Raw genomic sequence first — 57671 nt, 5'->3', positions numbered from 1 at the left:
AATAGGAAATGAACTGCAGGGCGTCGGCAACGCTCTGAATCAGGTCGTCTTGCTTGATCACGGTCATGAGTCGCGCTCCTCTAAAAGACGGGAACATTCAATAAGGTGCCTGCGGCTTGGGTGCATCGGTCGGTCGCAAGCACCTTTCAAGGCACGCCGGGGCTGCTGGCGCGACGCTAAAAAGGCGCGGCAGTATACCGCGCCTCTTCGGGGCATACACGTGTCGGCAGTCATTCGTTGGTCGCATGGTTGGGCGAATATCGAACATCGGGTTTGCACTTCAATACCCACCCCCTCACCCCAGCCCTCTCCCCCAAGGGGGCGAGGGGGGAAGGGAGCCGATTTGTGGCGAATTCAAAACCTGAGTTCTGCATGATGTATCAGGTCGGCGTATCTCAAATAAACAATGCGGTCAGTTCCCTCTCCCTCGGGGAGAGGGCTAGGGTGAGGGGCTTTTGAGGCCACACTTTTGACGTCAATTTTCGAGCCCGAAAATCGGTGGTCATTTATCGACCGCCCCTCTAAAGTGGCATCCGGTCTGTAGAGTAGGACACTCGGTCAGCCTCCTATCGCACGGTGAGTCAACGATTGACCCATAACGCCATTCAACGTCTTTTGCTCAAGCGCTTTGCCCTCGCCGCAGCCACCTATGGATTGGCTTTGCTGCTGCTGTGGCTGGCGTTTTTCACCGGGCATTACCCGCAATCATTGAACAGCGTGGCCATCGGCAGCGCGCTGGTGGTCATCTGCCAGGCCACGTTGTTTACGCTGTTCTGGTCCGGGCGCAACCAGCGCTTTGCCGACCCCAGCCTGACCGAAGCGCAAGTGCTGCTCGGGCTCGGCTGGCAGACCTGGCTGATCGCCCATCTGGATGAAGCACGCGGCGCGTTTCTGGTGTTCTACGTGCTGATCCTGCTGTTCGGCCTGTTTCATTTAACCCGGCGCGCGTTCATTCGTTGCGCGCTGCTGGTGTTCTTCAGTTTCTGTGCGATCACCCTCTGGGATGGCTACCACTTCCGTCTGCCGGATCCGGCACTGGCGGCGTTGCAGGTGTGCATTCTGGCGATGGTGCTGGCGTGGCTGGTGATTTATGCACGCTTCGTCCAGGTTTCACGGCAACGCATGCGCCAGCGCCGGTTTGCCTTGCAGGCGCATCAGGACACCCTGCGCGGGATGATGCGCCAACTCGAAGATCTGGTGGCCACCGATGAACTGACCGGACTGTTCAATCGCCGGCATTTTCTGCGCCTGGCCTCACGGGAACTGGCGGAGATGGAACCGGGCGTGGTGCATGGTCTGGCGCTGATCGACCTCGATCACTTCAAACGCATCAACGATCTGCACGGCCATGCCGCCGGCGATCAGGTATTGCAGGCATTCGCCGGCGTGGCGGGTGCCTGTTTGCGTGACGGCGACGTGCTGGCGCGTTACGGTGGCGAGGAATTCGTAGTGTTGCTGCCCGACTGCGATGCCGAACGCCTGACGGCCTGTTGTGAACGTCTGCGCATCGCCTTCACCGACGTCGAACTGGTGGGCCTGAATGTGCGCAGCCTGAGCCTGTCGGCAGGCATGACCTTGCTGGAGCTGGGCGATGATCTTGACGATGCCTTGCAGCGTGCCGATCAGGCGCTGTACCGGGCCAAGCGCGACGGGCGCAATCGTTGTGCAGCGGCATGGGAGAATGTGGATGCCTGAACTTCGCGTCGGTGACCGGCAATGGCCGGTGGCGGCGGGCAGCAATTTGCTCGACGCGCTGAATCAGTACGGCGTCGCGGTGCCTTACAGCTGCCGCGCCGGCAGTTGCCATGCCTGTCTGGTGCAGTGCGTGAGCGGCCTGCCCGCCGACAGTCGCCCGGATGCCTTGAGCGCCGAACAGCGCCAGCAAGGCTGGCGGCTGGCTTGTCAGTGTCAGGTCACGGAAGATTTGCAGGTACACACCTTCGACCCCGTCACCGACGGGCGCCCGGCGGTGGTCGAGGCGCTGGACTGGCTCAGCGATAACGTCCTGCGTTTGCGCCTGACCTCGCAGCGACCGCTGCGCTACAGCGCCGGGCAGCATCTGGTGCTGTGGATCAACCATATCGCCCGGCCGTATTCGCTGGCGAGCCTGCCGCAAGAAGACCGCTTTCTCGAGTTCCACCTCGACTGCCGCCAGCCCGGCGAATTCAGCGATGCGGCGCGGCGCCTGCAGATCGGCGACCCGATCCGCCTCGGCGAACTGCGTGGCGGCGCGCTGCATTACGATCCGGACTGGCACTCGCGCCCGCTGTGGCTGCTGGCGGCCGGAACCGGGCTGGGCCCGTTGTTCGGCGTGCTGCGCGAAGCCTTGCGCCAGGATCACCAAGGCGCCATCCGCGTCATTCACCTGGCCCATGACGAACGCGAGCACTATCTGGCCAAACCCCTGGCGGCGCTTGCTGCGCAGCGCGAAAACCTCAGCATCGAGCTGTGGACGGCGGCCGAGTCAGCCGCCGCTTTGGCGCAACTGCGCCTTGTTTCCCGGCAAACCCTGGCCTTAGTCTGCGGCTCGACTGCCAGCGTCGATGCGTTTGCCAAGCGTCTGTACCTGGCCGGACTGCCGCGCAATCAACTGCTGGCCGATGTGTTTCTGTCCCGCAGTTAAGCGCTGAATCTCGTGTGAAGGTGAACTCCTGTGGTGAGGGGATTTATCCCCGATGGGCTGCGTAGCGGCCCCAGGATTTTGTGAGTGCTGCGCACTCAATCGGGGATAAATCCCCTCACCACAGCAATCCAGCCTCACCACAAAAGAACTCTGTCAGCCCTTTTAAATGTTGAGTAAAGCTGATGACCGAAGCCATCCTGCTCGAACGCGAACGCGGTCTGCTCACCCTGCGCCTCAATCGCCCGGACAAGAAAAACGCCCTGACCCGCGCGATGTACAGTCGCCTCGCCGAAGCCCTGAAGCAGGCCGACAACGATCCTGACATCAACGCCGTGCTGATCACCGGCAGCGCCGAGTGTTTCACCGCCGGCAACGACATCGCCGACTTCATCCAGCAACCGCCGAGCGACCTCGACAGCCCGGTGTTCCATTTCATGCTCAACCTGCTCGAGTGCCGCAAACCGGTGATCGCCGCCGTAGCCGGCGCGGCGGTGGGCATCGGCACCACGTTGTTGCTGCATTGCGATCTGGTCTACGTCAGCCGCGACGCGCGGTTGCGCATGCCGTTCGTCAATCTGGGGCTGTGTCCGGAATTCGGCTCCAGTCTGATCCTGCCGCGTTTGCTTGGACACGCGAAAGCAGCGGAGCTGTTGCTGCTCGGTGAAGGATTCAGCGGTGAGCAGGCGGCGCAGTGGGGCATTGCCACCGAGGCGCTGGGCAGCGGCGAAGCAGCACTGAGCAAGGCGCGGGAGATGGCGTTGCGTTTCGACGAGCTACCGGCCGAAGCGGTGCGTATCAGCAAGCAATTGATGCGAGCGCCGGATCGCGAATTGATCCGTAAGGTGATCGAGGAGGAGGGCGCACTGTTCACCCAGCGCTTGCGCTCACCGGAGGCATTGGCGGCGTTGACCGGGTTTATCAAGCGGCACTGAGATCTTCGCTGATCTGGACGGCCTCATCGCTGGCAAGCCAGCTCCCACAGTTTTTGTGGTGGATGCAAAATCCGTGATCGCCGCCGAGTCTTGTGGGAGCTGGCTTGTCAGCGATGAGGGCAGGGCGGGCATCACATCTTTTGGCTCAGAATGCAAAAAGCCCCGGCACTCACATGCCGGGGCTTTGATGAGGCAAGACTTTAACTCCCGTGCAATAGGACGTTTGCCTAAACTGCTATCAGCGAGGACTGCACTTCAGTTAGGCAAGTACCGCAAGATCACCGGATTTCCAGGTTCCTCGTCTTTCGGGACGAGCGGGATGGCGCTCACGAGGATTTTTTCATCATCGGGTTGCAGGGCAACTCTCGCCATATACCTTCCTTTTCCAAAGGATGGCAGCGTCTGTTTGACATAACCCTGTCCATTGCCAAAGCTGGTATCTGGTGTCCCGTTGCTGTTAAAGCGGGCTACGACAAGCTGGTGAGTCATGGGTTTGAAAGTGCCTGCCGACCCCACAACGACCGATCGGCCGTTCTCTTGAAAGGCGCTGGCCTCCCATTGTGTTTCCTTGCCCAGGGACGTCAGCAATGGTTGACCCTGATTGAATTGAATGTTCGGTTCACCATTGGGCTCGGAGCTGATCAACAACGCTTGAATATCTGGAAATGCGCCCGCTGTACCAACCCCGAGAATCCGTCCGTTGTTCTGTCGCACAAGTTGATTGAATTCCGATGCACGCACATCGAACACCACGAAGCCATTTTTCATCCGGCCAAACGATTCATCGGGCTCGCCATTCTTATGAAAGCAGGCAAGCATGGCATGGTGACTTGATGCGGCGAGCGTCAAGCCTCCAACCACATATTTCTCTTGCTTGTCGTCAACCAGCAAGCTCCGCAATAGACTCGTTGGGTTATGGGGGTTTTTGATATAGATATAACCTTTAGCGGAGAATGTTTTGTCTGGTTTTCCCTCGGGCGTCAGGCGTATGATCCATCCGTTGCGATGAAACGTGAGGATCTTGCCATCACTCAAGATCACCATATCCGTCTGACCAGCGGCAGAGTTTTCCAGAAGTTGACTTTGTTCCGTGGAAGGCGAGTCGCGGTCCTTCAATAATTCCAGACAAAACAGGCCATCTTCCCCAAACGTTTTATCCAGTGATCCATCTTCTTCCAGTCGGTAAAAATAGGAAAAGTTGGAAGTGCTCGAAACATTATCGGCGTGAACAATAATCCTGCCATCAGTTTGCAAAGCAAATGAGGAAAGAGCACCAAGTCCGGGAAGAAGGTATTTGACTAAACCGTTCTCGCCATACTTCGGATCAGGATTGCCCTTTAGATCCAGGCGGCCCATGGTGATGTAGACGGAATCGCCTCTGGCGGAACGCCCGCCGAAATAAATCCAGGAATCCTTTACCATCAGTTTTTGGATATGGATAGTTCCGTAGTCCGGATTTCCGTTGACTATCGTCACAATTCCTTTGTCGCCGAAATCGGTATCGAGCATCCCGCCGTAAGTTTTTTGACTAATCATTTTTTCGACCTCGTGCAATTGCGGAAAAACAGGTCGTCAGTTCATTGCACGATAGAAAGGCGTAAAACTCTGAAGATTAATGATCGGACGAGTTTCGATTAAAAGCTTCCAGCGTCAGTGGCACAACTGTCAGGTCTGACAGTTGTAGATTCGCCCGACAGGTGTTAACGGGTCATAAAAAAGCCCCGGCATTCGCATGCCGGGGCTTTTGGTTTTCAACGAATCACTCAGACCTGCGGGTCGCCAACGTGCAGGATCTTCATGCCGTTGGTGCCACCGGTGGTGTGGTAGCTGTCGCCCTTGGTCAGGATGACCCAGTCGCCTTTTTCCACGACGCCGCGCTTGACCAGTTCGTCGATCGCTTTCTGGCTGACTTCGTTCGGGGCCAGCGAGGCCGGGTCGAACGGCACGGTGTACACGCCACGGAACATCGCTGCGCGAGCCTGGGCTTCGCGGTGCGGGGTGAACGCGTAGATCGGCACCGAGGAGCGGATGCGCGACATGATCAGCGGGGTGTAACCGCTTTCGGTCAGGGCGATGATCGCTTTCACGCCCGGGAAGTGGTTGGCGGTGTACATGGTCGCCAGGGCGATGCTTTCGTCGCAGCGCTCGAATTCCTTGCCGATGCGGTGGCTGGACGTCTTGCTGGTCGGATGCTTTTCAGCGCCGACGCAGATGCGCGCCATCGCCTGCACGGCTTCCAGCGGGTACAGACCGGCAGCGGATTCGGCCGAGAGCATCACGGCGTCGGTGTAGTCGAGCACGGCGTTGGCCACGTCGGACACTTCGGCGCGGGTCGGCATCGGGTTCTGGATCATCGACTCCATCATCTGGGTCGCTACGATCACCGCCTTGTTGTGGCGGCGTGCGTGCAGAATGATCTTCTTCTGAATGCCCACCAGCTCGGCGTCGCCGATTTCCACACCGAGGTCGCCACGGGCAACCATCACTGCGTCGGAAGCCTTGATCAGACCGTCGAGGGTTTCGTCGTCGGCCACGGCTTCGGCGCGTTCGATTTTCGCCACCAGCCAGGCAGTGCCGCCGGCTTCGTCGCGCAGTTGACGGGCGTAGTTCATGTCAGCCGCGTCACGCGGGAAGGACACCGCGAGGTAGTCGACTTCCATTTCGGCGGCGAGCTTGATGTCGGCCTTGTCTTTTTCGGTCAGGGCTGGTGCGGTCAGGCCGCCACCGCGACGGTTGATGCCTTTGTGGTCGGACAGCGGGCCGCCGATGGTCACCACGCAGTGCAGCTCGGTAGCAGTGGCGGTTTCGACGCGCATCACTACGCGGCCGTCGTCGAGCAGCAGCTCGTCGCCCACGCCGCAGTCTTTCACCAGATCCGGGTAGTCGATGCCGACCACTTGCTGGTTGCCTTCGGTCAGCGGATGGCTGGTGGAAAAGGTGAACTTGTCACCGATCTTCAGCTCAATGCGCTTGTTGGCGAATTTGGCGATACGGATTTTCGGGCCTTGCAGGTCACCCAGCAGGGCGACGAAACGGCCGTGCTTGGCCGCCAGGTCACGCACCAGCTTCGCGCGAGCCTTGTGCTCGTCGGGGGTGCCGTGGGAGAAGTTCAGACGGGCAACGTCCAGACCAGCCAGAATCAGCTGTTCGAGAACTTCCGGCGAGTTACTGGCCGGGCCAAGGGTAGCGACGATTTTGGTACGACGGACGGACATGCAAAGACTCCTGAGTTCAAGCGCTAGCAGAGGCTACTATGCTCTTGGGGTGTAGTCATTGTTCGTTTGCACTACTTATTGTTTTCTTTATTGAACGAGGTTTTTTTTCAACGACTGTGACCGGCAACCGCTACCGCTGGTCGGTACTGGTATTTCTTACAGGTGGCACGCGGTTTTTCGATCGATATACAGATTGAATCCCGCCAATGGTGGCGGGGCTGCGAGGCTTACGACATGACAGCTGAAAAAGAAACACACCAGGCGCTGGAACCGCCAGTGATTGAAAGCCCAAAAGATGGCGACAAGCCAGGTGTCCGTTTTCGAGTGGAGGGAACAGGAACACCCGGAAATTTCTCGATCGCCTACAGCACCAGGGATCCCTTGAATCCCCTGTTTGGCCAATTGATCAGTAGCAACGGGAGATGGAATACGTTCCTGGATCTGAGCAAATTCGGTTTTTATGTCGTTGAAAGAAGCCCGGACGGCACGGTTTCGCCAAGGTCACCGGTAGTGACCATCCATCTGGAGTCAACCCCATCTGCACCGAAGGGCGATGCCAACTCTCCCGAGGACGCCCCGCACTGATACCACGCTGTCGAGGGCGGCATTGAAGATTTTTCGCGCAAGGTCGATACAGACCTCAAGACAGGAGAACCTCCCCATGCGATTGTTGCCCATTGCCGCCCTTGCCCTCAGCGTCCTCGCCGTCACGGGCTGCACCCGTTGGTCGATGAACCATCATTTGAACAACGCCTACAGCGCCTACGACCGGGGCAATTGCGAGCAGGTGATGCTCGAACTGTCCAAGGTCGAACGCGCCAGCCGGGCCCGTCCGTATGTGTGGCCGGAAGTGTCGATGATGCGCGGCCAGTGCCTGGAACGGCAAAAAATGTACATCGACGCGGCGCAGACCTACCAGTTCATCATCGCCTCGTACCCCAACAGCGAATACGCCTTCCGTGCGCGCGCCCGCCTGGAAACCCTGCAGAGCCTGGGACATTACCCGACTCGCAGCGCAGCGGCAGTACCAAGTCCGCAACGTTTCTGATGCTGGTTGTCATACAAACGCTGGCCGACTGTACAAGCTGAGCTATAGTCCAGTGATCCGGTTCAGAGCCTGATTTTGGGCCGGGGCAACACCTGCGACTGGTAGAGGTTGAGGTGATGGCGTATTGGCGACCGTCACACCGGAAGCGGGGAGAGCGCGTCTGCAGGGCAGGCACGTTCCGAAGCAAAGGTGCGGCTCTGTGATGGAGCCTTGCATGGCGTACTGCGCATGTTTACCGATCGTCGAATTGAACGGCACCAGTTGCCGTACTTCCTGCGGGTGTACAACAGCGTCACCGACAAACCCATCGGTTTTCTGGGCAACGTGTCCGAGGACGGGCTGATGCTCATCAGCCAGTTGCCGATGATGATCGGCGTCGATTTCAGTCTGCGTCTCAAACTGCCATTCAGCGACGGCTGCCAGCAGGTCATCGACCTCACGGCGTGCTGCCTGTGGTGCCACGAAGACGCGACGCCCCTGCATTACGACGCCGGGTTCAGCCTGCAGCGTCCGCCCCCGGAATATGCGCAACTGGTCGAGGCGCTGCGTCAGTACTTCAGCTTCCAGCCATTGCCGGCCTCTGCCTGACTTCGGCGACGCTCGCATAATTGCTATCGCGGGCAAGCCCGCTCCCACAGTGTCCGGGGTTGATCAAAGCATTTGTGCACACCACAAATCCCTGTGGGAGCGGGTTTGCCCGCGAAGGCATCAGCCCGGACAACGCTTCTCCAAAGGCTAACCCATAGCAATCGCCCGCTCACTGTCCAGCGTCTTCTCCGCCAGCAATAACCCCATCTCGCTCAACTGATAAATCGCCATCGCCAGATGCCGTGGTTTGTCTTCCAGGCTGTCCGCCAGATCCAGCAGCAGAATGCTCACCGACGAAAAGGTTTCGTAGGTCTGGATGGCGATCGCTTCGGGGTTGATGTCGGGCGCGACCCGGAACATCTGCATGCCACGATCCACGGAATTGCGCGAGGGCGCTTCGGATTTGAGGTAGTGATCGAGGGCGCGCTCGGCGGCTTCGTGGAGCTTTTTTGAATCAGGGGATTCGTAGGGCGAGGTATCGGCAGGATTTGTTTCGGGTGGATTCGGAGTTGGTTTGAACATGGTGATTTTCCCTTAAGTGATGCCAGCACGATCTCGCGACTAAACGAGAGGGTGGCGGCTGAACGCAGGTTAGTCGACCGGGGGAAACCATCACCAAAAACCGGCGCGCCCGAAGGCGCCCTGCGAACAGCCACCATCGAGTGCGGGGATAGGGAATACCCGACTTGATGACGCTTATGCACATTGGTGAAACCCCCGGACGACTAAACCCGACCACTGATTGGCAGCGGCACGGACCACGTTACGGAGCATCGGCAAAGCGCACAAGCCGGCGGATTCTGGCGGATCTGTAGGCAAAGGCGCAAGGCGTTGTAGTTTGCTGCGCGTGTCGAAGTAGGGCGTGCAAAGCCTTAGCTGTTCTAGTAATCAAGCAATGTTTTTTTAGATGAATTGGATCTTTTGGACTGTCAGTTCTGACAGTGGTCTCGTGCAATGAGCACACGTATGTTGATCCCACAACGTGAGCGACCCATTGCCCGGAGCATTGCCGACATGAACGAAACCGTCGAGGACGACGAGAAAGGACGAGCCTGGCTTGATACCGAAAAGGTTCAGACCACTGTCGCTCAGGTCACGAAACTGGCAGACGGATCACTCAAGGAACTGGGCGACGGAGCGCAGTTTTCCGAGGTGTTCTGGGCGGATGCGGTCGAAACATCGCTTTACCAGACACACCCCAGAGTGCCTCAGCTGCAAACTCAAATGGTGTGCCGGTACAAGTTCGAATCAGGCCGCATCTATGTGAAGACCTTGCGCTACCACATGACCACACGGGGCGCCAATAAAGATAGGGCAAACATAGATTTGGGCCTGCAGGCCGGTACATGGGTGCGCAAGAACTCACCTGACAGCATGCTGCAAGATGACCGGTGGCACGATTATGTGGAATATGTCGACTCCCCGCTCGGTCCTCCTGATTTTGGCGTGTCGCTGGCAATCCGGGTTGACTATGACGGAGCCAATAACGATGTTGAACCCCACGAAGGGTGGGGCCTTGATATCTATCCAGCACAGAAACCGATTATCGAGGTTCCCACTTCCGGAACCGAGATTGATGACGAGAAGCCGTTCACTGTATCCGGTAGCAAAGGGCTTGTCCCCGGCACAATTCATTTGCGGTGGCAGTATAACAATGCTGAAATTCCACTGGGTACTGCTCCTGTCCAGAACAACGGGAGGTGGAATACCTCCATCGTGTTGCCGCCTGGCGTTTTGGATTTCTACGCCGTACAAATCATTGGCAACCAGAACTCCGGTAAGTCCAATACCGTTACCCTCAAGCCAAGGTACGTGGCACCACGTATCGACTCTCCGGCAAACAATGCGGTACTCAAGTCGGCCAGCGGATTGCTGATCAAAGGCCGAGGCACGCCAGGCAAAGTCATCGATGTGATGACCCCGGGGGGCGCCGTGTTACACGCCACGACAACCGTCAAGCCTGACGATACGTGGGAAGCATCATTCAACCAGTCCAACTACCCTGACGGCGGTCGCGTCGATATCACGGCTGGCCACAGAGGCATGGATGATTGGACCGCTGCGCAATTCTTCACCTTGCTTCTGCAGCCGACAATCACGACGCCATCCGAATCAGCGGTGACCGATCCGAGAGGTCCGATAGAAGGGGGAAGGGCTGTTCCAGGTGCGACCGTCGAAGTCCTCAAGGATCTCGAACATTCATTCAAGGTCGGCCAGGGCATTGCTGATGCCAACGGAAGATGGAGGGTTACAACGTTCACCCGCGACATACCGCCGGGCCGCTTTACGGTTGTGGCGCAGCAAACGGTATCTGGCGTCCCTTCAGAAGTGAGTGTGGCCCGTTCGTTCAAAGTCCGCCCCTCAGCACCGACCACAATCAACTTCACCTACCCGTCCCTCACCACCATCGAGTTTTCCGGCGCAGGTCTTACCGGCGCCACGGTTGAGATCACGATTGTCCGAGGTCCGGCAGGAGCTACGCCGCCACCTGCCGTTGTCGTGACCGCAGGCAGTTGGAGAACGACTTCACAGAACTGGCCCATCGGTGACTACGATCTGAAGGTCGTGCAGAAGGTTGACGACAATGCTGGTGGCTCGATTCCCTCGCATGAATACCATTTCAAGGCTTCATCGAAACTTCCACCGCCCTCTGCAGTGAGATACACCAATGACCTCTACACGCCGACATTCATCGGCGAAGGTATTGCAGGGGCATCTGTCGAGGTCACCGACAAGGCGACCGGCGCTGCGCTCGCGCCATCGACGCAGGTCACCACTCAGGGCTGGTCGACCCGTGCCTTCGATGCGTGGGCACCGGGTTCGACCCGCACCGTGCGTGTGGTGCAGAAGCTCGGTGCGGCGGTGTCGGACGCTGTTGAGCTGGTCATCAATATCGACCGTTTCCCACCGCCGACCGAGCTGGCTTTTACCGTTGTCGACTACAAGCCGCGTATCACTGGCAGAGGGATAGCCGGCGCCACCGTGCAAGTGACGGACAAGCAGACCGGCGCTGCCATTGCGCCACCCGCGCCCGTGACGGGCCAGGGCTGGACGGCAGAGGCATCGACACCCTGGCAGCCGAATACCACCAGAATCGTCCTGGTGGTGCAGTCCAAAGACGCTTTCGCCTCCGATCCGGTGGAAATGACCATCTCTGTGCCGCTGCTGGCACCCATCATCACTGCCGTCGAAGACGATGGACTCTCGCCGAAAATCTCCGGCACCTGCTGGCCCGGCGCGACACTGATGCTGAAGTACAGCGACAGTGCGACCGAGCACACATTTGAGGGGAACGGTCGCACATGGACCTTCAAACGCGACGCCGGGTTTGCTCCGGACGCGCAGCACACCGTGACGGTGATCCAGACCGTCGCCGGGCTTCCGTCGCCGCCAGCCTCGCAAACGTTCTCGGTCAGCCCGGAGAAACCGGTGATCACCGTGCCGGAGGAAAGCGCAGACACCCACTACGACATGAACGTGCACGGCATCAACGGCTATAACGGTGCCACATTGCAACTGCGGGACGCGCAATTCGGGCGGAATCTGGGTGAGCCGAAACGGCTGACCGCTCATGGCGACTGGTTCATCGAGCTGAAAAAACTCGAGTTCCGCAAATACCAGATCGATGCCGTGCAAACCATCGCCGGCAGACCCTCTCTGCCCAGCGCTGTGCGCAGTTTTTTTGTCGTGCTGGTGCCGCCGGTCATCACGGTGCCGGAGGAGCATCAATCGCTGGCGCGCACCTCGACGCTTCGTGGCACCGGCGAACCCCTTGGGCGCGTGACGATCTGGCGTGAAAGTCCGAGCGAAATCCTGCTCGATAAAGTCTCGATAGACGCCAAGGGCGATTGGTTTGCCGACGTAACGTTGCCGATCGGCAACTACAAGGTGAAGGCCCGGCAATTCTTCGACAATCATGAGTCGAAGGAAAGCCTTGTGCGCAGTTTCAAGGTGGTGCCCGCCGCGCCGGTTATCGAAAGCCCCGGGCGAGGCGTGCATGTCGGTCGTCGGGTTGTTGTGTCCGGCTTCGGCTATCCCGGTGACACAGTGCTGGTGACGCTGACGGGCAGCAAGGGCTCGGTACGCGCAAGCGCTCCGGTGCTCGAGGATCGTACCTGGTCGCTGACGCTTGAAACGGGGCAGTCCGTTGGCACTGCGCAGTTGGTGGCGATGTCTTCGCGTGATGGTTTCGAGTCTGCCCCCTCGGCTGCACATCCAGTGGAGCTGGGCACTTACCTGCCCGAGATTGATGAGCCGGCGCCGGGACGCTGGGTCGAAAATCCGCTGCGCTTCGTCGGTAAAGGCCGCACGGGCGTGGGGCGCATGGTGAGCTGGTACGACCCTGATCAAACCTTGCTCGAACCCATTGCCGTCACCGATCAAGGCTGGCGCGGCGAGGCATCGTACGCCTTGCGTCCAGGCGGCCACTGGTGCCGATTCCAACAGACCATCACCGACGCTGCGGATGTCTCGAGCATTTCCGACTGGGTCGAAAGCGAGCGTTTCGAGGTGATTTCGATTCCACCGGGAGCAAGACCATGACCGAGCCTGTGATCCGTCCAGTGCAGCAGTTGCTGAGACAAGTGTTCAGCGATGAACAGCGCGAAACCTATACCGATTTTTGCAATTACGTCGAAAATGGTGGTTCGATTTTTCCGCTGGTCGAGCAAGGCGTTCAGGGGCTGGTCAGCCATTACCGGATGAATCCCGACGACGCGCGGGCCTTTTTGCGCAGGGCCAACAGTCTGGCGGTGTTTGTCCGGCGCCAGTTCATCGAACATTCGTTGCGCGGTCCGCAGGCCCGGGTCACGCGCCCCGACAGCGGTCTGTTGTCGATGGTCGCGGGGCCGAGCTACGAGAGTTTGTTCTCGACCAATTTCGATGAGTTGTGCCCACCGCAGGCCCTGGAGTCAATCGCATCTCCGGTGGCTTACCTGATCGAGTTGTTGCGCTGGATCGAGGACAAAATCCACGCCATTGGCGGCGAGCAAAAGCTCGATTTGCATGAGCGCCGTCAGGATCTGAAAAAGCTGCTGGTCGACTTCAATGCCGTGCATCAGGCAGTGTCGGCGCTAGACATCATCGTCCCGGTGCTCGAAACGTTTATCGAAGAAAACGATAGTGAGCAAGACCTCGAAGAGGCACTGATCCAGACCCGTTACCCCAACGGCCTGCCGTACTACCAGCATTGGGTCACGCTTGATTTTGTCGCCCGTGAACATGGCCTGTCGGTGGGCAATATCGCTCACATGGTGGATCTGGCCTATCCCTATTTCCTGCAGCCTGAGGCATGGGACAACGATGCCGGGCGCGCCTTTACCCATGCGTCGCGGCTGGGGCCTTATCAGCGTGAATTGTTGACAGAGGCTCCGATAGAACCTGGCGATACCGACGCAAGGGACGACTATTACCAATGCAACTTTGGAGCGCGAGGAACCGATTGGCTAAATCTCGATCAGGTGAAATTCTTTGGCGAGCGAACGGGGCTGGACACCCGGGATATCGAGGCGTTGCTGTCGATTCGCGAATTCGCCCCGACGCGTTCGGCCAACGTCAGCGTGTATGACAGCGCGCAACCGGGCGCTGACGAGAGTCAGCGATCCGGCTCGGTGTATCTCAACGCTGCAACCATTCCGGCGCTCGACATTGATTACCGGCAAGGCAGCGAAGCCTTTCTGCATCGTTTGACACAAGCCCCGACCATCATTGACCGCTACGAACGAATGAATCGCAAGTTGCGCCTGGATCGATGGCTGGAGTTACCGAGCGAGCAGGTGGATGCGTTGTTGACGGCGGCGATCAGGGCAGAGGCCCGTCACGCAATACCGGAAGATCCGTGGTGGATTTCTACCCATCAGGTGCATGCGCTGGGCCTGTTTCAGTCACTGCGTGAACGCTATGGCTGTTCGGCAGAGGATTTCGCGGCATTTATCGATGAAATCTCGATTTACGGGCGTGCCAATGCCCTGTCACTGTTCGATCGCACCTTCAACGGCCAGGGCAATTATCGCCAGCCCCTGCTGCTGGATGACGCAACGTTTGCGACGCTGCCGGTGCAGGGTGTCGCGGAGCTGACGATCAGCCAGTTGTGCAGCGGCTTGGGCATCGATCTGCAGACGTATGCCTACCTGGCAGTAGCGATCGAACGGGCGCACGGGTTCAGCGGCACGCTGAGGCGCACCACGGCAGTCATTTCGAGTTTCTACCGGCTGGTGAAATTGCCACGGCTGCTGGGCATTACCCCGGTCGAAGGCGTGCTGATGCTGACACTGTTGGGCGGCGAGAGCTGGGTTGACGGGCTGGCAGGTTTGCCGCGCGTGCACTCACGGCTCAATAGCGAAACCACACCGGACGTGCTCAATCTGATTTATGCACTGCACTCCTGTGTGTCCTGGTGCAAGGATCGCGAGATTCCCGTGCTGTGGATGCTGCAGCAAGTGGCACCGCTGCAGGCCCTGGCGGTTGCCACACAGGCTGAGCAGCAGTTGTTCGAGCAGATCCGCAACCTGCTGCCTGCCGCGCTGTTCAACAATGCCGGGCTGTCGATGGCTGGCGTTCCCTCACTGGAGGGGCTGGACTGGCTGCGGTTGTTGACCGAACTGGTCGACCCGACGGGTCTGGTCATCGACCTGCAATTACCCGAGACCGACTACCTGAACCGTGCCCGGGTAAGGTTCGACCAGGCAATCAGGGAAGGGCTGGGCGAGAACGACGCCAGTGTGCGGGGCATTCTCGTCGAGCGAATGCTCGGCGTGCTGTTGCAGGCGCGGGAGGCGCAGGTCTCGGTCGCCCGGGAGTGTCTGGCGGTGTACACCGGCCTTGATACCGAACGCGGATTGCTCGTGCTGACCTGGGCGCAGGCCACGGTTTATCAGTTGTTGTCGCAGGTCAGCGCGCGTGCCGATCGTGATGCAACTGAGGCACTCAGTCCCGCTGCGCGCGCCGCAGAGCAACCCGACCCGCTGCTGAGCTTGCTGGCTGATGTGCGACGTCGCAGTGCTGTGGCGAGCAAGCTGGAACTGTCTGCGGTATTGCTCGAAGACTTTCTGCAATACGGCCACACGGCCTGGATGGCTCAGGACGATCGGCACCTGCTGTCGATCCGCACCCTGTATTACCTGAGCGCGCTGGGACGGGCCTTCGAGTTGAGCGAGCAACCGGCTGGCAAGCTGCTCGACTACCTGCGTCAGGTCAACGCATTGCCCGACCCTCTGACAGGCCATGCATTGCGGCTGGCACAGGATGCGGCAGCGTTGCGGCTGGCGGCGTTTTTCGACTGGAGCGTGCAGGAGGTGCGCGAGTGCGTCAGTCACATCGATCCTGAACTGAAGATCCTCAAGACTTTGCCCCAGCTCGATTTGCTGATGCGCATCCGCGTATTGGCCCAGCACAGCGGCATGGACGCCCTGACGATTTTCCTCGTGGGAAATCTGCCGGAGGACGTAGACAAGGACGCCTATCGATTCGCCGCCGAGCGCGCGCTGCTCAGCCTTTCAGCCACCCGTGAATTGGTGGTCGCCTTTGCCGATGAGGTGGCGCAACCACTGGTCAAAATGAAATGTGAAGTGGACAAGACCGAGGTGGTGGCCGGCAAACCCGAAGAGAAAGTCTTGTTGACCGTGACGTTGACGGACGCCGATGACAAGCCACTGAGCGGCGTCAATGTGTATTGGCAAGTGAGCCTCGGCACGATTGTGGCCAAGGCCACCGAGTTCAATGGAACGGTGACGGTCGAGTATCTGCCGGGCAAGGTCATGGGGCAGGAAACACCACTGTTCTGGCTTGACCTGATCGACGCACAACAGGCCCCGACGATCAATATCTCCGATGATCCCAAGACGCTGTCCTTCCCCGCACCATTAACTGCCCAGGTGCCGCTGGAACCGGTTCCGGCGGGGCAGGAAGTCGAGCTGTACGCCACGCTGCGCGACGAATATCGAAACCCCGGGCGCAACCGTCTGGTGCGCTGGTCCGCCGAACCTGCGAGCGGCAGTAGCGGCTCGGCGGTGATTCGCCCCGGGCAGAACCACGCCGACTTCGAGGGCGTTACACGGGTGTACGTGTCGAGCACGTCCGGCGGCAAGTTCATTGTCAGCGCGCATTGCGATGCCAGTGAAAACGAAACACTTTTTGACCCTATCACCTTCACCGAAGCACTGACTCACCAATGACCGTGTTGGTTGACGCAGCGTTCACCTCAGGATGCAGGACAAGACCATGACTCAACGCAATCTGGCTCCATTGTTGGAAAAACGCCGCGCAGCACTGGTCGATTACTGCATCGGTCAGGCTACCAGGACCCGCTACTCTTTCGTGAAAACGCCGCAGGATCTGTTCGAGCTGTTGCGCATGGACCCGCTGGACAACTACCCGGTGCAAAGTTCGTGGGTCGCCGAGGCGACCAGTTGCGCGCAGCAATTCATTCATGCGGCGTATCGCAAGCTTGAGCCGGGCTATAAAAACACGGCTTTTCCGGCGCATGAGCTGAAGCTCTGGGAGCTGTACAGCAATTACCCCGACTGGGCGGCGCTGGCGTTGATCGCGGTCTACCCGGAAAACTTCATCAACCCCTTTGTGCGGCAGCGCAAGACCCGCCTGTTCAAGGCACTGGAAAATGACTTGAATCAGGCGCGGCTGACCGGCGATTCGGTGCAGCGTGCCTCGCAGCAATACCTCAAGGCATTCGAGCAGACCTGCAACCTGGATGTCATCAGCGCCTGTCTGGATGGCGACTCGGCAAGCGATGCCACTTACTATTTCGTCGGCCGGCAGCGGGTGCAGCCGTTTCAGTATTTCTGGCGCAAGGCCGACATCGAGCTCACCGCTTCCGGTAATCCGGTCAACCCGGCGGCATGGAGTGAATGGCAACCTGTCGACATTCCGGTGGGAAATAGGGTTCTGGACATGCGGCCGCTGTTTTGGGGCGGGCGTTTGTGTCTGGTGTGGGCTGAGTGGCGCGACCCGGTGGGTATCAAGGGGAGCGAGGGCTATTTGGCCCCCAGACTGGATATCAACCTGGCGTTCATGAGCCAGAATGCAGAATGGTCGGCACCGCTGAGCTTGTATAGCGCTGATGAGGACACCAACAACAGCGACAGGAGCCTTGATTCCCGGCTGATTGCAACAACGTTTTCCGATGCAATTCACCCCAAGGGTCGCCTGGGCGTATTGCTTATCAGCCCGGCGGGTCTGAGGGTGAGCACCACCCGTGATGTGTTCTTTCGTCCGTTGCCTGAAGACGACGGCAACTGGCTTGTATATCTGGCCAGTCATCGCTTCACCGATGTCCTGACCTTGCAGCATGCACTGACGCCGAAAAATCAGCCGGTGGTCGAGATCAAGAGTGAGACCTCGGGGGATCTGACGGCTTATTACGGGCTGCAGGCGGTGTTTTCGGAGGTAGGAACAGACGACTTTCTGTGGGTTAGAGGGCTGTGCCGGGAGCAGTCTCCGGTTGGAGGTGCGAAGGTCGATTTTACCTTGAAGCTGAACAATCCGGCCGGAGATGACCCAAGAGAAACCAAAGGCCTGCAGCCCGTCTCGGGTGGTTGGGCTACTCAATGGATGAAACTGCAACGCGCGAAAGGCGGATTTACCGGGCTGGCCGAATTTACCTTGAGCGGCGAGGACCAAGGCAGCAAGACCTTTACAGTTTCACTCACCAAGATCACCCGTTTCGTACCGCCGACTCTGGAAAAGAACGCGCTGGATGCGGCGCAGTTCATCAGTTTCGGGCAGTCCGGAATGTTGCAGCGCGCGCGCTTGAACTCGCTGTTCGGCCCGGAGCTGGTGCAACTGAGCAATATTTCCGTGGATGCCGTACTCGACTGGGAGACCCAGTTCCTGACGGAACCGCCTCCAGCCGCGGGCCCGATCGCCGAACCGAACGGGGCGTTCGACGGGGCCAACGGTCTATATTTCTGGGAGCTGTTTTTTCATCTGCCGCATCTGGTGGCGGCCCGTCTGCGGGCCGAGGATCGCTACCTGGAAGCGCAGAACTGGATGCATTACGTGTTCGATCCGCAAGATTCGCGAGACCCGCAAAAACCAGGGAATGCGCCACCGAGGCCTGAATACTGGCGCTGCCGACCTTTGGCCGCTGTGGGGAATGTGGGCGTCGAAGCCATGCTGCCGACCGATCCGGACGCGATTGCCTATGCCGCACCCCAGCACTACCAGATTCTGGTGTTCACCGAGTATGTGAAGAACCTGGTGGCGTGGGGCGACTGGTACTACCGCCAGCTCACCCGCGATGCGCTGGTGGCGGCAAAATTGTGTTACGTGCAGGCGCAGTTTCTGATGGGCAAGCCGCCTTCCGCCCGGGCAGTCACCCGTTGGCAAACGCAGACGGTAGAAGCCTTGCTGAACCAGAGCGCGAGCCGCCCGGCGCTTGAGCAGTTCGAGCAGGAGCTGCAGTTTTCCCTGGCTGACATTCCTCCAGCCGTCGAAGCGTCACCGTTGATGGGCCTGCTGGCGAACGAGCCGTTCAAACTGCCGATCAATGAGCAATTGCTTGACCTGTTTGACTTGCCGGGGCAGCGCCTGAGCAACTTGCGCAACAACCTGACCCTGGATGGCAAGCCACTGGACGTTCCGCTGTTCAGCCCGCCCACCGATCCCAATCAATTGTTGCGCGATCTGGCCGCTGGCGGGGTGGGCATGCCGCGGCCGATGGGCGGACGTCTGGTGGTGGGGGCCTTTCGCTGGCGCGTCAGCTACGAGGCGGCGTTGCGCGCCGTGCAGACACTGCAGGAGTACGGCAGCCAGGTATTGCGTCTGCTGGAACAGCGCGACCGGGCGGAACAGGAAGAACTGCAGCAAGAGCACCTCAAGGAGCTGGGCGAATACGCCCGTACGGTTCAAGAGCAATCCATTGCCCAGCTTGAAGCCAGCCTCACGGCCCTCGGCCAGAGTCAGGCCATGGCCCAGCAACGGGCCGATCGATACAAAGCCTGGTACGACGAACACATCAGCGATGCCGAATACCAGATCATGGACAAACTGGCGATGGTCAAAGGGATCAACACCGGGCTACACGCGATCAAGTCTGTAGGCGCGGCATTGGCGGCTGCGCCGAACATTGGCGGCACGGCTGTCGGTGGGCATCGTTTGGAAAAAGCTGCGGATGCTGTGGTCTTTGGTCTGGAAATCAGCGCGATGCTGTTGCAGATCGACGCGGATAAACAAGCCATCACCGAAAGCTACCGCCTGCGCCGCAGAGAGTGGGAGTTGCAACGAGATCAGGCACTGGCCGAGGTCGGGGCAATCGCCGAGCAGATCACTGCGCAGACATTCGCCCTCGATGCCGCCAGAACGAGTCTGGAGCAAACCCTGCGGGCCAACGGTCAGGCACTGGCGCTCTACAACTACCTGAAGAAACGCGCGACCAACGCAGAATTGTTCGGCTGGCTGCTGGGCCAGCTCAAGGCCTTGCACTATCAGGCTTACGATGCGGTGGTCAGTCTGTGCCTGAGTGCCCGGTCGTCATTGAGTGCGGAGACCGGCGATTACGAAACCGCTGAGGCCTTGCCGCAGGTCTGGCTGGACAACCGTCATGGACTGACTGCCGGTGAACACTTGCGCGAGTACCTGTTGCGCATGGATCGTCTGTACCTGCAAAGCCATGAGCGCCGTCTGGAGCGGGTCAAGACCATTTCGCTGCGACGACTGTTCGATGACAAGGTGGATCCGCAGACGGGATTCTCCGACTGGACCCAGGCGCTGGCCGAGTTGATCGAAAAGGGCGTGCTGGAGTTCCAACTGACGCAGTTGTCATTCGATCGCGATCACCCGGGCGAGTATTGCCGGCTGCTCAATCTGGTCGAGGTCGACCTGCCCGTACTGCTCGGACCTTATCAGGATGTACAGGCGACGCTGCTGCAGGTCGGCAGCATGACCGCTACCCAGGGCTCGGCGCGCTCGGTCGAGTACCTGCATCAGCCGGCGGGCAAGGTGGCGCCGGTCGAGGTGCTGTTCAATCTGCGCAGTGGCCAGCAGATCGGTTTGTCCGTGGGGATTGCCGACACCGGCATGAACGCCGGCAAACCGGACGAAGGCTTGCTCAACCCTTTCGAGAACACCGGCGCGATCTCGCGCTGGCAATTGCACTTTCCCTGGCCGCAGAGCGAGCGGCAGGCGCCGATGCTCAAATCACTCACCGACATCATTCTGCGCGTCCGCTACACGGCCAAGGCCGGTGAGCCGACGTTTACCCTCGCTGTCAAAGATCTGGTCACCCGGGCGATCACGTCCCGCCAGTCAGGCAATATCAAAGGAGCAGGCCATCATGGTTGAACCCGTCATTCAGGCTGATGACAGTCTGGTGCTCAATGGTGATTTCCGTGAGGCCTTGAGCCATTGGGAAAAGGGGCCGGTTAACAGCCGCTGGGTTACGGTCGTGGGCGAGCCGTACGAAGGCACACAGATCAGGATGCTTTCAGTAGCAAACCTTGCCTCTGCCTTTCAGGAAATGACCGTATCTGTAACGCCGAGCGCCGGAGCCAGGTATGTGCTGAGTTTCCTGTATGAAACGCGGCATACCGAAGCGGGCCGCATGATATTCACTGATGACAGTGGAGCCACCCTTAGAGAAATCCCGTTGCCGCCCGGCAGCCCTCGTAACCTTGAAGAGGACCAGGCACGGATCAGTCAAGGGTTGCCGCTGGAATTCAGACCGCTCAAGTACAACGCCGAGCTCGATCTGCCGTTGCAGCGCCAGGACAAGATTCGCGTCACAGTGGTCGCCCCGGGTAATGCTGATCCCGAGGGCTATAACTCTCTGGTTTTGGTCACCCGCATTCGCCTGGGCGTGGAACTTGAGCCCGCGCGGATGCAGACGGTGAAGGTGGACGCGGAGCAATCGTCATCCGGCAAGCTGGTTCACCTCTGCCTGGGCGCGGACGGCAGCTTCCAGCACCAGATTGCGTTCGTACCCGACCCCGACAGCCCCTGGCTGCACACCAAAGCTGCATTGGTGAGCGATGACAATCCACAAGGCGCGGTTATCGCAACGCCTGACTGGGGCGTCGATCAACCGCTGGACTCACCGTGGATGCTGCAGTGCCCGCTGATCGGTGCTCAGGATCCTTACCTGTTCACGATGCAACTGGTGAACCAGTACACCGCCGAGCCGTATTCGATGCAGGTCTCGCTGGGGCATCACCGGCTGGTGTTCCGTGAGGTGCTGGAGGCCGCGTATTTCCCGGTGCTGGAGTTGACGCAATCGGTGCGTCTGGGGGTACGAGTGGCCTCCTGGTACACCGGTCAGTTTCTGGCCGGGCGCACGGTGACCTGGACCACCGAAGGGCTGGGGGTGCTGAGCACGACACCGACCGACGCCGAGGGCTGGGCGTATTTCGAGTATCTGCCAACGGCTGCTGGAAAACTTGCTATCCAGGCTTCGGTGGCAAGCCCCTACTATGCCAGTGGGGTGGAAACCACGACGCTGGACGTTCAGGTGCTGGCGACCGATCCATGGAAGGATGTTCTGGCGGTGGTAGACAGCAACGCCTTGCCCTGGGCGCAGAAGACCGGCTATCCCAACCGTGGCTCGACCTATCAACTGAGCGTTCGGGTGCCTGAAGTGTTACGTGGTTCCACGATGGCACTGCGTTGGGATGGCGACAGCGCCGCACAGTTGGGCGTGCAATTGCGCCCGGAGCTGGAAGCCTCGATACCTGTAGGCACAACAGACCTGAACTGGGAGTTGATCTGCCAGGACAAACTCGACGGTCGCTTCCACTTGCAGTTGCTGTGTTCGAAGCTGCTGTTGCCCTCCAGCAGAAAACCGATGTCACTGGCCCGCAATCTGGTGCGCATTGGCGACGTTCAGGAGGCCAACAAATTTCCCGTGGTGGACGAAGGCGAAAGTGTTCTGTTGCGGGTGCAGGTGGTGCATGTGGTCACCGGCGGCAACGGCGATCCGGTCAACAATGCACGGGTGGACTGGCAGACTCCCGAAGGCACGATTGCCACCCGATCGGGGATCGGTGGCTGGGCCAGCGTGTTGTATCAACCGAGCCGCGACGGTGAGCTGGTGGTGACCGCTCGCGTGCGGGCGCATGACGAAGCGGTGCCGGTGGAGCGACCGTTTGCAGTGAAGGCGCTGCAGAGCAGCCCCTGGAAAGGCAAGATCAAGATCCTGTTTGACGGCAATGAGGTTGACCTGACCGAATTGGGCTTGCTGTGCTGGCGCGGTGAGCCGCACACCTTGCGGATACAACCCACGCCCGGCAGTTCGCTGATTGGACAGATGATCACGCTGCAATGGCGTGGCGAGCCGCCGGGGATCGGCTTGACCGTCTCGGATATCGGCAAGCCGCTGATGCTTGAGCCATCGGGGCTGGAATGGCGCTTCAGTTCGCAGGTCGCGTCGAGTACCAGCAGCCTGTTCAGCCTGACCTTGAGCAGCCCCGGGCTTACCGCGCCCCGGGAGTTGTTCGGTCGGCTGATCTCCACAGAGCTTATGGATGAACTGACGTTGATGCTGGACCAGGTGACTGCGACAAACGCCAGTCAGAGAATGTTTCCTTGCATCGGGGCCACGCACACCTTGCGCTATCTGCCCAATGCCTTGAGCCCGCTGGTGGGTTTGCAGGCAACGCTGGTGTGGCAAGGCACCCCGGCTGATGACCTGGAAGCGAGCATTGAACCGCCACTCGATCAAGCTCAAAAAATCAGTGATGGTGGTGTTGGCTGGAGTCTGGATTTCACCTCGAGCAAGGTCTCCGGCGCCTTTAGTGTGGGGCTTTTCTTGTCTGCCCTGGATCGCTCCATGAGCACCAATCCGATGCAGCTCGCTCACAACAAGCTGCGAATCGAAGACTGGCGTGAGTCAGCGGTTGACGCCGTCATCGGCAAGGATAAAGCCTGGAGCTGGGTCAGGGTGGTTTCGGCATTCACCGGGCAAGCGGTGGCGCAGGTGGCGGTGCAGTGGAAATCCGCTGACAGTTCAGACAGCGTCGTCAGCGACGAACTGGGCTGGTCCGGGTTTGGCCTGGTGCCGAGCAGTCACGGTCAGCAGAACGTCGTGGCCAATGTGCACAGCCCGTTCGATGGCTATGAAGAGCAACGTGCCCTGTCCTTTACGGCGCTTGCCCGTAACCCTTGGGAGGATGTGCGGGTGCGTTTCGATGGGCATGATGAACATCCATGGGGCAGTCACACGTACTTTCCGCGACGCAATGGCTCACATGCCATCGAAGTACTGCTTCCGGATGGCAGCCCGTTGTTCGACCAGGAACTGACCTTGGGCTTGACCGGCACCGGCCCTGCGGAACTGGGGCTGAGTTTCGAACCTGCGCTCGGCGCATCACGCCTGCCCTCGGCAATCGGTTTGCGCTATTCCCTGCGTTGCGCCGACCTGAAGGACGGTGGCTTCGCGCTGCGCCTGGGAGCGGAGCGCCTCGCCAGCCTGTCACCGGCCAATGCGATGTCGCTGGGGGCGGGCGTGCAGGTATTGAAATTTGCTGCCAGTAGCAGTCTCCAGCATGTGCTGGAGTGGGGGCAGGAACTGGTCGAGCAGGTCACCGTGGTTTCGTCCATCACCGGTAAGGGCATCGCGGGGGTGGTCGTCACCTGGCGCAACAACGACTTGGGTACAGTCACCAGCCAGACCGACTTTTATGGTGTGGCCCGTGTACGGTTCAAACCCCAGACCCCGGGTGCGGCGGTGGTCACGGCTACGTTGGAGGACGCCGCGTATCTGGAGTCAGTCGAGTTGCCGTATACCTTGCAGGAGCCGCGGGAAATTATTGAGCTGATCATGATTCGCTCCGCCAATTATCCGGGCGCTGAAGTGGAAGCCCAAGTGACGGTCGTGTCGGCCATTGACCGGCACCCGCTTGGCGGCGTCGAAGTCATGTGGGACCTTGATGCTGTGGCACTTCCATCGGCGGTTACCGATGCAATGGGCAAAGCGACTGTGCGGTTCGACCTCGCCAGGTCAGGCGAGCTGATTTTGTCGGCGGTGGTACGCGGTGGCTTGGGTGGATGGGACAGCGCGTTGCTCGCGTTGGATGTCGAGATCGGGCCGGTCATTGACAGATTTGCAGTTGGCCCGGCAGTGGTTTATCCCAATGATTATGTTTCAGGCCAAGTGACAATTGTCAGTTCGAGCGACGGTCGAGGTTGGGGCGGGTTGACCGTCGATTGGAATGTCAACGGCGAAATCAGATCGACTGTTACCAGCCCTGCGGGTGTGTCCACTTTGAATAACATACGTGTGCATGAATCGGGATTATTCCCTGTAACGTGCTCGGTCGCCGGTTATCCGCCATCAAGCTCGGTCAATATCGAAGTCGTAGGGCCAGAAGCACCGCGAATCAGCAATTTCGTGAGACCCCGGCCAGATCTTTTTGAAGTGTTCATCACTGATGGCCGGAAGGTGCCGCTTGAGCGAAAAACCGTTTTCTGGCGCCTCGACGATACTGCATACGAACCGACAATCACCGGGCCGGATGGCAAAACCATAAAAGTGTTCAATTTTATCAGCGGTCGCAGAGTTTATGTGGGGATCGAAATTGGTATGAGCAGTCGTCTTTACGAAAGGGGCATCGACCTCTAAGCCGGCAGAGTGCGATGTGCGGATTGTTACATGACCCCAGCGCGCTTCCAGTTGAGGTAGCGGTTAACCAGCCCTGTGCTCAATTCGTCAGGGCGCACATCCAGCACCTGAACTGCATGAGCATTCAACTGCTCATGCAGCTCGGCCCGGGCATTGAGGTAATCCACCGTGCCGCAATAGGCCAGTGCTTCGGGCAGCGTTTGTACCGGGGCATTGCGCACGCGGTCGAGGGCTTCCTCGCGCAGGCTGACCACCAGCACTTGATGCTGCTGGCTCAGACGTTTGACGCTGGCGAGAAGGTCTTCGGTGTCCTCGTCACGCAGGTTGGTCAGCAGCACGATCAGCGCCCGGCGCTTCTGTCGGGCCAACAGCTGGCTGGTCGCGGTTGAATAGTCGGCAGGACGCTGACTGCTGTCCAGATCATAAACGGCGTTGAGCAGGACCTTGAGCTGACTGGAACCCTTGATCGGCGCGAGAAAACGCGGTTGCGCGACGGCGAAGGTGCTCAGCCCCACGGCATCGCCCTGACGCAGCGCGACATGGCTCAGCAGCAGACACGCATTCAGCGCATGGTCGAAATGTGACAGCTCGCCATCCTGGCTGCGCATTTGCCGGCCGCAATCGAGCATGAACATGATCTGTTGATCACGCTCGTCTTCATACTCGCGGGCAATCGGCGTGCGCTGGCGGGCGGTGGCTTTCCAGTCGATCTGGCGCAGGCTGTCGCCTTCGCGAAATTCGCGCAACTGATGAAATTCCTGACCCTGCCCGCGACGCTGGCGCTGGCGCACACCGAGCTGGCTGAGCCAGTTGTCCACCGCCAACAACTGCCCACCGTAGAGCTTTGCGAAGTCCGGGTAGACGCGGATCTCGCCGCTCACGGCGAGCAGGCGTTTGCCTGTCCACAGACCGAACGGGCTGGGCAGGTTGATTTCGCAATGCTCGAAGCTGAAGTGCCCGCGCTTGAGCGGGCGCAGACGGTAGCCGACCGCGCTGAATTGCCCGGGTTGCAGTTCAATCGCCAGCGGCAGGTTTTCGAAGCTCAGGCCCTGTGGCACGTGGTCGAAAATCTCCACCGCGACCGGCTCGATGAAGTCATGGCTGAGCTGCAGCCGCACCTCGCTCCAACGGCCGAGTGCCAGGCTGCCGGGCATCTGCCGCTGGATGCGCGGCGAGGGCAGGTTGTTCAGGCGCAGCGCATCGATGATCGCCAGCACCAGCAGGGCCAGGAGCAAGCCCCAGTTGATCGACAACAGCGTGGCGGGTACGTCGATGTCGAGGGCTTGCAGCGTGCCCAGCAGCGTGCCGACGGCCAGCAGAATCGCGAGCCAGATCAGCAGCAGGCGTGACGGTTTCACAGGCGTGGCGCCGGCACTTGGTCGAGCAGTTGCTGCAGCACCTGATCGACCTGCAGACCTTCGATGTCCAGCTCCGGCGCCACTCGCACCCGATGGCGCAGCACCGAGAGCGCGCAACCCTTGATGTCATCGGGAATCACGAACTCGCCGCCGCGCAGCAACGCACGGGCGCGGGCGCATCGCACCAGCGCAATCGAGGCACGCGGCCCGGCGCCGAGGGTCAGGCCGGGCCAGGAACGGGTGCTGCGCGCCACCCGCACCGCGTAATCCAGCACTTGATCGTCAATCGGCAAGTCGCTGGCGATGCGTTGCAAGGCCTGCACGTCCTTGGCTTGCAGGACCGTGCGCAACGGCTGCACGTCGAGCATGTCGGCGCGGGTCGAGCGGCTGACCTGACGCACCATGTTCAACTCCTGTTCGGCCTCGGGGTAATCCATGCGCACCTTGAGCATGAAACGGTCGAGCTCGGCTTCCGGCAAGGGGTAAGTGCCTTCCTGCTCGATCGGATTCTGGGTGGCGAGCACCATGAACGGCTGGGCGATCGGCAGCGCCCGACCTTCGAGGGTGACCTGACGTTCCTGCATCGCTTCGAGCAACGCAGCCTGGGTTTTTGCCGGGGCACGGTTGATCTCGTCGGCCAGCAGCAGGTTGGTGAACAGCGGCCCCTTGCGCAGCTTGAACTGCTCGGTGTGCAGGTCGTACACCGCGTGGCCGGTGACGTCGCTGGGCATCAGGTCCGGGGTGAACTGGATGCGCGTGAACTCGCCGCCAAAGCAACGCGCCAGCGCCCGTACCAGCAAGGTCTTGCCCAGCCCCGGAACGCCCTCAAGCAGCACGTGGCCGCCGGCGATCAGTGCGGTCAGCACATCGTCGATCACGCTGTTCTGGCCGATCAGGGCCTTCTGCAATTCGCCGCGCAGCGCTTGCGCCAACTGGCTGGCACGCTGGCGTTGCTGGGCGGCGTGGCTGGCGCTGCCGGGCTCGATCTGTTCACTCATAGCGTGTTCCTCAAGGTTTGCAGGTGGGCCACCTGGCGACTGAAATCAGCGCTGCTCATGCGCTGTTTCGGCACCGGGCTGAGGGCCTGACTGATGGCGCGGGTCGGCTGTCGGGTCAGGCGCGACAGCACCAGCCATTGCTCGGCCACGTTCAATTGGTCGAAGCCGGGATAGCGGCGGCGGGCGCGGCGCAGCACGTCCTGTTGCAGGGCTTGCAACAGCGTGTGCTGACCGTTTTGGCGCAGGATGAAATCGGCACTGGCGCGCAGGTGTTCCTGCAACTGCCGGCGGCCACTCGGGGCGGGTGCCTGCAGTGGTCCATGGCGCACAGCAACGTGCCACAGGCCGAGGCCGATCAGTGCCAGCAGAGCGACGATGGCTTGCGGGAAGTAACGCCAGAGCAAGGTCAGCAGACCGTCGTGTGCGGTGTTGAAAATCAGCGTGACGTCGGTGTCGGCGCTCAGGTACCAGAGCAGCCAGGCGTTGTCGTGCTTGCTGATGGCCGGGGTTTTCCACAGTTCGGCATCGGTGACCACGGTGATCGAGCCGAGGCCGTACGGCAGTTGCATCATGTGCGTGGCCTTGGCGCTGTTGGCCCAGGCCTGGGCGAGATTTTTCGGATCGTCCAGATGGAACGCGGTGTCGAAACCGGCGTAGGCCGGCGCGTCCTCGTCTTCCAGGTAGAGCTTGGTCAGATTCGGGTACGGATCATCGGCCAGCTCCGCCGGCGGCTCCTTGAGGTCCTTGCTCAGGGACTGGTGCAACTGCACCCGATCCAGCAACAGATCATCGCTTTGTCTGGCCTGCTTGTCCCACAGCGCTTCGGCCACGAACACCAGGCGCCCACCGGCGCGGGCCCAGTTCAACACCTGATCGACCTGCCGCGGGGTCATGCGCGAGCGCTCGCCGAACAACAGCAGGGTGTGCCGACGCGGATCGATATCGGGCAGCACCGCCAGTGTTTCGGCCTGGCCGACGTTGAGGCCGCGCTCGCGCAAAAACAGTTCTGCCGCCAGATAAGGATTGGCCTGCGCCTGGGGCGAGGGACCGTGATCGATCACTTCCTGATAGGGCCGCGCCTTGAGGTACAGATAAACGCTCAACGCCGCGAGCAGGGCGACCATCAGCCCGCCGAGCAGCCACGCGTTGCGCCGGTTCAAGCGCGCGCTCCCTGCTCGAACAAGGCGCGCCAGCCGTCACACAGTTCCTGTTGCAGATGTGCCGCCGGCACGCGGTGCCCGTAGGCCATGTTCTGCCAGTGCAGCGTCAGGGTGCGACTGAACGCCAGCAGTTCAGGGCGCTGCAATTGCTCGACCCGCAGCAGCACCTGATGCTCGGTGTCTGCAGGTTTCAAGGTCAGGGCAAAGTCGTGCAGCAGACGGCTGAGCAAGCCGCGATAGAGCAGGCCCAGCGCCGCGCGCGGCTGGGTCTGCCAGAGTTGTTCGGCGCTGGCGGCGATGTCGTCGGGCAAGGACTGCGGGGTCAGGTCCAGGCCAAATGCTTGTTGCGGCGCAGGTGGCCTGACGCGGGCGGGCAGCTTCGGCCGGCGACTGACGAAGGTGCTCAGGAACTCGCGATAGCGCCAGATCAGCCAGCCCACAGCGGCGATCAACGCTCCCCACAACAACACTTCAATCAGGCCGGCCAGCGCATTGAAGCGCTGACTGTCCAGCCAGCCGAGCAGGGTTTTCAGCCATTGCGGCGCCTCGCCGGGTTTGGCTTCGGCCGGGGCTGCCGGATCGTCGCCAAAGCGATAGCGGGTCACGCTTTCCTTGTTCTTGAATGGCGGTTGTTCGAGCAGCGCCTTGATGCTGTCGTGCGCAGCCTGACTGGTCAGCGGTTGGTGCAACAGGCGGGGTGCCTCCGGTGCGCTGGCGGGATCGGCTGCAGCCCATACGGGTGGCACCGCCGGCAGCAAAAGACAGACCGCCAACAGCAAACCCAGAGCGCTGCTGTTCAAACGCTGGCGCAAACGACGGAATACCAACTCGATGTCCCACGCTTCCAGTGCGGTGCGCCGGTTCAGATACAGGCTGAAACCGCAGGCGACATAAATCGGTTCCCAGACCACCAGCACCAGCGCGTAGAAAGCGTTAGTCAGGTGTTCCAGCCAACGCCAATGGTGATCGGAGTCGAGGATCAGCGATTGCCAGTCCCAGTCGGTTTCAATCTGCTGCGGCAGCAGCATGTAGAACAGCACCATCAGGCCGATCCACAGTGCGGTCTCCAGATGCATGCCGATGATCGTCAGCCATTGCGCGGCGCCGGCATTGCGTTGCAGCAACACTTGCAAGCGTTGCTGGCGAGCGGTGCCGTCGAGGCCTTCGAGTTGCACCACCGGCAGCAGGAAGCTGCGACTCAGGCTCAGCCGGCGCCAGGTCAGGCTGGCCAGCCATTGTGGTTTGAGCAGTCGAGGAAATTCGCGCAGGGCCTGTTTCAGTGTCGGTGTTTCGCCGAACAGGGCTTTGGACAGGATGTACAGCGGCAGACGTTCGTAGGCTGGTTTCAGCCACCAGAAAATGAATACTGCCAGCGACGGCGAATCCCATAGCAACAACGTCAGCACCGCGAACAGCGGCAGGGTGACGATGGCCCAACTGGTCATCAGCAGGCGTCGATGCTGCTGGCTCATGAGCACGCCAAGGTCCATGGCTTCCCAGGTGCTGCGCGGACGGATCGCCACGGTGGCATCACTCAGGCGCATGGCGTGTCCTTCCGGCGAACAGCAGATAGGCCGCTACTGCGAGCCACAATGCGGCACCGACCGCATATTTGATCGGCGGTGTGACCCCGGTCTTCGACGACCAATACGCTTCGATGAATGCTGCGATCAGCAGGAACAGCATGACCCCGCACACCAGCAGCACGCTTTTGCGCGCCGCCTCCACCAGTGCTTCACCACGGGTCAGCCGCCCCGGTGCAATCACTGCCCAGCCGAGCTTTAGCCCCGCCGCGCCCGCCAGGGCAATGGCGCTCAGCTCGAAGGCGCCGTGGCCGATCACGAACGACCAGAACGTCTGGCCAAAACCGATTTCGGTCAGGTGCCCGGCCACCGCGCCGATGATCAAGCCGTTATAGAACAGGAAGAACGCGCTACCGACGCCCAGCAGCAAACCGCTGGCGAAAGTCTGAAAGGCGATGCCAATGTTGTGCATCACGTAATAGCCGAACATCACCCAGTCTTCGCTGGCCGCCCGTTCGGCCGAGCGCCCGAGGTGCCCGGCCACCGGGTCGTACATGCTTTGCATGTCGCGCACCTGTTCGGCGGGGATCAGGTTGTAGATCAGTTCGGGAAAGGCATACACCAGCAAGGCAAAGCCGATCAGGCTGCCGAAAAACACCAGACCAGCGGCCAGCACGAACGGCCATTCGGCACGCACCAGTCGAGGAAAGTCAGCGAGGATGAAACCCAGGAGGTTGGCGCCGAATCTCCTGCGGTGCCGATACAGCTGCTGGTGGCCGCGCAACACCAGTTGTTGCAGCGAGTCGATCAGAAAACTGCTGTAGCCACGCGCCTGTGCCAGCGCCAGATGCTGGCAGAGGCGTCGATAAGCCTTGGGGAAACTGGCTGCCTGCGAAGTGTCCTTGCCATGTTCGAGGCGTTCGAGGGCCAGGATGAAGCGCTCCCATTCGGCCTTGTGACGAGCTTCGAAAAGACTCTGCTTCATGTCGGACCCAACAAGCCACGGGCGATACCATTGAGTTCGCTGACCGCTTTGGGCGCCGAGATGTGCAGCGGTTGGGCGAGCAGCGCGGCCAGCTCATTGACCCGCGCCGGCGACAGTTCAGCCTGACGTTCGGCGAAGGCGAGCAAGGCGCGTTGTTCGCCGAGGTTGAGCGGCACGGGCGAGCTGCGTGGCTGGGCGTCAGGTAATTGCGGGCGGAGCAGGGCGCGTTCGCTGTAGACCACCAGCGTGCCGGCGGCGATGTCGCCGAGGCGTTTGAAGGTCGGGTGTTGCAGGCAACTGATGGCACCGAGGAAATAGCCGAACGGCAGCAGATCGACAAAACGCAGCAGGTTGCGCAGCAGCGAGGCCGACCAGCCGATCGGTGTGCCGTCATCGTGGATCACCCGCAGGCCCATCCATTGCTTGCCCGGCGAACGGCCCTGACGCAACACTTCGAACAGCACCATGTACCACCAGCTGACGGCAAACAGCAGCAGCGAACCCAGACCCATGCCGAGCTGGCCGAGAAACGCCAGCAGCAGAAACAGCACGCCGAGGATGGCCCCGCGAATGCCCAGGTCGATACCGAAGGCGAGGCTGCGCACCATCAGACCGGCCGGGCGCAACGGCAGGTCGATGCCCTCCGGGGTTTCCACTTGATAGCGGGTATCGAGTGGCGGGTTCAGCGGTGCTTTCCGTGGCAGTGCTGTGTTCTCGAGCATGGGCTACCTGATGGGGCCGGATCGGGATGCGAAGTCGGTCCGATGCTAGCAGCCTCTTGGGGGAAAACGACATAACTATGTATTGCACATCGTGTGATGCGCGGTGGTTGAATGACACAGCGCTGGCCGCGACCGCGGTTCAACGCCTAGACTTTGCCGATCTTCAGTTCAGGAACCGCCCGTGACTTCAATCTTCTGGTACGACTACGAGACCACCGGCATCAATCCGCGCAACGACCGTCCGCTGCAGGTCGCCGGGATTCGCACCGACCACGACCTCAATGAAATCGACGAACCGGTCAACCTCTACTGCCAGCCCAGCGAAGACATCCTGCCGCACCCGGCGGCGTGCGCCATTACCGGTATCACCCCGAGCTGTCTCGCCGAACAGGGTTTGAGCGAAGCCGACTTCATGACCCGCGTACACGCGCAACTGGCGGCGCCCGGCACTTGCGGTGCGGGTTACAACACCTTGCGTTTCGACGACGAGATGACCCGCTACAGCCTGTACCGCAACTTCTTCGACCCGTATGCCCGCGAATGGCAGGGCGGCAACAGTCGCTGGGACCTGATCGATGTGGTGCGCGCCGCGTATGGGTTGCGCCCGGATGGCCTGGTCTGGCCGACCGACGACGAAGGCAAGGTCACCCTCAAGCTCGAACGCCTGACGGCGGCCAACCACATCGACCATGGGCATGCGCACGAAGCGCTCTCGGACGTGCGCGCCACCATTGCGCTGGCGCGGTTGATCCGCGAGAAACAGCCGAAGTTGTATGACTGGCTGTTTCAACTGCGCAGCAAACAGAAGGTCATGGATCAGATTCGCCTGCTGCAACCGCTGGTGCATATCTCCGGACGCTTCTCGGCGGCGCGGCACTATGTCGGTGTGGTGCTGCCATTGGCCTGGCATCCGCGTAATCGCAATGCGCTGATCGTCTGTGACCTGCACCTTGATCCGCAAGGCTTGCTGGACCTGGACGCCGAAACCCTGCGCCGGCGCCTGTACACCCGCCGCGACGACCTCGCCGAGGGTGAACTGCCGGTGCCGCTGAAACTGATTCACATCAATCGCTGCCCGGTGGTGGCGCCGTTGTCGGTGTTGCGTGCCGACGATCAGCAGCGTCTGGGCCTGGACATGGCGCTGTATCAGGCACGTGCACTGCGGCTAAGTGACGCACAACAAGTTTGGAAAGATAAAGTCGCGGCGATTTACGCCAGCGAAGACTTCACGCCTAGCGAAGATCCGGAACAGCAGTTGTACGATGGATTTATCGGTGATCGCGATCGGCGTCTATGCGAGCAAGTGAGAACGGCGGATCCGGCGCAATTAGCGCAAGAGCACTGGCCGTTCGATGATGAACGTCTGCCGGAATTACTCTTTCGATATCGCGCACGCAACTTTCCCGACACGTTGAATTTCGAGGAGCAAGAACGCTGGAGAATATTCTGTCAGCAGCGTTTGTCCGAGCCGCAAATGGGCGCGCCTAATACCCTGCAATCTTTTGCCGAGGCCGCGCAGCAATGGGCGCTTAGTGCTACGCCGATACAGAATCAAGTGCTCAATGAGTGGCAGAATTATGTCCAGGCATTGCGCAAACGTTTGAATCTTTGAAATCGAACATAGTGTGCCCATGAAATGCCGGGCATAAAAAAACGCCAGCGTATGCTGGCGTTTTTCATGGGCCGCAGAATCAGTCTGCGACAGGCGTTGCGGCTTAGCCCAGCAGGGTAGCCCAGCCTTCAACCACGTCACCGCCCCACTTGGCTTTCCACTCTTTCAGAGTCTTGTGGTTGCCACCTTTGGTTTCGATGACTTCGCCGTTATGCGGGTTTTTGTATTGTTTAACTTTGCGCGCGCGCTTGGTGCCGGTAGTTTTTACTGCGGCGCCACGGGTGCCTTTGGTTTTCGATTCCGGATCCAGCAGGGCGATGATGTCGCGCAGGGACTTGGAGTATTCGCCCATCAGGGTGCGCAGTTTGCCTTCGAATTCCAGCTCGGCTTGCAGTTTGTCGTCTTGCGACAGGTTCTTCAAACGCGCTTGCAGCTCTTTGATTGCTTCTTCGGTGGCGCGATATTCGTTGATCAAGGACATGGTAACTACCTTATGCAGATGTGTTGAATGGCAGGGGACAGTGCCGCAATAATAGTCAGGCTGTTTCATCAAGTAAACATTTAACCGGTTTTTTTATTTGAATTAGTTGCAAGGAATAACCGGTAAATTGAATGGTCATTTAAATAATGTGATGCAGTCATCACGAATATTCACAATTATCTGGCCGAACAGCTTCACTGCAGGACTATGGTTTCGCCGCGCGTGGCGTCAGGCGTCGCTAATCGGGCCTGCCTGCGGACATGTGGTCATCAATACTGCAGTTTCCGCGCACAGTCGCTAGAATGGCCGCCTTTGCGAAGTTCTGGAGTTTTCCCCCCATGCGCACCTTTCGGTTGGTGATTTCCTGCCCTGACCGCGTTGGCATCGTTGCCAAAGTCAGTAACTTTCTGGCATCCCACAACGGCTGGATCACCGAAGCGAGCCACCACTCGGATAATCAGAACGGCTGGTTCTTCATGCGTCACGAGATCCGCGCCGATTCGCTGCCGTTCGGTATTGAAGTGCTGCGCGAGAAGTTTGCGCCGATCGCCGAAGAGTTCTCGATGGACTGGCGCATCACCGACACCGAGCAGAAGAAACGCGTGGTGCTGATGGCCAGCCGCGAATCCCACTGCCTGGCCGACTTGCTGCACCGCTGGCACAGCGACGAGCTCGATTGCGAAATCTCCTGCGTGATTTCCAACCACAATGACCTGCGCAGCATGGTCGAGTGGCACGGCATTCCTTATTACCATGTCCCGGTCAATCCGCAGGACAAGGAGCCGGCGTTCGCCGAAGTCTCGCGTCTGGTCAAACAGCACGATGCCGAAGTGGTGGTGCTGGCGCGCTACATGCAGATCCTGCCGCCGGCCCTGTGCCGCGAATACGCGCACAAGGTGATCAACATTCACCACAGCTTCCTGCCGTCGTTCGTCGGCGCCAAGCCGTACCATCAGGCGTCGCTGCGCGGCGTGAAGCTGATCGGCGCGACTTGCCACTACGTGACCGAAGAGCTGGACGCCGGTCCGATCATCGAGCAGGACGTGGTGCGTGTCAGCCACAGCGACAGCATCGAAGACATGGTGCGTTTCGGCCGTGACGTCGAGAAGATGGTGTTGGCCCGAGGCTTGCGTTATCACCTCGAAGACCGTGTGCTGGTGCACGGCAACAAGACCGTGGTGTTCTGATCGAACCTGCGCGTACTTGAATAAAAAAGGGCCTGGGCGTTCAATCGTCCCAGGCCCTTTTTTCGTTTCAGCCCTTGAGGAACTGCCCGTGAGCGACCCATTGGACAAAGCCACTTCGAAAGCGCCTGCCACTCTGGGGGAGGGCTGTTTGAGCCGCTACGACCCGGATGACCTGAGCCCGGAAGACGGCACCGAGTTTCCCGGCGCCGCCGAGCTGTGGGAGCAGCTCAAGGAGCAGGCGGACGAACCTGAGAAGCCTGCCTGATCTTCAACAGCTTCTTGAGCAGCGGCCGCCCCAGCATCAATAGAAACACCGGGCCGCCCACCACCAGATAGAAATAGAACGTCACCACCCGCCAGATCAGAATCGCTGCCGCCGCAGTGGATTTGCCGACCATCGGCGCCAGCAGCGCCGCCGAGGTCAGCTCTGCGGCGCCCGCTCCACCGGGCAACAGGCTCATTTGGCCAGCCCCCAGCGACAGCATCTGCACCAGAAAACTCCAGGCCCACTGCAGGTCCGCGCCCAGTCCGCGCAGGGCCAGATACAACACGCTGTAGCGTAGCAGCCAGTGCATGCAGGTCAGGGCGAACACCTTGACCAGGGTTTGCCACGGCAACTTGAGGGTGTCGATAAATGCGTCGAGAAAATGCAGCAGCTTGCGCGCCCAGCGCCGACGCGTGGCCGGTTGCACGTTGAGGCGGGCAAGCAGGCGTCCACTCAGAAGGATCAGGCGGCGGTGGTAGCGCGCCAGCAGCACGCAACTGAACAGCCCACCGAACAGCGACACGGCGCTGACCATCAGCAACCACTCCAGGCGGTCACTGAGATGCTGAAACAACGCGTAAATCAGGATGCCGCTCAGGGCGCAGAGAAAGAACAGCAGATCGCTCAACTGATCCATGGCAAACACTGCGCTGCCACGGGCCGGGCGTACGCCGCAGCGCGCCAGCAACGCCATGATCGTCAGCGGTCCGCCACTGCCGCCGGGAGTGGCGCAGTAGGCGAACTCGGCGGCCATGACCACGCCGAGACTTTTCAGCGGCGTGACCCGATCGCGCTGATCACCCAGCAGCAGGCGCAGACGCAGGGTGTTGATGCCCCAGCAGAGCAGAATCATGCCGAACATGATCAGCAGCCATTGCAGGGGGAAATTTTGCAGGCGCGCACCGATCTCGCCGCCGCCGAGCAACACCGGGATCAGTACAGCAGCGAGCAGGCCGATCAACAACACAATGCCGCGACTCATGCAGCGCGCTCCATTCGCTCGCGTTGCTCAGTGAGCCAGTCGATTTTGGTCATGGGCGTGCGTCCTTCTGCCAGCAGCCGTTCAAGGGTTCGTAGCCAGTAATCACGCGCGAAGGCGTGGCGCATGTCTACCGGGTGCAAGCCTAGACGAATCACCGCGGCGTCGCGCCACTGCTGTTCGCGTTGCTCGCTGACGAGTTTTGACAGACCCCGGCGCCAGGCGCTGCGCGCACTCCACACCAGACCCGGGGCGTTGATGGCGGTGAAATCCGGTAATTGATAAAGATGTTGCGGGTCGCTGGTGTAGCTCAATGGTGTTTCGCGAAGGGCCTGGCGCGTGCCCTCGCTCATCAACCAGGCCGGGGCGACGAAGCCGTGCAACGGCCAGCCATTGCGCCGGAACAGTTCGATACCGTCGCGCAGGCGAGCAATTGCAGCTTCACGGGACAGGCGATAAAACTCCCCTTCGTGGGTGTAGATTCGGCGCATGAACCAGTCGCGGGGTGTGGCTGGCGCTGGCTCGCGGTCGTCATGGTAATAGCCGTGCAAGGCCAGTTCATCGCCACGGGCCAGCCGCTCGCCGAGCATTCGGCAAAACGCGGGATGATCCTCAAGCGCATCGTGGCCATGGAAATCCGGAACGACCAGCCAGGTCATCGGCACGCCGCCCATTGCGTCGACCGCCTCGACAAATGGCCGATAATCCGCCCACGTCGACGGTGCCACGTCGTGCAGCACCAGCAGCACTGCGCGGTCATTCAAGGAATCAGCCATTGGCCACCCTTGGCAGCGAGTGACCGAGCACCGCGTGATAGTGACCGAGCAAGCTGTCGACCACACTGTCCCAGGAATAACGCCGTTCAACGTGTTGCCGCGCCTGTTGGCCGAGTTTCACGCAGCCGCGACTGAACAGCTCGCGCACGGCATTGGCCATGGCTTGTGGGTTGTTCGGCGCACAAAGCAAGCCGCAGTCTTCGGTGACGATCTCTTCAAACGCCCCGGCCGCCACGGCGACTACCGGAATCCCGCAGGCCATGGCTTCAAGGATCACCAGACCGAAGGTTTCCTGGTCACCGGCATGGATCAGGGCATCGGCGCTGGCCATCAACCGGGCCACGGTGGCGGCGGGACAGAACCCGTCGATCACGCTGACATTGTCCGGGACCACGGCCGGCATCGACGAGCCAACCAGCAGCAGGTGATAGCGTGGGCCGAGGCGCTGCATGCATTTGAGCAGCACCGGCAGGTTCTTCTCTTTGGAACCGCGCCCGGCAAAGATCAGCAGGCGCGTGTCTTCGGCAATTCCCAGTTCGGCGCGCAGGCCGTTGTCGCGGGCGTCAGGGTGAAAGGTTTGCAGATCCACGCCCAATGGCTGCACGAATACATTGCGCACTCCCAGACCAGTGAGCTTGTCGGCCATCACCTGGCTGGGCGCCAGCACTCGATCGAAGTTGCCATAGAGCTTGGTGACGTACGCCTCGACGTTCGGCGTGACCCAATGGCCCATGCGATTGCCGACCAGTAGCGGCAGGTCCGAGTGATAAAAGCCGATCACCGGTACGTCCAGTTGCCGTCGCGCATCCAGCGCCGCCCACGCGGTGAGGTACGGGTCGCCGACTTCGATCAGATCCGGCTGCAAACCCTGCAGGACATTGCGCCATGGCGCGAGACGCAGCGGGAAGCGATAGCCTTTGCCGAAGGGTAGGGCGGGTGCGGGCACGGTGTAGATACCGTCGTTATCACCGAAATGAGCGCCGGGAATCAGCAGGCTATGACGAATGCCCGTTTTGCCCCCCAACCGACGATGCTTGGCATCCAGATAGGTGCGTACGCCGCCGCTGGCCGGGGCGTAGAACATGGTGATGTCGGCGATATGCACAGTGATCAACCCTCCGCTGCGTTGCACTCCCTTGGTTGACCTTTATCCAGAATAGATGTTCGGTCGGGAATACGCGGTAGAGCTGAAACGGCCCTCACCCTAACCCTCTCCCTGAGGGAGAGGGGACTGACCGTGGTGTTTTGGCTTGATACATCGACCTGAAAGTCGGAGTCGAACTCAGGTCTTGAAAAGCTTGAAGATCGGCTCCCTTTCCCCTCGCCCCTTGGGGGGAGAGGGTTGGGGTGAGGGGGGAGGCTTTTGATCTTAGATGCGGAAGCTACCGACCAGCTGCTTCAGGCGCGAAGCCTGCTGCTCCAGATCCGAACAGGCGCGCAACGTCGCCTGCAGGTTCTCGACGCCTTCCTGGTTCAGCGTATTGATCTCGGTGATGTCGACGTTGATCGACTCGACCACTGCGGTCTGTTCCTCGGTCGCGGTCGCTACCGACTGGTTCATCCCGTCGATTTCGCCGATACGCTGGGTCACGCTGTTGAGGCGTTCGCCAGCGAGGTTGGCGATTTCCACGCTGTCCTGGCTGTGGCGCTGGCTGTCGCTCATGGTGCTCACCGATTCACGGGCGCCGACTTGCAGCTCCTCGATCATGGTTTGTACCTGCTGCGCCGATTCCTGAGTGCGGTGCGCCAGGTTGCGCACTTCGTCGGCGACCACGGCAAAACCGCGTCCGGCCTCACCGGCACGCGCCGCTTCGATGGCGGCATTGAGCGCCAGCAGATTGGTCTGCTGGGAGATGCTGGTGATCACTTCGAGGATCTGCCCGATGTTCACGGTTTTGCTGTTCAGCGACTCGATGTTGCTGCTGGAGGCGCTGAGCATGCTCGACAGTTGATTCATCGCCTTGATGCTGCGATCCACCACTTGCTGGCCGTCTTCGGCGAGGCCGCGGGCGTCACTGGCCTGGTTCGAGGCTTGCGCGGCGTTGCGGGCGATTTCCTGGGCGGCGGCGCCCAGTTGATTGATCGCGGCGGCGACGCTGCTGGTGCGCGAGGCCTGCTGGTCGGAGTTGTACATCGACGAGTTGGACGCCGCGACCACGCGCAGCGCAACCTCGTTGACCTGGCCGGTGGCCGACGACACTTCGCGGATCGAGCCGTGAATACGCTCAACGAAACGGTTGAATGCGGTACCCAGCACGCCAAACTCATCGTTATTGACGATGGTCAGGCGCTTGGTCAGGTCGCCCTCACCGTCGGCGATGTCTTCCATGGCGCGGGTCATGACGTGCAGCGGCTGGATCAGCAGGCGAATCAGCATGCCCAGCAACGCGATGATGATCACCACCGCAATCACCGTGGCAATCACCGCCGAGGTGCGGAACTCACTGAGCATCGAGAAGGCTTTGTCCTTGTCCACCGACAGCCCGATGTACCAGTTGACTGACGGCAGGCCTTTGATCGGCGCGAAGCTGACGATGCGGGTCTTGCCATCGACGGTGATTTCACTGAAGTCGCTGCTGATGCGCGGGGTGTCCTGCGGATAGGCTTCTTTCAGTGATTTCATCACCAGTGCCTTGTCCGGATGCACGAGGATCTTGCCGTCAGCGCTGACCAGGAAGGCGTAGCCCATGCCGGAGAAGTCCCGGGCGGTGAGGGTGTCGACCAGGGTTTGCAGGCTCAGGTCACCGCCGACCACGCCGACGCTCTGACCGGCCTTTTTCGAGGCGGTGGCGATGGAGATGATCAACTGCCCGGTGGCGGCGTCGATGTACGGTTCGGTCAGGGTCGACGCGCTGCTGCTCTCGGCCCCTTTATACCAAGGGCGCACCCGAGGATCGAAACCGTCCGGCATCTTCACGTCCGGACGGATGGTGAAGTGACCGGTGGCATCGCCCAGGTAAGTGGCCATGAACGTCGAGGTCAGGGATTTCTGTTCCAGCAGGCTGGCGACGTTGGCCGGGTCCGGATTGATGGCAATATTCTGGGCGGCGTTCTCGACCAGCAGAATGCGCCCGTTGAGCCAGGTCTGGATGTTATCGGCGGTGACTTCGCCCATCTCGTTGAGATAGTTGTTCAGGTCATCGCGGATCGCGTTGCGTTGCAGCCAGTCGTTGTACAGCGTGAACGAGGCGAAAGCGGCGATGACGATGAGGGCGGCGGCAAGCAAAATTTTATGGCTGAAGCGCAGGTTTTTGTTCATGGCTTGGGGTTCCGCTAAGGTCTTAATGTCCTGGGCGTGCTTTTATAAAGACGCGCAATATGGGCAAGGGTGAAACAAACTGATATTTCCGACTCTCCTTAGGGAAATGTCCGACCGACTTTTCAGTCAGGTTCTCGCCCTTATCTATCGGCCACAGCGGATTAAAGATTAACCATAGGTGACAAAATGCCTGACACATCGCAACTCGTTATCGGCGCCGATCTGGCGGGGCAACCGATTGCTCAGGCCATGCGCCTGGCTAACCGCCACGGGCTGATCGCCGGAGCGACCGGGACCGGCAAGACCGTGACTTTGCAACGCCTTGCCGAAGCGTTCAGTGATGCCGGCGTGGCGGTGTTCGCCGCCGACATCAAGGGCGACCTGTGCGGCCTGGGCGCCGCCGGCAATCCGCAGGGCAAGGTCGCCGAGCGCATCGCCGGGATGCCCTGGCTCGACCACAAGCCGCAGGCTTATCCGGTGACGCTGTGGGACATTCACGGTGAATCCGGTCATCCGTTGCGCACCACGTTGAGTGAAATGGGCCCGTTGCTGATCGGCAGCCTGCTGGAACTGACCGACAGCCAGCAGTCGGCGCTGTACGCGGCGTTTAAAGTGGCCGATCGCGAAGGCCTGTTGCTGCTGGATCTGAAAGACCTCAAGGCGCTGCTCAATCACCTCAAGGATAACCCGCAGTTGCTCGGCGAAGACGCCGCGCTGATGACCACCGGTTCCAGCCAGGCACTGTTGCGCCGGCTGGCGACCCTGGAGCAGCAAGGCGCTGAAGCCCTGTTCGGCGAACCGGCGCTGCAACTCGAAGACATTCTGCAACCGGCCGCCGATGGTCGTGGGCGGATTCATTTGCTCGATGCCAGTCGTCTGGTACATGAGGCGCCAAAAGTCTACGCGACGTTCCTGCTGTGGCTGCTGGCCGAGCTGTTCGAGCAATTGCCGGAGCGCGGCGATGCCGACAAACCGCTGCTGGCGCTGTTCTTCGATGAAGCGCATTTGTTGTTCGGCGATACGCCCAAGGCGTTGCAGGAACGTCTGGAACAGGTGGTGCGGCTGATTCGCTCGAAAGGCGTGGGTGTGTATTTCGTCACCCAGTCGCCGGGCGACCTGCCGGATGACGTGCTCGCGCAACTTGGCCTGCGGATTCAGCACGGCTTGCGTGCGTTCACTGCCAAGGAACAGAAATCCCTGCGAGCGGTAGCCGATGGCTTCCGGCCGAATCCGGCGTTCGACACCTTGTCGGTACTGACCGAGCTGGGCATCGGTGAAGCACTGGTCGGGACGCTGCAGGAAAAAGGCACGCCGGAGATGGTCCAGCGGGTGCTGGTGGCGCCGCCACAGTCGCGGATCGGGCCGTTGAGCGAAACCGAACGCACGATGCTGATCGCCGGGTCGCCGTTCAAGGGCCGATATGACAAACCGATCGATCGTGAGTCGGCATATGAAATCCTGATGGGCCGCAAGGATCTGGCGCCGGAGGCGGATGCGCCAGCGGGTAAGCCGGCAGCCGAAGAGCCGAGCCTGGCTGATCGTGCCGGAGAGTTTCTGGGCACGGCGGCGGGGCAGGCGTTGAAGTCAGCCATGCGTCAGGCGGCCAACAATCTGGGTAAACAACTGGTGCGCGGCTTGATGGGGTCGTTGCTCGGTGGCAGCAAACGGCGTTGATCCAAACTGTGGGAGCGGGCTTGCTCGCGAAAGCGGTCTGCCAGTCAACAATAATGTTGACTGAAAGGACGCCTTCGCGAGCAAGCCCGCTCTCACATCGGATAAGTGTCAGTTTTTTGAATTGATATCAGGTTTTGTCTTTGCGTGCGCCGCCAGACGCTCAAGTGCCGCACGCAAAGCAGGATCGCTGATCCCGTCGGCCGTGGACTGAATGGTTGCCGCGGCATTACTCGACAGGTCCATCGTGTGCCCGACAGCCCCAGGCTGGACGATCGGTGGTCGCACACTGAATTTGATTCGCGTCAGGTTGGCGAACTCTTCGAACAGCTGCAATTGCCGTTGCAGGCGTTTTTGCTGGTAGCGCAGGCGTGTCGCCCAATGGCCGTCGGTGACCACCAGCGACAGTTCGCCTTCACGCCACTTGGCCACATGACAATGTGCGCGGGCGGCAGGTTGCAGCTGGCTTTCAAGCAGGCGTTGCAGATGAGCGAGGCGTTGGGCATGGCCAAGAATGGCTTTGAGCGGCTTGGCTTCGCGTAGCAGAACGGCGGGCGCTCTGGCTGTAAGGGGGCGAAATGCCATGATCGAACACCTGAAGTAACAGAGGCGCCATGTTAGCAGAAAGCAACGGAACCACTCGCCCATTGCTTTTGTCCCTGCTTTACCCATTAAATCAACAACTAACTTCTTGCCTTGATGGGTTGAAGTTGAGCAAAACGCCCTTATTTTAAGTGAGCCCCGTCAAAGCGCAGTGCCAGCATCGTGGAATATCGCCACTTTCCTCACCACCGTTTCCGGGTAGAATGCTCGTTCGCATGCGGCCATGAGGGCTGCACGGGCGACTCACGGGGCCGCCCTCCATCCCTTTAGTGTGGAAGATCCTGCCGATATGTTTGCGCCTTTGTTAAAGAAACTTTTTGGAAGCAAGAACGAGCGTGAAGTCAAACGCATGCTCAAGACGGTGCAGCTCGTCAATGCCTTCGAAGAGCAAATGGTGGCCCTTTCGGACGATCAATTGCGCGCCAAGACCAATGAGTTCAAGGCCCGTATCGCCAAAGGGGAATCCCTCGACAAGCTGTTGCCTGAAGCCTTCGCGGTCGCCCGTGAAGCAGGCAAGCGCGTCATGGGCATGCGCCACTTCGACGTCCAGTTGATCGGCGGCATGACCTTGCATGAAGGCATGATTGCCGAAATGCGTACCGGTGAGGGTAAAACCCTCGTGGCAACCCTGGGCGTTTACCTCAACGCGCTGTCCGGCAAGGGCGTGCACGTTGTAACCGTGAACGACTACCTGGCCCGTCGTGACGCCAACTGGATGCGCCCGCTGTATGAATTCCTCGGCCTGACCGTCGGCGTCGTGACGCCGTTCCAGCCGCCGGAAGAGAAGCGCGCCGCCTACGCTGCCGACATCACCTACGGTACCAACAACGAATTCGGGTTCGACTACCTGCGCGACAACATGGCGTTCAGCATGGAAGAGAAATTCCAGCGCGAACTCAATTTTGCCGTGATCGACGAAGTCGACTCCATCCTCATCGACGAAGCCCGTACCCCGCTGATCATTTCCGGTCAGGCCGAGGACAGTTCCAAGCTGTACATGGAGATCAACAAACTGATCCCGCAGCTGGAACTGCACGTCGAAGAAGTCGAAGGCCAGGTCACCAAGGCCGGTCACTACACCATCGACGAGAAGACCCGTCAGGTCGAACTCAACGAAGCCGGTCACCAGTACATCGAAGAAATGCTCACCGGCGTCGGCCTGCTGGCTGAAGGCGAGAGCCTGTACTCGGCGCATAACCTGGGCCTGCTGACCCACGTCTATTCGGGTCTGCGTGCGCACAAGCTGTTCCACCGCAACGTCGAATACATCGTGCAGGACGGTCAGGTCGTACTGGTCGACGAACACACCGGTCGTACCATGCCGGGTCGTCGTCTGTCCGAAGGCCTGCACCAGGCCATCGAAGCCAAGGAAGGTCTGAACATTCAGGCGGAGAGCCAGACCCTGGCCTCGACCACGTTCCAGAACTACTTCCGTCTGTACACCAAGCTGTCCGGCATGACCGGTACCGCCGACACCGAAGCGTTCGAATTCCACCAGATCTACGGCCTGCAGGTCATGGTGATTCCGCCGAACAAGCCGTTGGCGCGTAAAGATTTCAACGACCTGGTGTTCCTGACCGCCGAAGAGAAATACGCGGCGATCATCAACGACATCAAGGAAGGCATGGCCCAGGGCCGTCCGATCCTGGTGGGCACCGCGACCATCGAAACTTCCGAGCATGTGTCCAACCTGCTCAACAAGGAAGGCATCGAACACAAGGTGCTGAACGCCAAATTCCACGAAAAAGAAGCCGAGATCATCGCGCAAGCCGGTCGTCCGGGCGCCCTGACCATCGCCACCAACATGGCCGGTCGTGGTACCGACATCCTGTTGGGCGGTAACTGGGAAGTGGAAGTCGCGGCGCTGGAAAACCCGAGCCCCGAGCAGATCGCCCAGATCAAGGCCGACTGGCAGAAGCGTCACCAGCAAGTGCTGGAGTCCGGCGGTCTGCAGGTGATCGCCTCCGAGCGTCACGAATCCCGTCGTATCGACAACCAGCTGCGTGGCCGTGCCGGCCGTCAGGGCGATGCCGGTTCCAGCCGCTTCTACCTGTCGCTGGAAGACAGCCTGATGCGCATCTTCGCCTCTGACCGGGTGAAGAACTTCATGAAAGCCCTGGGCATGCAGCCGGGCGAAGCGATCGAGCACCGCATGGTGACCAACGCGATCGAGAAGGCGCAGCGCAAGGTGGAAGGTCGCAACTTCGACATCCGTAAACAACTGCTCGAGTTCGACGACGTCAACAACGAACAGCGTAAAGTGATCTATCACATGCGTAACACGTTGCTGGCCGCCGACAACATCGGTGAAACCATCGCCGATTTCCGTCAGGACGTGCTCAACGCCACCGTCAGCGCGCACATTCCACCGCAATCGCTGCCAGAGCAGTGGGACGTGGCCGGTCTGGAAGCGTCGATTGCCAGCGACTTCGGGGTGAAACTGCCGATCCAGCAATGGCTCGACGAAGACGATCACCTGTACGAAGAGACCCTGCGCGAGAAGCTGATGGTCGAGCTGATGGCAGCGTACAACGAGAAAGAAGATCAGGCCGGTGCCGAAGCACTGCGCTCGTTCGAGAAACAAATCGTTCTGCGCGTGCTCGACGATCTGTGGAAAGACCACCTGTCGACCATGGATCACCTGCGTCACGGCATCCACCTGCGTGGCTACGCCCAGAAGAACCCGAAGCAGGAATACAAGCGCGAGTCGTTCACGCTGTTCTCCGAGCTGCTGGATTCGATCAAGCGCGACTCGATCCGTGTGCTGTCGCACGTTCAGGTGCGCCGCGAAGATCCGGAAGCCGAAGAGCAACGCCTGCGTGAGGAAGCCGAAGCACTGGCCGCGCGCATGCAGTTCGAACACGCCGAGGCCCCTGGTCTGGAGCAGCCGGAAGTATTGGGTGAAGAGGTCGATGTCGCCCTCGCCACCGCGCCGGTGCGCAACGAGCAGAAGCTGGGTCGCAACGAACTGTGCTACTGCGGTTCGGGCAAGAAATTCAAGCATTGCCACGGGCAGATCCAGTAACCCCCGTTTCAATCGCTGAAATACCCGCGCCGCGACCGGCTCCTGCCGTCGCGGCGTTTTGCCATTTACACCACCGCCATCCCTGTGAGCGGTGCTGACATCATTGAGTAAGGAGCGCATTCATGGCTGTTGGTCTTGGTCCTTTGCCAACGTTGCACCCGGTTGCCGGTTTTGAACTCGGTATTGCCTCGGCCGGCATCAAGCGCCCCGGGCGCAAGGATGTGGTAGTGATGCGCTGCGCCGAAGGTTCGACCGTGGCCGGTGTGTTCACGTTGAACGCCTTTTGCGCCGCGCCGGTGATCCTGGCGAAAAAACGCGTGCACAACGACGTGCGTTACCTGCTGACCAACACCGGTAACGCCAACGCCGGCACCGGTGAGCCGGGCCTGGCGGCTGCCGAGCGCACCACGGCCAAATTGGCCGAGCTGACCGGTGTCGATGCCAGCCAGATCCTGCCGTATTCCACCGGCGTGATCGGTGAACCGCTGCCGGTTGAGAAGATCGAAGGCGCGCTGCAAGCGGCGCTGGACGATCTGTCGGAAAACAACTGGGAAGCCGCCGCCACCGGCATCATGACCACCGACACCCTGCCCAAGGGTGCCAGCCGCCAGTTCGAGCATGATGGCGTGACCATTACCGTCACCGGCATCAGCAAAGGTGCAGGCATGATTCGCCCGAACATGGCGACCATGCTCGGCTACATCGCCACCGATGCCAAAGTTTCCCGCGACGTACTGCACAACCTGATGCTCGACGGCGCGAACAAGTCGTTCAACCGCATCACCATCGACGGCGACACTTCGACCAACGACTGCTGCATGCTGATTGCCACCGGCAAGGCTGCACTGCCGGAAATCACTCGCGCCGAAGGCGAGCTGTTCAACAAACTGAAACAGGCTGTGTTCGAAGTGTGCATGGATGTGGCCCAGGCCATCGTGCGTGACGGCGAAGGCGCGACCAAGTTCGTCACCGTTGAAGTCAACGGCGGCGGCAATCATCAGGAATGCCTCGACGTCGGTTACACCGTGGCCCACTCGCCACTGATCAAGACCGCGCTGTTTGCTTCCGACCCGAACTGGGGCCGTATTCTGGCCGCTGTCGGCCGTGCCGGCGTGCCGAATCTGGATGTGAGCAAGATCGACGTGTTCCTTGGCGACGTGTGCATCGCCAGCCGTGGCGCGCGCGCAGCGACCTACACTGAGGCACAGGGTTCGGCGGTGATGCAGCGGGAAGAGATCACCATCCGTATCGAACTGGGTCGCGGCGACTGCAGCGAAACCATCTGGACCACCGACCTGTCGCATGAGTACGTGAAGATCAACGCCGAATACCGCACCTGATCCAAAGGGTGAGGGTGGGCTGCCGGCCTCTTCGCGGGCAAGCCCGCTCCCACAGGGTTCTGTGGTGTACACGAGATTTGTGCACGACCGAAACTACTGTGGGAGCGGGCTTGCCCGCGAAAGCGTCGGCCCAGTCACCAAAAGTCTTGAAGCTTTCCACTGACGAAAAGGCGCCACACCATGTCCCTGCACCTGATCATCGGCGACAAACTGCTTTCCTCCTGGTCCCTGCGCGCCGCTCTGGCGCTGGAGCTGACCGGCGCTCCCTACAGCGAAGAACTGATCAAGCTCGGCAAGCCCGACACCCGCGAGAAGCTGCTCAAGCATTCGCCGACCGCCAAGGTGCCGCTGCTGCTAACTTCTCGCGGCACCATCGCCGACTCTCTGGCGATCGCCGAATACCTGGCCGAGCAGTTCCCGTCCGAACAGCTCTGGCCAACCGACCTGTTCGCCCGTGCCCAGGCGCGATCCGCCTGCGCGCAGATGCACAGTGGCTTTTTCGCCATGCGCAATCACATGCCGTTCAACCTGAGCCACGACGCACCGCTCAACCCGGTGCCGCCAGAGGTGAAGGTCGATATCGAACGCATGCTCGCGCTGTGGGCTGAATGCCGCGCTGCCGCCACGGAGCCTGGGCAGTATCTGTTTGGCCGGGTGAGCCTGGCTGACGCGTTCTTCGCCCCGATTGCCGTGCGCCTGCGGACTTACCAGGTGCAGTTGCCGGCGGTTGATGAAGCCTATGTTGAAACCGTCTACCAATGGCCCGCCTTCAAGGCGTGGCAAAAGGCTGGACTGGAGGAGTTGAATCCGTGAAACGTGTACACGTCGCGGCTGCCGTCATTCGTGACGACAGCGGCAAAATCCTCATCGCCCGTCGTGCCGACACCCAGCATCAGGGCGGCTTGTGGGAATTTCCCGGCGGCAAGGTCGAGGCTGACGAATCGGTCGAAAGCGCACTGGCTCGCGAGCTGCAGGAAGAGCTGGGTATTGTCGTTGGCGCCGCTCGTCCACTGATCAAGGTGCGCCACGATTACCCGGACAAGCAGGTACTGCTGGATGTCTGGGAAGTGTCTCAGTTCACCGGTGAGCCGCACGGTGCCGAAGGTCAGCCACTGGCCTGGGTGACCGCCAAGGATCTGCTGAACTACGAATTCCCGGCGGCCAATCAGCCGATCGTGGCCGCGGCGCGTCTGCCCGGCGAATACCTGATCACCCCGGACGATCTGGAAGCCCCGGCCTTGCTGCGCGGCATTCAGAAGGCGATTGCCGGCGGGATCAAACTGATCCAGTTGCGCGCGCCGAACGGCTATGACCCCAAATACCGCGATCTGGCGGTGGATGCAGCCGGTCTGTGTGCCGGCAAGGCGCAGTTGATGATCAAGGGGCCGTTCGAATGGCTCGGCGATTTCCCGTCTGCCGGCTGGCATATCACTGCCGCGCAACTTCGCAAATACGCCGCAGCAGGGCGGCCGCTGCCAGCTGAGCGCTGGTTGGCGGCGTCCTGCCATAACGCTGAAGAACTGGCGTTGGCCGAGCAGATGGGCGTGGATTTCGTCACCTTGTCGCCGGTTCAACCAACCTTGACCCATCCGGATGCGCAGCCGTTGGGCTGGGAGCAGGCTGCGGCGTTGATCGAGGGCTTTGGCAAGCCAGTGTTCTTGCTCGGCGGGGTTGGCCCGGCGGAGCGCGAGAAGGCCTGGGGTGTTGGCGCTCAGGGTGTGGCGGGGATTCGGGCGTTCTGGCCGGATTCTTGATTGCGTATTGATATAGCTGGCCCCTTCGCGAGCAAGCTCGCTCCCACAGGTTCTATATCGTTCACATACCTGTGGGAGCGAGCTTGCTCGCGAAGGCGTCCGTACAGGCGCTAGATATCTGAAGGTTTTGCCGCCGGCTGCCACAAAATCTCCGCAATCCCCTGCCGCCGCGCAATCAACCTTGCGGCGACGAACAACAGATCCGACAACCGATTGATATACGCCAAACCAACCCCGGCCAATGGCTCAATTGCATTCAAATGCTGACAACGGCGCTCGGCACTCCGCGCCAGACTGCGGCACACATGGGCCTGGGCGATCAGCATCGACCCACCGGGCAGAATGAAATTCTCCAGAGGCCCCAATTCCTCGTTCCACACATCGATCGCCGCTTCCAGGCGCTCGATTTCTGCCGTGTTCAGCGCCTGATATTCCGGCATCGCCAGCTCTCCGCCGAGGTCAAACAGACGATGCTGGCAAGGCGCGAGCACGTCGATCAGCTCATTCAGCCCCGGGAACGCCTCGCGCTCGGCGATCAGCCCGGCCAGCAGCACGCCGACCTGACTGTTCAGCGTATCGACTTCGCCAATCGCTTCGATCCGCGGGTGATCCTTGGGGACGCGGCGGCCATCGCCCAGGCCGGTTTCGCCGGTGTCGCCGGTGCGGGTGTAGATCTTCGACAAGCGAAAGCCCATGGGTTACCTCGGTAGTTGATTGGTTTCGGCGGCGATGGCCGCCGGTTGGGTCAGTGGCAGGCGCAAGGTGAAGCAGGTGCCCTGGCCCGGCGCCGATTGCACTTCCATCTGGCCTTTGTGGTTGTTGGTGATGATGAAGTACGACACCGACAGCCCCAGCCCTGTGCCCTGGCCGATTTCCTTGGTGGTGAAGAACGGCTCGAAGGTGCGTTTGCGCACGTTTTCGCTCATGCCGATGCCGTTGTCCTCGACCTGAATCTCGGCCCATGGCGGATTGAGTTTGGTGCGCAGGATGATCCGCCCCGGCTCGCTGTCGTCTTCGCGCTGATGAATGGCTTGTGCAGCGTTTTTCAGCAGGTTGAGCAACACTTGTTCCAGTTCGTTGGCAGTGCCCGGCACCGGGCCGAGCGCCGGGTCGAACTGGCGGATGATCGCCTGGCCCTTGAAGTCGAAACCGATCGCCAGATCGAAGTCGTTGCCGGCAATTTCCACCGCTTGATCGATCAGTGCGGGCAGATCGCACGGGGCCATTTGCCGGGTGCTGCGGCGGCTGAAACTGAGCATGTGCGTGACGATTTTTGCCGCGCGGGCGCCGGCCTGCTGGATGCCGTCGAGCAATTTCGGTACTTCGCGGCTTTGCAGGTAACGGTTGACCGTGTCCAGTTCGATGCCGAGTTGTTCAGCGGTTTCGAGGTTCTTCGGCAGATCCGCCGACAGCCGCCGGCGAATGTTCTGCACGTTGTGCAGGATCGCGCCGAGCGGGTTGTTGATCTCATGGGCCATGCCGGCGGCGAGGCCACCGACCGAAAGCATTTTTTCCGACTGCACCATCATTTCTTCTAGCGACAGGCGCTGGGTGATGTCGTCGATACGGATCACCACACCGCGCCCGGCGCCGCCCATCAGCGGATAAAAGGTCAGGGCGTAGTGCTTGGGTTCGTCATCCTTGAACCAGGTCACCCGTTCGATCTTCGCCACGGTGTGCTCTTCCACGGTCTGCTTGAGTTGCGGCAGAAACGGCTTGAGCGGTTCGAAGGCGAGGAAGATCGGCTGGTTCAGCGCTTCATCCAGGCGCGTGCCGGAGAGGGCGCTGGCTTCCTGGTTCCACTGGGTCACGTAGAGCTGCTCGTCGAGGGCGATCAGCGCCGAGGGCATGGAGTCGATGATGCTGTTGAGGTAGTTCTGGAAGCCGGTGAGCTTCTTCTCGATCTTGCTCCGAACCTGGACTTCCAGCTCCAGTTTTCGGTTGGTGTGGCGGGTTTCTTCGGCCAGGCCCTGGGCCTGATCGTAGGCGGCCTGCGAGTCATCGCGGGCGCGCTTGAGCTGCTGTTCGCGAGCCTCGATGCGCGAGAGCATGGTGTTGAACGCCTCGGCGAGGCTGCCGATTTCATCGTGGTTACCGCGTGAGGCGCGCAGGGCGTAGTTTTCTTCGCGAGTGACCTGACGCGAGAGCTCTTCCAGCTCATGGATCGGGCGGGTGATCAGGCGTTTGATCTGCCGGGCAATCACCAGCCACAGCAGCACACTGAAAATCAGGATACCGAGACTTGCGGTCAGGGTGCCGGTGTAGAACGCCATCGGCAGTTCACTGCTGGCGACCAGCAGCAGATGCCCAGGCGCGGTGCCGGGGCGGGGCAGGGTGATCAACTGATTGCTGCGAAACTCGGTGAGCTGCCAGGCTTCGACGTGTCGATAGCGTTCCGGCAGATTGAGCTTGTCGCCACGCTGCACCTGGGCGATGCGGTCACCCTTGCCGTCATACAACGCGGCGGCGCGCAGTGGCGAATAGCTGTCGAGTTCCTTGAGCAGGCGTTCGGCGCTCTGGGGCGACTCGAGGGCTTGTGCGACCAGGCTCGGGTTGGAGATCAGCCGGCCGATGGTCTGCAAAGCTTGCGGCGCCATGCTTTCCTGGGAGATGTAATAGGCGGCGCTGATAAAGGTCAGGTTGGCGACCAGCAGGACGGTGGTCAGCAACACCAGCAGGGCGGCCAGCAGTTTCTGGCCGACCGGCAGGTTTTCAAGGCGCTGGCGCAATGGCATCAGGTTTATCGCAGCAAAGGAACAAGTGGCCAGCGTAGCCGCTGCTCAGTCGCTGGGCAATCCAAGGCTGTGCAGATGAGCGATCAGACGCTGCTGCAATTGAGTGAGGTGCGGCAGGTTGAGTTGATGACGGCTGGCGACTTTGCAGGCGTGGCCCAACAGATAGCTGATTTCGGTGCGGCGCTGGTTCGCCACGTCCTGATACATCGACGAGTAGTTGGCTGCGGTGGCGTGGATCACCCGCTCGACTTCCTGTTGCAGATTGACCGCGGCTGCCGGTTGACCGCAACGCTCCAGCAATTCGGCAAGTTCCGCACACAGCGTGGCGACTTCGCATTGATGCTGCTCCAGCCCGCCGTTACGGCAATCATGGAGCACGGTCAGCGGATTGATCGCGCAATTGAGCGCCAGTTTGCGCCACAGCCGGGTGAGGATGTCGGTGCTCCACTCGTGGGGGATTTTCGCCGCCTCAAGATCGTCCAGCCAGATTGGCGCTACCGGATGGCTGGCATCGCCCAGCCAGGTGAAACCGTGGCCGGCAAACACCACGCGCCAGTCGCCGTCGCGGAACGCGCCTTCGGTGCTGGAGGCGCTGATGCAGCGTGCCTGCGGTACCTGCGCTGCGACAGCGTCCTGACTGCCGAGGCCGTTCTGCAGCAGGATCAGCTCGGCATCTGCGCTCAGGCGCGGGGCGAGGCGGGCGACGGCGCTTTCGGCGTCATAGGCTTTGCAGGCGACCAGCAGGCGGCGGATCGGCTCCGGGTCGTCCGCCGTTTGCGCAGGGACGGCATAGGTCGTGGCTGCGCCGTGTTCGACCAGCGTCAGGCCGCCGGCCACCTGATAGCTGCGCAAGCGCTCGGCATCCCGCACGATCAGCCGCACCGGCAGCCCGGCCCGCGCCAGACGGGTGGCCCACAGGGTGCCGAGGCTACCGGCGCCGAGAACGTGCCAGGGGGTAGACATCAGTTTTTCACTCGGTAAGGTACTGGCATGCAAGGCTCGCCGTATCGGTGGGAAAAGACCCGTTATAATGAGCCGGATTTTAACCGCAAGCCAAGCGCGCTCCCTCCTGATCGAGCGCGCCTTTTTATTGGAGAGATTACATGCCGTCGTTCGACGTGGTATCCGAACTGGACAAACACGAGCTGACCAACGCGGTCGAGAACGCCGTGAAGGAACTCGATCGTCGCTATGACCTGAAAGGCAAAGGCAGCTTCGAGTTCAAGGAAAAGGACCTGACCGTCAACCTGACCGCTGAAGCCGGGTTCCAGCTGGAAGCGATGATCGAGATCCTGAAGCTGGCCCTGACCAAGCGCAAGATCGATGTGCAGTGCCTAGAAGTAAAAGACGCTTACGCCTCGGGCAAGCTGATGAAGCAGGACGCCATTCTCAAAGAAGGCATCGACAAGGAGCTGGCGAAGAAAATCGTCGCTCACATCAAGGACGCCAAGCTCAAGGTGCAGGCCGCCATTCAGGGCGAGCAGGTGCGGGTGACCGGCAAGAAGCGCGATGACCTGCAGGAAGCCATCGCGGCCCTGCGCGCCAAGGAATTCGGCATGCCACTGCAGTTCAACAACTTCCGCGACTAAGTCCGGTCAGATGGCTGTGGGAGCGGGCTTGCTCGCGAAAGCGCTGTGTCAGGCAACTCATTGTTGAATGACATACCGCTTTCGCGAGCAAGCCCGCTCCCACTTTTTATATGTGTACAGCCCGGGTAGCCGGAAATCAGGAGATGGAAGATGGATTTGAATGCTGAGGTAGACAACCTGGTCAAGGCGTCCCAGGCGTGGATTCCGATGATCATGGAATACGGCAGCCGCGTGCTGCTGGCGGTGATTACCCTGGCCATCGGCTGGTGGCTGATCAACAAGGTCACGCAAAAACTCGGCGGTCTGCTGGCCCTGCGCAATGCCGACCTGGCGCTGCAAGGCTTCATCAGCAGCCTGGCGAACATCATTCTCAAGGTGCTGCTGATCGTCAGCGTGGCCTCGATGATCGGCGTGGAAACCACCTCGTTCGTGGCCGCGATTGGTGCTGCCGGCCTGGCCATCGGTCTGGCGTTGCAGGGCAGCCTGGCGAACTTCGCCGGCGGCGTGCTGATTCTGTTGTTCCGTCCGTTCCGTATCGGTGACTGGATCGAAGCGCAAGGTGTGGCGGGTACTGTCGACAGCATCCAGATTTTCCACACCGTGCTGCGTACCGGTGACAACAAGACCATCATCGTCCCGAACGGCAATCTGTCGAACGGCATCATCACCAACACCAACCGTCAGCCAACCCGCAAAGTGGTGTTCGACGTGGGTGTGGATTACGAAGCTGATCTGCAAAAGGCCCGTCAGGTGCTGCTGGATCTGGCCAAGGATGAGCGCGTATTGCAGGACCCTGCGCCACAAGCGGTCATTTCGACGTTGGGTGACAGTTCGATCACTGTTTCCCTGCGTGTGTGGGTTAAAACTGCAGACTATTGGGACGTGATGTTCATGTTTAACGAACAGTCGCGTGACCGTTTGAAAACTGCCGGTATTGATATTCCGTTTCCACAGCGGGTTATTCGAGTAGTTCAGGAATCGGCTGTTCAGTAATACCACTGATACTTGGCCTCGCGGTCAGTTAATGAGTGGACTAACCCAAGAGCTGTCCGCACTCTTGGGTTTTTTATGTCTGATCTAGATGTTCGTTGGCTAATAAGTAGCTAGCTACTATTGTTTGTACGGTCAGAAACAGGAAGGCAGGGCAAACTTGATTCATAAAAAAACCGCTCACCTGAGTCAGGTGAGCGGTTCTTGTTAGAGCAAAGCTCTACAGTACGTCAGCTGCATATCCCGATTAGAGGATGTTCAGTGGGTACTCGACGATCAGACGGGTGTCGTTGTTGTCAGACGCGTAGCCGCTGTACGCGCCGTTCGAGCGGTACATGGCGTAACGCAGACGGAACGACAGATCCTTGGCTGGACCTTCCTGGATCACGTACTTGGACTCGGCGTTCCACTCGTTTTCTTTACCTTCACCCAGACCGTTGGTCTTGATGTTGTCACCCTTCACGTAGCGGGTCATGAAGCTCAGGCCAGGAACGCCATAAGTCTTCATGTTCAGGTCGTAACGAGCTTGCCAGGAGCGTTCTTCACGGCCCACGAAGTCGGAGATCTGAATGGAGTTGGCAACGAAGATGGTGCTGTTGCCGTCAACGCCATAGTAGTAGGCATTGTCGCCGCTGGAGCGCTGGTGAGCGATGGTGAACTTGTGCGCGCCGAGGCTGTAGGCTGCTGCCAGGGACCACAGTTTGTTGTCTACGCCACGGGTGTCGTTGTCGGGGGTTTCGTCGCCAATGGCGCTGACCAGGTTGCCACGCTTCTCGCCTTCGGTTTTATAACCGTTGAAGTCGAAGTTCAGCGACTGGTCTTCGGCGATAGGCAGGGTGTAGTTCAGATTGATGTATTGCTTCTTGAAGTACTGGTCGGCATCCGAAGCGGCCAATGCACCGGTGAAATTGTCGGTGAAGGCATAGCTGGCGCCGAAGATGTTGATGCTGGTCAGGCCCTTGCCACCGTTGCCGTTCTCATCAGGCAGGCCGCCGATGCTGTCGCGGCCCATGCCGGTTTGCTTGCTCAGGGCGGTGAAGCGACCTGCGCTCAGTTCCAGGCCTTTGATCTCTTTGGAAGTGATCAAGGTACCGGTAGCCACTTCTGGCAACAGACGACTGTCGTCAGTGGCGAAGACCGGGCTGGCAACGAATTGCTGACCGTATTTCAGCACAGTGTCGGAAACGCGGAATTTGACAGCGCCGCCGATCTTGCCTTGGGATTTCTCTTCGTTGCCGTCGCTATCAATCGCGAACAGGCCGTTACCACGACGACCCGAGCCACCGTCCAGCTTGACCGAACCCATGGCCATGGCGTCGAGACCGAAACCTACGGTGCCTTGAGTGAAGCCCGATTCGTAGGTCAGCAGTTGGCTGACACCGGTGTCCTGGCGATAGCCGCTTTCAAAACCCGGGGTGCCGTCTTTCTTTGCAACGTTACCGGCACCATTTTTGTAATCGCGGTTCATGTATTCCATACGAGTCTTCAGTTTCAGACTCTGGTCTTCCAGGAACCCTTTGGCGTCATCCTGCGAAGATGCCATTGCGAACTGCGAGGTGCCTGCTGCAACAGCCAGGGCGATCATGCTCCACTTCATCACGCGCATCGTGATTTGCTCCTTTGGTTTTTAGAAGAGTACTGCCGTCCCACCTGTTTTATTATCTGGGCGGCTCTTTCTTTTTGTGTCGGCGCAAACTTATATCACGCCGACAATGTTGGCGATACTTGCTAATCCAACCTTTCACCTTCTTTACGACGCTGTCGCAGATGGCTTTGTAGATGTCGCAAATTCACAGTACCGATGCAATCGGATCGACAACTTTCTCGCTGTTTTTCTAGCCTTTTGCATCGCTAAAAAAGAGTCCCTGGCAAAACACTTGAATCTCCATCGGGCAACCCTGCCACTGTTTTTGTTGGGCCTAAGGCTCCCACTTCCCGTGGTGCGCTTATAGTCCATATGGGTACGAATGCAACAAGCGTGCACAAACCGCTTTTTCTATGCGGTTATTTTTCTGAACACTCGTCACTCGCTGTAAAAACCTCATAAATACTGGGCCTCAAGCCCTTCTTTATCAGGGCTTGACGCCATCCCTTGCTTGGTGTTGTCGAGCAGGTTCGTGCGCGCGACAACGAAAAACGTTACCGGTTCACCCCGCCGGTGAGTATTCGGCGGATGCCCGACGCACTGAGCGTAGACGCGCTGTGCGGTTTTGGTGCAAAAATTTTTCCAGTTGTTCCGGATTCATACAGTTTGAGCGGGAGCAGGGGGTGAACGCTTTGGGCTTTTCTGGTCATTTCATTGTGCTGCACCGCGCAGTCGGTTCCGTCATGGTGCGTGCCGCCCGAAAATGTCGCATGCAGGAGCGTTGAGCAATGTCTGTCCTGGCACGCTCATCGTGAAGCCCGGCGCATTCGCAGGTATGCTGCCTGCCTGTCGCTTGGCGTCATGTCTGTCTGGATGGCCGCTAAGCTGAATTGTGTAGATCAGCCGGGAGTGCACGCAGTGTTTGCTTTAGATTCACGACTTCAACAGGACACCCTGACCATCGGCGATTTCCCGCTCTGCCGGCTGCTGCTGTCCAACGATGCCAATTACCCGTGGTTCATCCTGGTGCCTCGTCGCGACGATATCAGCGAGTTGTTTCAGTTGGATGTCGCCGACCAGCAGCAGTTGTGGCAGGAAACCACGGCGCTGGCCGAGTTGCTCAAGGACTTGTTCGATGCCGACAAGCTGAACGTCGCGACGCTGGGCAACGTTGTCAGCCAGTTGCATATGCATGTGATCGTGCGCAAGCGTGACGATGCGGCATGGCCGGCGCCGGTCTGGGGCAAACACCCGGCCAAACCCTACAGCGCCGAGCAGGTCGCGAGCATTCGTGAGCGGCTGCGTCTGGTGCTGACCGAACACTTCACGTTTCTGGAGGGGTGAACCATGAACCTTGAAGAACGCGTCACCGATCTGGAAAGCCGTCTGGCTTTTCAGGATGACACCATTCAGGCGTTGAACGACGAACTGGTGGCGCAGCAGCGGGTGATCGAGCGCCTGCAGTTGCAAATGGCGGCGTTGCTCAAGCGTCAGGAGGAGATGGTCGGGCAGTTCGATTCTTTCGAGGAAGAGGCGCCACCACCGCATTACTGATGCCGACACCTTTATGCAGGCGTAAAAAAAACCGCGAGCAGCCTGGCTGTTCGCGGTTTTTTATTGCCTTGGATCAGCGACGCGGCAGGGCGGCGATCACGTCCTCGGCTTGCAGGCCTTTGTCCCGATTCATCACCGAGAACTCCACGCGCTGGCCTTCGACCAGTACGCGGTGGCCTTCGCCACGGATTGCACGAAAGTGCACGAAAATATCATCGCCGGAATCCCGGGAGATAAAGCCGAAGCCTTTGGAGGTGTTGAACCACTTGACGGTACCGGTATCGCGGTTGCTCATGTCATAGGTAGTCGGTGCGGCGGCCGGTGAAGACTTGTAGAAGCTGATGGCCAGATGCAGGACCACGGCAACCAGAGCGATCACCAGGCTGAACAACACCGCCGGTTGACCGGCGATGACTGGCATCGGTGCGATCAGGGTCAGGGTTTGCAGGACGACAGTCAGCACGAGAAGAGCGCTGACCAGATTTTGCAGATGCTGGCGCGGGCCTTTGTTCCAGTAAGGAATCACTGGAGCGATGACCAGATTCAGCAG

General features: G+C 60.1%; 43 protein-coding genes (2 of these 43 cut by a window edge). 22 read left to right on the top strand and 21 right to left on the bottom strand.

The window, feature by feature from the left end; genetic code table 11:
• A protein-coding gene (locus M0808_RS13290) for a fumarate hydratase (RefSeq protein WP_139054303.1) crosses the window boundary here: on the bottom strand, positions 1 to 67 show its 5' portion. 1457 nt of this gene lie to the left of the window's left edge; the window shows 67 of its 1524 coding nt (coding positions 1-67); its start codon is at positions 65 to 67; the stop codon falls past the left edge of the window.
• Positions 68 to 588: 521 nt separating this feature from the next.
• Here M0808_RS13290 and M0808_RS13285 point away from each other — a divergent pair.
• The 3 genes from M0808_RS13285 to M0808_RS13275 all read left to right on the top strand — a co-directional run bounded on the left by M0808_RS13285 (position 589) and on the right by M0808_RS13275 (position 3555).
• Positions 589 to 1695, top strand: a complete 1107-nt coding sequence (locus M0808_RS13285; protein WP_027612505.1) for a GGDEF domain-containing protein — start codon at positions 589 to 591, stop codon at positions 1693 to 1695.
• Positions 1688 to 2623 carry an iron-sulfur-binding ferredoxin reductase gene (locus tag M0808_RS13280; RefSeq protein WP_247841395.1) on the top strand — a complete coding sequence of 312 codons (936 nt, stop codon included), beginning with the start codon at positions 1688 to 1690 and terminating at the stop codon, positions 2621 to 2623. Before M0808_RS13285 ends, M0808_RS13280 begins: the two co-directional genes overlap by 8 nt.
• Positions 2624 to 2805: 182 nt before the next feature.
• Positions 2806 to 3555: an enoyl-CoA hydratase-related protein gene (locus tag M0808_RS13275; RefSeq protein ID WP_247841393.1), complete on the top strand. Its 750-nt coding sequence runs from the start codon at positions 2806 to 2808 to the stop codon at positions 3553 to 3555.
• A 255-nt stretch (positions 3556 to 3810) separates the two neighbouring features.
• Here M0808_RS13275 and M0808_RS13270 read toward each other — a convergent pair whose 3' ends face one another.
• Together M0808_RS13270 and pyk are read right to left on the bottom strand one after the other, a co-directional pair.
• Positions 3811 to 5091 carry a hypothetical protein gene (locus tag M0808_RS13270; RefSeq protein ID WP_247841392.1) on the bottom strand — a complete coding sequence of 427 codons (1281 nt, stop codon included), beginning with the start codon at positions 5089 to 5091 and terminating at the stop codon, positions 3811 to 3813.
• Positions 5092 to 5318: 227 nt separating this feature from the next.
• The gene (pyk, locus tag M0808_RS13265) at positions 5319 to 6770 is read right to left on the bottom strand and encodes a pyruvate kinase (protein WP_003227610.1); all 1452 of its coding nucleotides are present in this window, start codon (positions 6768 to 6770) and stop codon (positions 5319 to 5321) included.
• A gap of 234 nt (positions 6771 to 7004) precedes the next feature.
• On the opposite strand from pyk, the gene M0808_RS13260 reads away from it, so the two are divergent.
• From M0808_RS13260 to M0808_RS13250, 3 genes are all read left to right on the top strand, one after another.
• Positions 7005 to 7355 (top strand): hypothetical protein, encoded by a 351-nt coding sequence (locus tag M0808_RS13260; RefSeq protein ID WP_135296436.1) that lies wholly within the window; start codon positions 7005 to 7007, stop codon positions 7353 to 7355.
• 76 nt (positions 7356 to 7431) lie between these two features.
• Positions 7432 to 7818, top strand: a complete 387-nt coding sequence (locus M0808_RS13255; RefSeq protein ID WP_095137006.1) for a hypothetical protein — start codon at positions 7432 to 7434, stop codon at positions 7816 to 7818.
• 228 nt (positions 7819 to 8046) lie between these two features.
• Positions 8047 to 8406 (top strand): PilZ domain-containing protein, encoded by a 360-nt coding sequence (locus M0808_RS13250; protein WP_095137007.1) that lies wholly within the window; start codon positions 8047 to 8049, stop codon positions 8404 to 8406.
• Positions 8407 to 8553: 147 nt separating this feature from the next.
• Here the strand turns inward: M0808_RS13250 and M0808_RS13245 are convergent, their stop codons facing one another.
• On the bottom strand, positions 8554 to 8928 hold the full coding sequence (locus tag M0808_RS13245; RefSeq protein ID WP_247841390.1) for a DUF6124 family protein: 375 nt from the start codon (positions 8926 to 8928) through the stop codon (positions 8554 to 8556).
• A 492-nt stretch (positions 8929 to 9420) separates the two neighbouring features.
• Between M0808_RS13245 and M0808_RS13240 the strand changes: the two genes are divergently transcribed.
• From M0808_RS13240 to M0808_RS13225, 4 genes are read left to right on the top strand one after another with little or no spacing between them, the layout of a single operon-like run.
• Entirely contained in the window at positions 9421 to 12948 is a 3528-nt protein-coding gene (locus M0808_RS13240; protein WP_247841388.1) for a carboxypeptidase-like regulatory domain-containing protein, read from the top strand.
• Positions 12945 to 16577 (top strand): Tc toxin subunit A, encoded by a 3633-nt coding sequence (locus M0808_RS13235; RefSeq protein ID WP_247841386.1) that lies wholly within the window; start codon positions 12945 to 12947, stop codon positions 16575 to 16577. The genes M0808_RS13240 and M0808_RS13235 overlap by 4 nt, the downstream gene beginning before the upstream one ends.
• Before the next feature lie 46 nt (positions 16578 to 16623).
• Entirely contained in the window at positions 16624 to 20700 is a 4077-nt protein-coding gene (locus M0808_RS13230) for a neuraminidase-like domain-containing protein (protein ID WP_247841384.1), read from the top strand.
• Positions 20693 to 24970 carry a hypothetical protein gene (locus tag M0808_RS13225; protein ID WP_247841381.1) on the top strand — a complete coding sequence of 1426 codons (4278 nt, stop codon included), beginning with the start codon at positions 20693 to 20695 and terminating at the stop codon, positions 24968 to 24970. The genes M0808_RS13230 and M0808_RS13225 overlap by 8 nt, the downstream gene beginning before the upstream one ends.
• A gap of 26 nt (positions 24971 to 24996) precedes the next feature.
• Here M0808_RS13225 and M0808_RS13220 read toward each other — a convergent pair whose 3' ends face one another.
• Genes M0808_RS13220 through M0808_RS13195 form a run of 6 tightly spaced genes read right to left on the bottom strand, consistent with a single transcriptional unit; the run spans position 24997 to position 31716 of the window.
• Positions 24997 to 26328 carry a DUF58 domain-containing protein gene (locus tag M0808_RS13220; RefSeq protein WP_247841380.1) on the bottom strand — a complete coding sequence of 444 codons (1332 nt, stop codon included), beginning with the start codon at positions 26326 to 26328 and terminating at the stop codon, positions 24997 to 24999.
• On the bottom strand, positions 26325 to 27326 hold the full coding sequence (locus M0808_RS13215; RefSeq protein WP_247841378.1) for a MoxR family ATPase: 1002 nt from the start codon (positions 27324 to 27326) through the stop codon (positions 26325 to 26327). Before M0808_RS13215 ends, M0808_RS13220 begins: the two co-directional genes overlap by 4 nt.
• Complete coding sequence (locus M0808_RS13210) at positions 27323 to 28486, bottom strand: DUF4350 domain-containing protein (RefSeq protein ID WP_247841376.1); 1164 nt, start codon at positions 28484 to 28486, stop codon at positions 27323 to 27325. Before M0808_RS13210 ends, M0808_RS13215 begins: the two co-directional genes overlap by 4 nt.
• The gene (locus M0808_RS13205) at positions 28483 to 30030 is read right to left on the bottom strand and encodes a DUF4129 domain-containing protein (protein ID WP_247841374.1); all 1548 of its coding nucleotides are present in this window, start codon (positions 30028 to 30030) and stop codon (positions 28483 to 28485) included. Before M0808_RS13205 ends, M0808_RS13210 begins: the two co-directional genes overlap by 4 nt.
• Positions 30017 to 30994, bottom strand: a complete 978-nt coding sequence (locus tag M0808_RS13200) for a stage II sporulation protein M (protein WP_247841372.1) — start codon at positions 30992 to 30994, stop codon at positions 30017 to 30019. Before M0808_RS13200 ends, M0808_RS13205 begins: the two co-directional genes overlap by 14 nt.
• Positions 30991 to 31716, bottom strand: coding sequence for an RDD family protein (locus tag M0808_RS13195; protein WP_097085974.1), 726 nt, complete (start codon positions 31714 to 31716; stop codon positions 30991 to 30993). The genes M0808_RS13200 and M0808_RS13195 overlap by 4 nt, the downstream gene beginning before the upstream one ends.
• A 181-nt stretch (positions 31717 to 31897) precedes the next feature.
• On the opposite strand from M0808_RS13195, the gene sbcB reads away from it, so the two are divergent.
• Positions 31898 to 33328 carry an exodeoxyribonuclease I gene (gene sbcB, locus M0808_RS13190; RefSeq protein ID WP_247841370.1) on the top strand — a complete coding sequence of 477 codons (1431 nt, stop codon included), beginning with the start codon at positions 31898 to 31900 and terminating at the stop codon, positions 33326 to 33328.
• A gap of 103 nt (positions 33329 to 33431) precedes the next feature.
• Here sbcB and mvaT read toward each other — a convergent pair whose 3' ends face one another.
• On the bottom strand, positions 33432 to 33809 hold the full coding sequence (mvaT, locus tag M0808_RS13185; protein WP_003227581.1) for a histone-like nucleoid-structuring protein MvaT: 378 nt from the start codon (positions 33807 to 33809) through the stop codon (positions 33432 to 33434).
• 338 nt (positions 33810 to 34147) lie between these two features.
• Here mvaT and purU point away from each other — a divergent pair, with 338 nt between their 5' ends.
• The gene (gene purU, locus M0808_RS13180) at positions 34148 to 34996 is read left to right on the top strand and encodes a formyltetrahydrofolate deformylase (protein WP_003227580.1); all 849 of its coding nucleotides are present in this window, start codon (positions 34148 to 34150) and stop codon (positions 34994 to 34996) included.
• An 88-nt stretch (positions 34997 to 35084) separates the two neighbouring features.
• Positions 35085 to 35261, top strand: a complete 177-nt coding sequence (locus M0808_RS13175; RefSeq protein ID WP_167797083.1) for a hypothetical protein — start codon at positions 35085 to 35087, stop codon at positions 35259 to 35261.
• Here M0808_RS13175 and M0808_RS13170 read toward each other — a convergent pair.
• The 4 genes from M0808_RS13170 to M0808_RS13155 form a co-directional block, all read right to left on the bottom strand.
• The gene (locus M0808_RS13170) at positions 35224 to 36243 is read right to left on the bottom strand and encodes a lysylphosphatidylglycerol synthase transmembrane domain-containing protein (RefSeq protein ID WP_134787191.1); all 1020 of its coding nucleotides are present in this window, start codon (positions 36241 to 36243) and stop codon (positions 35224 to 35226) included. The two genes, M0808_RS13175 and M0808_RS13170, sit on opposite strands and share 38 nt — an antisense overlap.
• Entirely contained in the window at positions 36240 to 37016 is a 777-nt protein-coding gene (locus M0808_RS13165; RefSeq protein WP_247841368.1) for a DUF2334 domain-containing protein, read from the bottom strand. Before M0808_RS13165 ends, M0808_RS13170 begins: the two co-directional genes overlap by 4 nt.
• Positions 37009 to 38100: a glycosyltransferase family 1 protein gene (locus tag M0808_RS13160; RefSeq protein WP_247841509.1), complete on the bottom strand. Its 1092-nt coding sequence runs from the start codon at positions 38098 to 38100 to the stop codon at positions 37009 to 37011. The genes M0808_RS13165 and M0808_RS13160 overlap by 8 nt, the downstream gene beginning before the upstream one ends.
• A gap of 285 nt (positions 38101 to 38385) precedes the next feature.
• Positions 38386 to 40275 carry a methyl-accepting chemotaxis protein gene (locus M0808_RS13155; protein ID WP_027612519.1) on the bottom strand — a complete coding sequence of 630 codons (1890 nt, stop codon included), beginning with the start codon at positions 40273 to 40275 and terminating at the stop codon, positions 38386 to 38388.
• 186 nt (positions 40276 to 40461) lie between these two features.
• Between M0808_RS13155 and M0808_RS13150 the strand changes: the two genes are divergently transcribed.
• Positions 40462 to 41949, top strand: a complete 1488-nt coding sequence (locus M0808_RS13150) for a helicase HerA-like domain-containing protein (protein WP_096795099.1) — start codon at positions 40462 to 40464, stop codon at positions 41947 to 41949.
• A 108-nt stretch (positions 41950 to 42057) separates the two neighbouring features.
• On the opposite strand, the gene M0808_RS13145 is transcribed toward M0808_RS13150, so the two are convergent.
• Entirely contained in the window at positions 42058 to 42531 is a 474-nt protein-coding gene (locus M0808_RS13145) for a DciA family protein (RefSeq protein ID WP_247841366.1), read from the bottom strand.
• Between the two features lie 307 nt (positions 42532 to 42838).
• Here M0808_RS13145 and secA point away from each other — a divergent pair, with 307 nt between their 5' ends.
• From secA to M0808_RS13125, 4 genes are all read left to right on the top strand, one after another.
• Positions 42839 to 45574 carry a preprotein translocase subunit SecA gene (gene secA, locus M0808_RS13140; protein ID WP_027612522.1) on the top strand — a complete coding sequence of 912 codons (2736 nt, stop codon included), beginning with the start codon at positions 42839 to 42841 and terminating at the stop codon, positions 45572 to 45574.
• 122 nt (positions 45575 to 45696) lie between these two features.
• Positions 45697 to 46914: a bifunctional glutamate N-acetyltransferase/amino-acid acetyltransferase ArgJ gene (argJ, locus tag M0808_RS13135; protein ID WP_247841364.1), complete on the top strand. Its 1218-nt coding sequence runs from the start codon at positions 45697 to 45699 to the stop codon at positions 46912 to 46914.
• Positions 46915 to 47094: 180 nt separating this feature from the next.
• Positions 47095 to 47727 (top strand): glutathione S-transferase family protein, encoded by a 633-nt coding sequence (locus tag M0808_RS13130; RefSeq protein ID WP_247841362.1) that lies wholly within the window; start codon positions 47095 to 47097, stop codon positions 47725 to 47727.
• Complete coding sequence (locus tag M0808_RS13125; RefSeq protein ID WP_247841360.1) at positions 47724 to 48668, top strand: Nudix family hydrolase; 945 nt, start codon at positions 47724 to 47726, stop codon at positions 48666 to 48668. The genes M0808_RS13130 and M0808_RS13125 overlap by 4 nt, the downstream gene beginning before the upstream one ends.
• Positions 48669 to 48778: 110 nt before the next feature.
• Here M0808_RS13125 and M0808_RS13120 read toward each other — a convergent pair whose 3' ends face one another.
• The 3 genes from M0808_RS13120 to M0808_RS13110 are packed head-to-tail and all read right to left on the bottom strand — an operon-like array spanning position 48779 to position 52366.
• A complete protein-coding gene (locus M0808_RS13120) occupies positions 48779 to 49363 on the bottom strand; it encodes a cob(I)yrinic acid a,c-diamide adenosyltransferase (protein WP_027612526.1) in 585 nt (194 codons plus the stop codon).
• A 3-nt stretch (positions 49364 to 49366) separates the two neighbouring features.
• Positions 49367 to 51403 (bottom strand): HAMP domain-containing sensor histidine kinase, encoded by a 2037-nt coding sequence (locus M0808_RS13115; protein ID WP_007962086.1) that lies wholly within the window; start codon positions 51401 to 51403, stop codon positions 49367 to 49369.
• Between the two features lie 45 nt (positions 51404 to 51448).
• On the bottom strand, positions 51449 to 52366 hold the full coding sequence (locus tag M0808_RS13110; RefSeq protein ID WP_247841358.1) for a putative 2-dehydropantoate 2-reductase: 918 nt from the start codon (positions 52364 to 52366) through the stop codon (positions 51449 to 51451).
• Between the two features lie 140 nt (positions 52367 to 52506).
• Here M0808_RS13110 and M0808_RS13105 point away from each other — a divergent pair, with 140 nt between their 5' ends.
• Positions 52507 to 52992, top strand: coding sequence for a YajQ family cyclic di-GMP-binding protein (locus M0808_RS13105; protein ID WP_003227548.1), 486 nt, complete (start codon positions 52507 to 52509; stop codon positions 52990 to 52992).
• 150 nt (positions 52993 to 53142) lie between these two features.
• On the top strand, positions 53143 to 53985 hold the full coding sequence (locus tag M0808_RS13100; RefSeq protein ID WP_027612528.1) for a mechanosensitive ion channel family protein: 843 nt from the start codon (positions 53143 to 53145) through the stop codon (positions 53983 to 53985).
• 244 nt (positions 53986 to 54229) lie between these two features.
• On the opposite strand, the gene M0808_RS13095 is transcribed toward M0808_RS13100, so the two are convergent.
• Positions 54230 to 55588, bottom strand: coding sequence for an OprD family porin (locus tag M0808_RS13095; protein WP_098965276.1), 1359 nt, complete (start codon positions 55586 to 55588; stop codon positions 54230 to 54232).
• Positions 55589 to 56485: 897 nt separating this feature from the next.
• On the opposite strand from M0808_RS13095, the gene M0808_RS13090 reads away from it, so the two are divergent.
• Together M0808_RS13090 and M0808_RS13085 are read left to right on the top strand one after the other, a co-directional pair.
• On the top strand, positions 56486 to 56911 hold the full coding sequence (locus M0808_RS13090; protein ID WP_027612530.1) for an HIT domain-containing protein: 426 nt from the start codon (positions 56486 to 56488) through the stop codon (positions 56909 to 56911).
• Positions 56912 to 56914: 3 nt separating this feature from the next.
• A complete protein-coding gene (locus tag M0808_RS13085) occupies positions 56915 to 57121 on the top strand; it encodes a SlyX family protein (RefSeq protein ID WP_007962092.1) in 207 nt (68 codons plus the stop codon).
• A gap of 73 nt (positions 57122 to 57194) precedes the next feature.
• On the opposite strand, the gene M0808_RS28480 is transcribed toward M0808_RS13085, so the two are convergent.
• Positions 57195 to 57671, bottom strand: the 3' portion of a protein-coding gene (locus tag M0808_RS28480; RefSeq protein ID WP_027612531.1) for a cold-shock protein. The gene runs 126 nt beyond the window's last position; the window shows 477 of its 603 coding nt (coding positions 127-603); its start codon lies off the right edge, out of view; it ends in the stop codon at positions 57195 to 57197.

Source organism: Pseudomonas sp. MWU12-3103b, from assembly GCF_023100615.1.
Taxonomy (GTDB): Bacteria; Pseudomonadota; Gammaproteobacteria; order Pseudomonadales; family Pseudomonadaceae; genus Aquipseudomonas; species Aquipseudomonas putida_A.
This window is presented reverse-complemented; position numbering and strand designations above follow the sequence as displayed.

Bases quoted from the DNA above. Each gene is read 5' to 3' on its own strand.
- M0808_RS13280 (WP_247841395.1), top strand. From the start codon at position 1,688: ATGCCTGAACTTCGCGTCGGTGACCGGCAATGGCCGGTGGCGGCGGGC.
- M0808_RS13275 (WP_247841393.1), top strand. From the start codon at position 2,806: ATGACCGAAGCCATCCTGCTCGAACGCGAACGCGGTCTGCTCACCCTG.
- M0808_RS13270 (WP_247841392.1), bottom strand. From the start codon at position 5,091: ATGATTAGTCAAAAAACTTACGGCGGGATGCTCGATACCGATTTCGGC.
- pyk (WP_003227610.1), bottom strand. From the start codon at position 6,770: ATGTCCGTCCGTCGTACCAAAATCGTCGCTACCCTTGGCCCGGCCAGT.
- M0808_RS13260 (WP_135296436.1), top strand. From the start codon at position 7,005: ATGACAGCTGAAAAAGAAACACACCAGGCGCTGGAACCGCCAGTGATT.
- M0808_RS13255 (WP_095137006.1), top strand. From the start codon at position 7,432: ATGCGATTGTTGCCCATTGCCGCCCTTGCCCTCAGCGTCCTCGCCGTC.
- M0808_RS13250 (WP_095137007.1), top strand. From the start codon at position 8,047: ATGTTTACCGATCGTCGAATTGAACGGCACCAGTTGCCGTACTTCCTG.
- M0808_RS13245 (WP_247841390.1), bottom strand. From the start codon at position 8,928: ATGTTCAAACCAACTCCGAATCCACCCGAAACAAATCCTGCCGATACC.
- M0808_RS13240 (WP_247841388.1), top strand. From the start codon at position 9,421: ATGAACGAAACCGTCGAGGACGACGAGAAAGGACGAGCCTGGCTTGAT.
- M0808_RS13235 (WP_247841386.1), top strand. From the start codon at position 12,945: ATGACCGAGCCTGTGATCCGTCCAGTGCAGCAGTTGCTGAGACAAGTG.
- M0808_RS13230 (WP_247841384.1), top strand. From the start codon at position 16,624: ATGACTCAACGCAATCTGGCTCCATTGTTGGAAAAACGCCGCGCAGCA.
- M0808_RS13225 (WP_247841381.1), top strand. From the start codon at position 20,693: ATGGTTGAACCCGTCATTCAGGCTGATGACAGTCTGGTGCTCAATGGT.
- M0808_RS13215 (WP_247841378.1), bottom strand. From the start codon at position 27,326: ATGAGTGAACAGATCGAGCCCGGCAGCGCCAGCCACGCCGCCCAGCAA.
- M0808_RS13205 (WP_247841374.1), bottom strand. From the start codon at position 30,030: ATGCGCCTGAGTGATGCCACCGTGGCGATCCGTCCGCGCAGCACCTGG.
- M0808_RS13200 (WP_247841372.1), bottom strand. From the start codon at position 30,994: ATGAAGCAGAGTCTTTTCGAAGCTCGTCACAAGGCCGAATGGGAGCGC.
- M0808_RS13195 (WP_097085974.1), bottom strand. From the start codon at position 31,716: ATGCTCGAGAACACAGCACTGCCACGGAAAGCACCGCTGAACCCGCCA.
- mvaT (WP_003227581.1), bottom strand. From the start codon at position 33,809: ATGTCCTTGATCAACGAATATCGCGCCACCGAAGAAGCAATCAAAGAG.
- purU (WP_003227580.1), top strand. From the start codon at position 34,148: ATGCGCACCTTTCGGTTGGTGATTTCCTGCCCTGACCGCGTTGGCATC.
- M0808_RS13170 (WP_134787191.1), bottom strand. From the start codon at position 36,243: ATGAGTCGCGGCATTGTGTTGTTGATCGGCCTGCTCGCTGCTGTACTG.
- M0808_RS13165 (WP_247841368.1), bottom strand. From the start codon at position 37,016: ATGGCTGATTCCTTGAATGACCGCGCAGTGCTGCTGGTGCTGCACGAC.
- M0808_RS13160 (WP_247841509.1), bottom strand. From the start codon at position 38,100: ATGTTCTACGCCCCGGCCAGCGGCGGCGTACGCACCTATCTGGATGCC.
- M0808_RS13155 (WP_027612519.1), bottom strand. From the start codon at position 40,275: ATGAACAAAAACCTGCGCTTCAGCCATAAAATTTTGCTTGCCGCCGCC.
- M0808_RS13150 (WP_096795099.1), top strand. From the start codon at position 40,462: ATGCCTGACACATCGCAACTCGTTATCGGCGCCGATCTGGCGGGGCAA.
- M0808_RS13145 (WP_247841366.1), bottom strand. From the start codon at position 42,531: ATGGCATTTCGCCCCCTTACAGCCAGAGCGCCCGCCGTTCTGCTACGC.
- secA (WP_027612522.1), top strand. From the start codon at position 42,839: ATGTTTGCGCCTTTGTTAAAGAAACTTTTTGGAAGCAAGAACGAGCGT.
- argJ (WP_247841364.1), top strand. From the start codon at position 45,697: ATGGCTGTTGGTCTTGGTCCTTTGCCAACGTTGCACCCGGTTGCCGGT.
- M0808_RS13130 (WP_247841362.1), top strand. From the start codon at position 47,095: ATGTCCCTGCACCTGATCATCGGCGACAAACTGCTTTCCTCCTGGTCC.
- M0808_RS13120 (WP_027612526.1), bottom strand. From the start codon at position 49,363: ATGGGCTTTCGCTTGTCGAAGATCTACACCCGCACCGGCGACACCGGC.
- M0808_RS13115 (WP_007962086.1), bottom strand. From the start codon at position 51,403: ATGCCATTGCGCCAGCGCCTTGAAAACCTGCCGGTCGGCCAGAAACTG.
- M0808_RS13110 (WP_247841358.1), bottom strand. From the start codon at position 52,366: ATGTCTACCCCCTGGCACGTTCTCGGCGCCGGTAGCCTCGGCACCCTG.
- M0808_RS13105 (WP_003227548.1), top strand. From the start codon at position 52,507: ATGCCGTCGTTCGACGTGGTATCCGAACTGGACAAACACGAGCTGACC.
- M0808_RS13100 (WP_027612528.1), top strand. From the start codon at position 53,143: ATGGATTTGAATGCTGAGGTAGACAACCTGGTCAAGGCGTCCCAGGCG.
- M0808_RS13095 (WP_098965276.1), bottom strand. From the start codon at position 55,588: ATGCGCGTGATGAAGTGGAGCATGATCGCCCTGGCTGTTGCAGCAGGC.
- M0808_RS13085 (WP_007962092.1), top strand. From the start codon at position 56,915: ATGAACCTTGAAGAACGCGTCACCGATCTGGAAAGCCGTCTGGCTTTT.